The sequence below is a fragment of the Mycobacterium sp. E2733 genome (genome assembly GCF_001667585.1).
Classification (GTDB): Bacteria; Actinomycetota; Actinomycetes; order Mycobacteriales; family Mycobacteriaceae; genus Mycobacterium.
In genome coordinates this window covers 1-43,391 of record NZ_LZJZ01000050.1, presented here as the reverse complement: position 1 = coordinate 43,391, position 43,391 = coordinate 1, and the positions used below count along the sequence as shown (strand labels likewise).

Here is a 43,391-nt window from a genome sequence, read left to right as displayed (position 1 = left end):
CCCCCCCGCGCCCCGCCCCCCGCCCCCCGCGGCCCCGGCCCCCCCCCCACCCCCCCCCCCCCCCCCCCCCCTCATACATACTGTATGTATTAACATACAGTATGTCTGTATGCCGTCAAGGGTTCTCCGATGTCCGGACCGCAGCGCGAACCGTCCGGGCGTGGATGTTGCGCTGCCTGGGGGCGGCGCACCGCCGTGGCGTATCGTTTACACAAGGGGGATTGTATAAACTAGATAGAGAGTGGGCTCCCCCATGACACAACACGAAACCTACTTTCTGCGCCCGCAGGGTGATCACGGCGCCGACAGACAGCTTGATTCCTCTGCGAGCGCCGAGGCGATTACGCCGCGCGACGGTCGACACGTCACACCCAACAATGACGTCGGCGATCAGAGTCAGGATGCGGGCTATCGCGCAGAGTTGCAGCTGGCCGAGAACATCGTCGACCCGCAGACCTGGGCCGGCGGGATCGAAGACAAACGGGCGATTGCGCCGCGGCTGCGCATCGGTCGTGACAGATGGTTAAATCTGTTGTGGCTCATTCCCATTGGATTCGTTTTCCTGCTCGCGGCGGTAGCGGTCGGCAAGGGCCTGCACAACATGCCGGCCGTCCAGGCATTCATTCAACGCTATCCCGGCAGCCGGGTTCCCTCGGCGGTCAGCCCGGGCATCCCCGCATGGGTGGGCTGGACGCATTTCTTCAACCTGTTCCTGATGATGTTCATCATTCGCTCCGGGATCCAGATCCTGTGCGACCATCCGCGGCTCTACTTCAGGCGCAACTCCACGCCGGGCAAGGACGAATGGCTGCGGGTGGCAAAGCCAGTGCCGGACGACCCGCTGTGGACGGCCAAGGACGACTCGGTAGCACTACCGCGCCAACTGGGGTTGCCGGGAATTCGCCATTCGATCGGCCTGGCGCGGTGGTGGCACCTCGGCGTAGACGTCTTGTGGCTACTCAACGGCGCGGCGTTCTACGTGCTTTTGTTCGCTACCGGCCAATGGCGAAGGGTCGTTCCGACCAGCTGGGACGTCTTCCCCAACGCGGTTTCCGTTGCGATCCAATACCTGTCGCTGGATTGGCCGACGGACAATACCTGGGTGGCCTACAACGGGCTGCAACTGCTGGCGTACTTCACCACCGTCTTCATCGCCGCACCGCTCGCGCTCATCACCGGGCTCGGAATGTCGCCGGCCCTCTCGATGCGTCTTACCGTGATCAGCAAGCGGTTGAGCATCCAGGCCGCGCGCTCGCTGCATTTCCTGGTGCTGGTGTATTTCCTCTTCTTCATCGTCGTCCACGTGACGTTCGTCTTCGCTACCGAGGCATTGCGCAACCTCAACCACATGTTCGCCGCGCGCGACGACAACGGCTGGGTCGGGTTCGGGGTATTCGCCATGGCCATGGTGGTGGTCACCGTCGGCTGGGTGGCCGCCACGCCCTTCACCCATCGCCATCCGCGCGTGGTGCAACGGGTCGGCTACGCACTCGTCGGGCCGCTGCAACGGCTGTTCGAGCGCGTCAACCCCGAGCCAGGAGCGTTCACCGAAGATGACATCTCGCCGTATCTCTGGCACAACGGCACCTACCCGGAAACCGTTGAGTACAAAGAGCTGGAGAAGAACAACTTTGTCGATTGGCGGCTGCGCGTCTACGGTCTCGTCGAGCATCCGATGGAGTTTTCCTTAGCCGACCTGCATGAGCTGCCGTACCACGAACAAATCACCCAACACTTTTGCATTCAGGGCTGGTCGGGCGTCGCGAAATGGGGTGGCGTGTCGATGCAGACGATCATGGACATCGTCAAGCCGCTGCCGGCAGCCAAGTGGGTGGTGTTCTACTCGCTGGGTCCGGGCGCCGACGGCGGCATCTACTACGTCGCGCACCCGATCGAGCAGATGAGTCACCATCTGACCATGCTGGCCTATGACATGAACAACGAGCCGGTGAGTTACGGGCACGGCGCACCGCTGCGGCTGCGGAACGAACTACAACACGGCTTCCGACATGTGAAGTGGATCAAGGGCATTGAGTTCATCGCCCACTACTCCGAGCTGGGCAGCGGATACGGAGGCTACAACGAAGACCACGAATACTTCGGGCGTCACCAGACAATCTGATGCGCATCCTGCCCCCATAGTGGAGGACGCGACGGGCAACTGGAACTAATGACGCGAAAATCGATGCTCAACTGGAATGCCTTGACCGGACGGAGGAGTCGATGACTTACAACGGGATCATCCGGGTGTGGCGCGGCGACGAGCGGGGTGGCGATCTCCGGGACTTCACCGTCGAGGTGAACGAGGGCGAGGTCGTGCTGGACGTGATCCACCGGGTGCAGGCCACGCAAGTGCCCGACCTGGCGGTGCGCTGGAACTGCAAGGCGGGCAAATGCGGTTCCTGCTCGGCGGAGATCAACGGCTATCCGAAGTTGATGTGCATGACCCGCATGTCGACCTTCGCCGAAGACGAGGTTGTCACGGTACCCCGATGCGAGCCTTCCCGGTGATTCGCGATCTCGTCACCGACGTCTCGTTCAACTATGAAAAGGCCAAAAGAATACCGTCTTTCGCGCCATTCAAGGATCTTCGGCCCGGCGAATACCGGATGGCCCAAGCCGACGTCGAGCGCTCGCAGGAGTTCCGCAAGTGCATCGAGTGCTTTCTGTGCCAAGACGTCTGCCACGTGATCCGTGACCACGAAGACAACAAGCGAGCGTATGCCGGGCCGCGCATGTTCATTCGCCTCGCGGAACTGGAAATGCACCCCCTCGATACCGCCGACCGTCGAGACCTCGCCCAGGACCAGCAGGGCCTGGGACTGTGCAACATCACCAAGTGCTGTACCGAGGTCTGCCCGGAGCACATCAAGATCACCGACAACGCCATCATCCCCATGAAGGAACGCGTCGCGGGTCGCAGGTACGACCCGGCGGTCTGGCTGGGGCGCAAGCTCTTCCGCCGCTAGCACGCCACGAGAGCGTTCAGCGCGCGACCGCGGTGTCGAGTTCTGGTGTGTCCGTGCCCGTCAACCGCCGATGCATGGCCCAGGCGATCCTGGCGCCCTGAATCTTCGCGCGTTCGGCGATGGGTCCTTGGAACATCGCGTCGACGGTCTCATTCCACACCGTCAGCCAGCGAACAAAGTGGCGGCTGCTCAACGGGGTTCGCCGATGGATGTGCCGGTGGGCGTGCAGGGCGCTGCCGCGATAGAGTCCGGCACGAAACAGGGCGGTCTCCCAGAAGTCGGTCATCACCGGGATGTGCGAGTCCAAACCCTTGCTTCGCAACTCCCCGAACGGCTCGACGAGCACATCGTCGACCATCACCCGGCCGTAAAATCGGCGCAAGAGCGCCTCGACGTCCGCGCGGGTAGCGAGATCTGCGATCCCATGGCCGACCGGGGCGCACAAGTCAGTCACGCGCGATCACCCTCGCCAGACACAGTTCAGGTTCGACGAAGGGTCTCAGCTCGGCGTGCATCGCAGGCGCGGAACCAACCGGCTCCGTCGGGCCCGCCAGGCCCTGCAACAGCCCGCGGTGCAGGGCGCACGCCACCTCCGGGTGATCACGGGCCATGTCACGGACCGGACAACTGTGCAGGCGGATGGTCCGCTCGTTGCCGGGAGTCGACTTCTCGGGCGAGATTAACTCGGGACCGAATCCCATGCGGTCGAACACCGTCGTAATCATCGCCGATCGCTCTTCAGCGGCTTTTCTGGGTGTAAGGCGCTGTGGAACATGTTGCCCCGCAATACCTTCGTGGGAATCGTCCTCCTTGATCCGCTCAGCCCATCGCCGGCCGGCGGCTTCAGCGCGGCGGCGCCGCTTGTCGACGGTCTCACCGAGTTCCAGCGCCAATATCTCGGCCAGGATTCGATAGTCCAGCCGCTCGCGCACCGCGCTGTAGCCGGTGCGGGGGCGGCCCACGCCGGCGCGCGTGATCCGGGTGCGCTCAACGAGCCCCTCGGCGCACAGCGCGTCAAGATGAAAGCGCACGGTCGTCGTGTGCAGTCCGAGCCGGGCACCGAGTTCGGCCGCGTCGACCGGTCCGTCGTGCTCGCGCACCATTTCCAGAACTCGTTGGTGCTGCCGGTTGCGTTTTCCGCGGTGCGGCCGCCCGGCCTCCTCCTCGTTGTGCTCGCCCACCCCATCAGTCCTCTCGTCCGGTTGCCTTCCAGCTATTTAGAGGATATTATTCATTAATAATAGCACTGAACGCCCTGGGCGTCTCCACTGACGCGACGACCTTGGGGCAGCAGGGAAACCGGAGGTGCGCCATGTTGGACACCATGGTGGAAACCACAGTCATCGAGAACGCGGTCCGGATCGCCTGCCGTGCCCCGTCCCTGTACAACACCCAGCCGTGGCTGTGGGTGACAGACGGCGCCGGGCTGGACCTGTTTCTCGATACGAGCCGTGTCGTGCACACGGACCGATCGACGCGAGAGGCTCACATCGGCTGCGGCGGGGTGCTCGATCATCTTCGGGTGGCGATGGCGGCCGCGGGCTGGATCGCCGATGTCGAGCGATTTCCCGATCCAGCTAATCCGGCCCACCTGGCGCGGGTGAAATTCGTACCCGCGGAAGGCGTGACCGACGAGCAGCGTCGTCGCGCCGACGCGATGCTGAAACGCCGGACTGATCGGCTGCCATTCCTCGCACCGGTCGACTGGGAATCGTTCGAGCCCCTGCTACGCGGCGGCATCGACGGCGGCGGAGTGCGCTTGGACGTGCTACCGGAGGAGACGCGTCCGCGCCTGGCCGAGGCGGCCGAGTTCACCGAGTCGCTGCGTCTGTACGATTCTCCGTACCATCTCGAACTCGATTGGTGGACAGCCCCGTTCGAAGTAGCCGAGGGCATCCCCTATAGCTCGCTGATCTCGGCCGCCGAGTCGCATCGGGTAGGCGTCAATCGCCACTTTCCCTTCACCCGCAACCTGGACAGGCGCGCCGGGATCACGCGAGATTTCTCGAAGATCTTGATGCTGTCCACCGAGGACGACACCCACGCCAACGCGCTGGAGTGCGGCGAGGCGCTGTCGCGTGTCCTGCTGGAATGCACGATGGCCGGCTTGGCCACGTGCACGGTCTCACAACTGACGGAACTGTCGGTCAGCCGTGAACTGCTCGCGGCGATCACGGGTCACACCGATCTGCCCCAGGTCCTGATCCGGGTGGGTGTCGCGCCGGCACTCGACGGGACGCCGCCGCCCACGCCGCGGCGGGCGCTCGCCGACGTGTTGCGACGCAAGGGCTGAGTCCCGGCCGTGGCAGCACCCCCGCGGGGTCAGTCACCGGCTTGTCGGTGTCGACAGTTACCGATCGCGACTTGGTGGTTTCGGAACCCACGGTTCCGAACTCGCTTACAGGTTGAAGCTTGGGTAGACGTAACCGGACTGCCAGTAGGGCGAGCATCCGTAATACCCACAGACACGGCTCTGGTAGTCACGATCGTTGACCAGTCCTGAGTCATACGCCGGAGCCCCGCAGATGTGATCGTGCGTATCGCCGATGAAGACATCATCACTGGTGGTCGCGTCGATCACGTCGACCGGGATGAAAGACTCTCTTTCGCCGATGCCGAGAAGGCCACCATGGTCGACGAGGAGGAAGCGGGGCTTGCGCTCACGGTCGTCCACGAAGACGTCATGCACCCTGCCGAAGTGCTTGTGGTCCTTGTCCTTTACCTGCCGTCCACGCATGTCGTCGGTGGCGTTCTTGACCTTCACGACCGTACCCGTGAGCTTGATGAGAGCGGCGTCAGCCTCGGTTGTCATCGGGACTCCTGGTCAATAGTGGGCGTCGAGATGGCTCAACGTTGCCGCGCAATCGGCGGGTTTATCACGTGCCGTCGGCTGCTTGCGGCTGGATGGTCAGCTCCGGCATGTACCCAGTATGCGGCCGGCCCGCAAGAGGGTATTCATCGAATTCTGGGGGTTCGCTCGGGCCGGTGTGCCAACCTGCCACTCTTGCCCATGTACTCAATTGCCGTAGGCTCGAATTACCAGTCGGGCAGCGCGTAAGGGGGTTTCTCATGGCCTCGGACAGCTTCGGAACGCGTGATCAACTTGCCGTTGGCGGCACCACCTACCAGATCCACCGCCTGGCACGGATCGACGGCGCGGATCGGTTGCCCTACAGCTTGAAAGTCTTGCTGGAGAACCTGTTACGCAACGAGGACGGCCGGCTGGTGACCGCCGAACAGATCGGCGCACTGGCGGCCTGGGATCCGGCGGCCAAGCATGGGCGGGAGGTGGCCTATACCCCGGCACGAGTGCTGATGCAGGACTTCACGGGGGTGCCGTGCGTAGTGGACCTGGTGGCGATGCGCGACGCCATCGCCGATCTCGGCGGTGAGACCAAACGAATCAATCCACTGTGCCCGACGGAGCTGGTGATCGACCACTCGGTGATCGCCGACGTCTTCGGCCGCCCGGACGCCTTCCGGATCAATGCCGAATTAGAGTTCGAACGCAATGCCGAGCGCTATCAATTGCTGCGCTGGGCGCAGCAGGCGTTCACGGATTTCAGTGTCGTGCCACCGGATACGGGGATCTGCCACCAGGTCAATCTGGAATATCTGTCCAGAGTCGTGTTCACCCGCCAGGGCCCGGACGGTCCGCAGGCCTATCCGGACACGCTCGTCGGCACCGACTCGCACACCCCGATGGTCAACGGGCTGGGGGTGCTCGGCTGGGGTGTGGGCGGTATCGAAGCCGAGGCGGCCATGCTCGGCCAACCGATGAGCATGCTGATACCGCAGGTGCTGGGCCTGAAGCTGACCGGTGAGCTACCGTCCGGCACCACGGCCACCGACTTGGTGCTGACGGTGGCCGAGCTGCTGCGTCGAACCGGTGTGGTCGGAAAGTTCGTCGACTTCTACGGACCCGGTGTGCCCAACGTGCCGCTAGCCAACCGGGCCACCATCGGCAACATGAGCCCCGAATACGGCGCCACCTGCGCCATTTTCCCGATCGACGACGTCACCCTGGACTACCTGCGGCTGACGGGTCGCCCCGAAAACCAGATCCGGCTGGTGGAGACCTACGCGAAGGAGCAGGGCCTGTGGCACCACCCCGACCACGAGCCGACGTTCTCGCAGACGATCGAACTGGACCTGGGCTCCATCCAGCCGTCGATCGCGGGGCCCAAACGACCGCAGGACCGCATCCCGCTGCGGGTGGCCCCGCACACGGTCGCCGCGCTGCTCAACGGCGCCGAGACCACAGCGGAGGCGTTGTCGGCTTTGGACAAAGCATCGGCGGACTCATTCCCGGCCAGTGACCCGATCGCCTTTGGCGACCATGCCCAGCCGGAAGGCAAACCGCGCGCGCCCTGGGACGACGGCGAGAAACTCCCGTGGGTGACCGCGCCGGCGCCGGTCGAGTTTGCCGACGGCACCCGCACGGAAATCGACAATGGACATGTGGTGATCGCCGCGATCACCTCGTGCACCAACACCTCCAACCCGTCGGTGATGGTGGGCGCGGCGCTGCTGGCGAAGAAGGCGGTGGAAAAAGGGTTGGCCCGCAAACCGTGGGTCAAGACCTCGCTGGCGCCCGGGTCCCGCGTCGTCACCGACTATTACGAAAGGGCCGGGCTCACACCGTATCTGGACAAGCTCGGCTTCAACCTGGTCGGCTACGGCTGCACCACCTGCATCGGCAATTCCGGCCCGCTGATTCCCGAGGTGAGCCAGGCGATGTCCGACAACGACCTCACGGTCTGCTCGGTGCTGTCGGGTAACCGCAATTTCGAGGGGCGCATCCACCCGGAGACCAGAATGAACTTCCTTGCGTCGCCGCTGTTGGTGGTCGCCTACGCATTGGCAGGCACGCTGCGCACCAACCTGCTTCAAGACCCGATTGGCACCGGCAGCGACGGCCAACCGGTGTACCTGCGCGACATCTGGCCGTCGACCGAAGAAATAAGTGCAGTCGTCGACGAGAACTTGCGCGCCGAGATGTTCACCAAGAGCTATGCCGACGTGTACGCCGGCGACGATCGCTGGCGCTCGCTGACGGTCCCCGGCAGCGACACCTTCCAGTGGGACCCCGGGTCGACATATGTGCGCCAGCCGCCCTACTTCGACGGCATGGCCCGCGAACCCGAGCCGGTCGGCGACATCACCGCCGCCCGCGTGCTCGCCAAGCTCGGTGACTCGGTCACCACCGATCACATCAGTCCGGCCGGCTCCATCAAATTCGACTCACCCGCGGGAAAGTATTTGTCCGAACACGGGATTGACCGCAAGGACTTCAACTCCTACGGCTCCCGGCGCGGCAACCACGAGGTGATGATCCGCGGCACCTTCGCCAACATCCGGCTGCGCAACCAGCTTGCCCCGGGTACCGAAGGCGGATGGACGCGCGACTTCACCCAGCCCGACGGCCCGGTGGCGACCATTTACGACGCATCGGTGAACTACGCCAAGGCCGGTGCGCCCCTGGTCATCCTCGCCGGCAAGGAATACGGCTCCGGGTCGTCGCGCGACTGGGCGGCCAAGGGCACCGCCCTGCTCGGTGTGCACGCGGTGATCGCCGAGTCCTACGAACGGATCCACCGCTCCAACCTCATCGGGATGGGTGTGCTGCCACTGCAATTCCCCGATGGGAAAAGCGCGGACTCGCTAGGGTTGACCGGGGAGGAGGCCGTCGACATCACCGGTGTCGACGCGCTCAACCACAGCATCCCCGAGACCGTGCATGTGAAGGCCGGCGATGTCGAGTTCGACGCGGTGGTGCGCATCGATACCCCTGGCGAGGCCGACTACTACCGGCACGGCGGCATCATGCAGTACGTCCTCCGCCAACTGCTCGGCAACGAACCCGCGGCCACAAAGCGCTGACAATTTAGTCCGACTCAGGAAGGAGACACCACCATGGCCGAGGAGATGTACCACCCCACAACCCCCGAGATCCACAAACTCCGCAAGGAACTCGTCCCCCACACCCATGACGCGTTTGAGGCGTTCAGCCGTGCGGTGTTCGCCGATGGCGCCCTGCCGGAGAAAACCAAACAGCTCATCGCGGTCGCGGTCGCGCACACCACCCAATGCCCCTATTGCATCCGCGGGCACACCCGGCTCGCCCGCCGGAAAGGCAACAGCGACCAAGAGATCATGGAGGCCATCTGGGTCGCGGCCGAGATGCGCGCCGGTGGCGCCTACGCGCATGCCACGCTGGCCCTCGAGGAACTCGCCAAATAGCCGCCGGAGACATGACATGGCAGGCGAGCAGAATCAAGCTATGGATACCGAAAACCCCGAGGCCGGGATCGCCGCGGGGGTTGCCTCGTGTGTGATCCGGGTGTCGGACTTGGACCGGTCGCTGAAGTTCTACTGCGATGTGTTCTCCTGCAGTGTGCTCATTCGGGAGTCCAACATGGCTCTGCTGTTGGCACCCAACGGATTTCAGCTATACCTGCATGCAGAGCCCACCTTCCGGCATCGCGGGCCGGGCACCATCGGCGTGCAGTATCTGATGTGGGCCACCGACAGCGAATCCGATCTGCAGCAGATTGCACACCGCCTGAAGGCTCACGACGTTGCCGCCTATTCGTATACCCAGGGCGGGATAACCTTCGTCGAAGCTTGCGATCCCGACAGGGAACGGGTGATCGTTGCCTACCCGACTCCCCGGCAGCTGCCCCGCGAGGTCATTGCCAAACGGCTGCACGGCTGACCCCGGCCCCGCAAGCATCAGGAGTCGCAGATGTCTCCCATTGCCGCAGATCGCACGGCAGTCATCGCCAAGATCGAAACGGTTCCGCTGCGTATCCCCTTGAAGGCGGGCAGCATACCCGGGGCGTCCCTCTGGGGCGACGAGCTGTCCGCCGCAGACTCGCTGCTCGTCAAGGTCACAACCCGCGACGGAGTGGAGGGTTGGGGCGAAGCCTTCGGTTTTCGCGCCGTCGATTCGGCCAAGCTTGCCGTCGATGAACTGATCGCGCCGCTCTGCATTGGCCGGGACGCCACCCGGATCGGGCCCCTGATGCTGGAGGTTCAAAAGAACCTGCATGTTTTCGGACGCGGCGATGCCTTGACCTATGCGCTCTCGGCGGTGGACATCGCCCTGTGGGATATCGCCGGCAAGCTCGCCAACACCCCGGTGTGCCGGCTTCTCGGCGGCGGAATGACCGCTATGCCTTGCTACGCGAGCTTGGCGTGCTATGCCGACCCCGCGCTGGTCCGCACCGCGGTTCGGCGAACCCTCGATGCTGGATTTCGGGGAATCAAGCTGCACGAGGTGAGCATGCCGGCAATCCGCGCGGCCCGCGAGGAAGCCGGCCCCGACGTGGAGCTGATTGTGGACGCCGGCTGTCCGTGGACCTTGACCGAAGCCGACGTTTTCGCTCAGGAACTCAAGCCGGTTGGACTCAAATTTCTCGAGGAGCCGCTCTGGCCGCCGGAGAATTTCGTCGGTCTTGCCGAACTGCGACGAATCAGCGGCATCCGCATCTCGTCCGGCGAAAACGTCTCGACGCTCATGGAATTCGAGCGCATGCTCGCCGCAAGGGCGGTGGACTTCGTACAGCCGAGCCCGGCCAAGATGGGCGGCATCAGCGAGCTGTGTAAGGTTTTTCCTCTCGCGGCGGCCCGCAACGTCCCGGTGATGACGCACTCCTTCTACGACGGCCCGGGCCTGCTCGCGGCGATTCATGCGACGGCCGCGCTTGGTACCCCTGACTCCATGATCGAATGGCGCTGGTTCGAACTGGAGGCCGCCGTCTATGACGATGCCCTCGCCCCGACCGCGGGCCAGGTGTCGGTCCCTCTCGGACCGGGCCTGGGATTGGACCCCGATCCGGATGTGATCAGCGCTTACCGACGTTGAGCGACAACGTGATCCGATTCTTGCGCTCAGGCGAGGATGCGAAGCGGGTGTTCGAGCAGCTTCACCAGATCTTGCAGAAACACCGCGGCTGTGGCGCCGTCGAGCACGCGGTGGTCGATGGACAGCGTGAGCTTCAATGTGGTTGCCGCGGTGAGCTGACCGTCCCGGACGACGGCCTCTTCCTGGACGGCACCGACGGCGAGGATCGCCGCCTCCGGCGGGTTGATGACGGCGGTGAAATGGTCGATGCCGTACATCCCGAGGTTGCTCACGGTGAAGGTGCTACCGGTCAACTCGTTCGGCGTGAGCTTGCCGGCTCGCGCCCGATCGATGAGGGCATGCGCCTCGCCCCCGATCTCGGTAAGGGTTTTGCGGTCCGCATCGCGGATGACAGGCACCAGGAGCCCGCTGTCGGTAGCGACGGCGCATCCCACGTTCACGTGGCCGTGCCGCACCAGGTGATCGCCGCCCCACGAGGAATTGACGTGCAGGTGGGTGCGCAGCGTTACCGCGCACGCCCGTATCAACAGATCGGTGACGCTGATTTTTGGCCCGGTATCCGGAAACTCCGCGTTGAGTTCGTTGCGTAGCCTCTGCAGCGCGCCGGCGTCGGCGACGGCGGTCAGGTAGAAGTGCGGTGCGGCAGCGCTTTCGGTGAGCCGCTGCGCCGTGATACGTCGTATCGAAGACAGCGGCACCTGCTCGTCGTCTCCGCCCCCAGTTCCCGTCGGGAGCGCCGTCGGGGGCCCAGGTTGTGCAGCAGCGGAACGCTGGTCGATGATGCCGTCGATATCTTTGCGCACGATGCGTCCGCCCGGGCCGGTGCCGGTCACGCGGGTAAGGTCAATTCCGTGCTCACGCGCCAGGGTGCGGACGAGCGGGGTGGCGCGCACCGAAGCGGCGGGCGGCGGCGGGACCGGCCGGGCTTCAGGGGAAAACGCCCGGGATGCGGACGTGTCGGCTTGCCCGCCAACAGTTTTGGGTACGTCAACCGCCGTTGAGTCGTCGATGACGGCGATCGGCTGACCGATGGGTACGGTGCTTCCGGGGGGAGCGATGATGCGCGTCAGCACGCCGCCGTCGTAGGCCTCGAGTTCCATGGTGGCCTTGTCCGTCTCGATTTCGGCGAGTACGTCGCCGGGCGCGACGATGTCACCCTCGCCCTTAAGCCATTGGCCGACGACACCTTCGGTCATAGTGTCCGACAACCGCGGCATCAGCACGTCGACCATGGCGGGTCCCTCTCATCAGGTGAACCGGCTGGCGTCGAGAACCTCGCCGATGACCTTGGTCAGGTCGGCGGCATCGGGCAGGGCTGCCAGCTCGAGCGGCTTGGCGTACGGCAGCGGCACCTCGGCGGCGGCGACCCGTCGGATCGGCGCATCGAGATAGTCGAAGGCGCCTTCGGCGATCGTCGCCGCGATCTCCGCACCCACGCCGTAGCTGAGCCAGTCATCCTCGAGGATCACGGCTCTGCTGGTCTTGCGCACCGAGGCGCAGATCGTTTCCCGGTCCAGCGGCCGCAGGCTGCGCAGGTCTACCACTTCGATGGATACCCCGTCGTCCTCGAACCGGCGGGCGACGTCCAACGCGATCACCGTGGACCGCGAGTACGCGACGACGGTCAGGTCGGTTCCGGGCTTGGCGATCGAAGCCTTCCCGATTTCGCCGATTTGCTCGCCGTCGGGAACCTCCCCCTTGGTGTTGTAGAGCGCCAGATTCTCCAGCAACAGCACCGGGTCATCGTCGCGGACGGCCGCGGTGAGCAGCGCTTTGGCATCCGCCGGGGTGGCCGGGGTAAGCACTTTCATCCCGGGCACGTGCGCGTACCAGACTTCCAGGTTCTGCGAGTGGGTCGCCGCCAGCTGCTGCCCGCCGCCGCCGGGGGTGCGAATCACCAGCGGCACGGACACCTGGCCCGCGAACATCGCGTGCATCTTGGCGGCATGGTTGACGATCTGGTCGATCGCCAGCAGGCTGAAGTTGATCGTCATGATCTCCACGATCGGGCGCATGCCAAGCATCGCCGCACCGATCGCAGCACCGACGAATCCCCCCTCGCAGATCGGTGTGTCGACCACCCGGGTGGGCCCGAACTCCGCCAACAGCCCTGCCGTGATCTTGTAGGAGCCTTCGAAGACACCGATCTCCTCGCCGATCAGAAATACTGATTGGTCCCGCAACAATTCGGCGCGCAGTGTGTCGTGCAGCGCTTGCCGATACGTCATCACGGTCATGGCTGTTGCACCGGACCGGAAACGACGGGATCACCCGGCAGCTGGTGTGGCGCATTGGCAACCGCCGTGGCATAGACATAGTCAAACAGCTCACCGGGATTCGGATCGGGGCTGGCGGCGGCGAACTCCACCGCGGCGTCGACCCGTGCCTCGGCCTGTTCCTCCACGTCGTGCGCCGCCTTGTCGTCGAGAATGCCCGCCTCGATCAACCGATGACGAAACGCCGGAACGGGATCGAGCGCGCGTAGCCGCGCAACCTCGTCGCGGGAGCGGTACTTCGCAGGATCCACCACGGAGTGGCCGCGCAGCCGCTGGCACATCGCCTCTAGCAGGCCGGGCTGACGTTCGGTCCGGGCACGCGAGAGTGCGGCCCTGGCAGCGTCGCGCACCGCGAGCGCGTCGTCACCGTCGACACGTTCCCCGGGGATCCGGTAGGAGCAGCCGCGCTTGTACAACTCGGGCTCCGCCGCGGCCTTCTCCACCGGGGTCCCCATACCCAACCCGTTGTTGACGATCACATACACGATCGGGAGGTGCCACAACCCGGCCAGGTTCAGCGCCTCGTGAAACGAGCCGATGTTGGTGGTGCCGTCACCGAGCACGCACATCACGGCTTCGGCATCGGGTCCGGGGCCGTCGCGATAGGTAAGGGCCAGGGCCGCACCGGTGGCCGGCGGGATCTGGCCGCCGACGATGCCGTACCCGCCGAATAGGCGCAACGTGCGATCGAAGAGATGCATCGAGCCGCCGCGGCCCCCGGACACGCCGGTGGACTTGCCGAAAAGCTCTGCCATGACACGACCCGGATCGAGTCCGCGGGCAAGGGCATATCCGTGCTCGCGATAGGTCGTGTACAGGTAATCGCGCGGCTCCAGTGCCGCCATCAGGCCGACCACTGTGGCTTCCTCGCCCAGGTTGAGGTGGCAGTATCCACCGATTTTCGCCCGCTGATACATCTCGGCCGACCGCAGCTCGAACGCCCGGATCAGCGTCATCTGTCGGTAGTAGTCGCGGAGGGTCTCAGCGGGTTCCTGGGCCGGGAATCCGGCGGGTCCATCGGAACCCGGTCTCGGGGTCGGAGTCGGCTGATCTGTCATTACCCTCCCGCTAGGTACCCGGTGGTTGCTCCTGCAGGGCGAATTGCGCGCCTCCTCCATGGCATTTCGGACACGCGGTGGGGGGATGCTGACCACGCACCGGCTCACCGCAAACCTGGCACACCCATTCCGTCGCCATGACCGCCACCAGGTCATGGCGGCTCACGATCCCGACCAGGCGGCCGCCTTTCATCACCGGAACCCGGCGGATACGCCGGTCGATCAGTAGATGCCGGATGTCGTCGGCAGCGCTATCCACCGTCACGCTGACCAGCGCGGTGGTCATCAGGTCACTCGCCACTGCGCCGGTTTTCGATAGCAGGTCGTGCTCGCTGACCAGACCCAAAAGTGTTCCCGTGTGATCGACTACGGGTACCGCGCTGATCCGGTGCCGGGCCAGGGTGTCGGCCACCTGCTGTGTGGACGCATCGGCCAGGACAGTGATCACCGGCGAAGACATGACGTCTCCGGCTGTCACGTGGGCCAGCGACACCGCCGTGCCGTCTTGCGGATCCACATTCGTGAGGTTACGCCTGCCGGGCCTGACTGACTAAGGCCTGCCGCGGGTCTCACCGAGCCATCCAGCCAGAACCGCCGCCTGACTGTGGTCGACGTCGCGGGTGGCCGTCAGCAGTACCAGGTCGCCTTTGCGGGCGATTTCCTTTAGATGCTCGACGGCGCCGCGACGTTCCGGCGACTTCAATTCGGCCAGATAGCGCCGCCGGAATTCCGTGAATTTCTCGGGCTCGTGGGAATACCATTGCCGCAATTCGGTCGAGGGCGCGGCCTCGCGCAACCACTCGGTCAGCTGGAGGGCTTCCTTCCGCATGCCGCGCGGCCAGACCCGGTCAACCAGCACGCGTGCGCCGTCGGACGGCGAAACCTCGTCGTAAACCCTGCGATAGGAGACATGACCGCTCATGGCTCACCCCTCATTGACTCCGCCAGCAAGCGTACTCCGAATCGCGTATCGAGAGCGGGCAATTTCGATGACGGTAGGATGACGCAGGAGACCGAATGCCACACCGTGACCAGAACGGCGCTCCGCAGTCGGCCGAATTCGACCGCAGCGCCCCCGATTTCCCCCGGCACGCGGCGGCCGACGCCCGGACACCGGGCGCGTTGGAGGCGCGGTTGATTCAGTGCCGGGCTTGCCCCCGCCTGGTTGCCTGGCGCGAGCACGTCGCCGTGGTCAAACGCCACGCGTATCGAGACTGGGACTATTGGGCCAAACCTGTGCCCGGGTTCGGACCGATGGATGCCGCTGTCGCGATCGTCGGTCTCGCGCCGGCCGCGCACGGCGGAAATCGCACCGGCCGCATCTTCACCGGTGACCCGTCCGGCGATCTGCTCTATGCGGCCCTGCATGCCATCGGTGTCGCCTCGCAACCCACCTCCACACGCCGCGGCGACGGCATGGAGTTGAACGGTGTCCGCATCACCGTCCCGGTGCACTGCGCCCCGCCGAACAATCAGCCCACCACCGGCGAGCGCGAGGCCTGCCGCCCCTGGCTGGTCCGAGAACTGCAGTTGCTGAGCCCCACCCTGTCCGTCATCGTGGCGCTGGGTGGATTTGCGTGGCAGGCATTGCTTCCGATCCTTGCCGATGCGGGTTGGTCACTCCCCAAGCCCCGCCCCAAATTCGGTCACGGAACCCACATCCTGATCGCGGATGAATCCCGCCGCCGCGAATTGCATTTGTTCGGCTGCTATCACCCCAGTCAGCGCAACGTGTCCACGCGCACCCTCACCAGCGCCATGTTCCGCGATGTCCTGCAACGTGCGGTGGCGATCGGTGCCGCAGCGCCGTCTTCCCCGTAGTTGCGCCAGTGGCCTAAGCGGATCGCCGGGACCGCCGTCGTGGCGGGCGGTGCGGGCGGGGCCGCACCTCGGGCACTGTGCACTCGGCGGCCGGAGGGGCATGATAAGGCCATGGGCGAGGACGGCATCAGCGACGCCGATCGCAGCGCGGTGATTGATGGCGCGGGCTTACAGCAACTCATATCCGAGTTGATCGATCGCGGGTACCGCGTCGTGGGTCCCACGCTGTCGCGTGACGGTAACGCGATCGTGCTGGCCGAGCTGACCTCTGCCGCCGATCTCCCCCAAGGTTGGGGAGTGGACGTGGGCCCGGGACATTATCGGCTGCGACGCCGAGGCGACGACGCGCTGTTCGGCCATTCGGCCGGTGCCCAATCGTGGAAGCAGTTCCTTCACCCACCGCGGCAGAAGTTATGGGCTGGCACGGCAGATGGCGCGGAAACCACTGAGCCGCAAGAGACTCCGCAGTACGCGTTCATCGGGGTGCGCGCCTGCGACCTGTCGTCGATCGCGATTCTCAACGGTGTGCTCGGTGTCGGCGACTACCCGGACCAGGGGTTCGTGGCACGCCGCCGCAAGATTTTCGTCGTGGCGGTCAACTGCACCGAGCCGGGCGGATTGTGCTTTTGCGCATCGATGGGAACCGGACCCGCGGTCGGGCCGGGCTTGGGGCACCGCTACGACCTGGCGCTGACCGAACGCATCGACAGCGATGGTTGCCGCTACGTCGTCGACGTGGGCAGCGCAGACGGTGCCGCGGTGCTGGCCGCGGTGACGCACCGAGACGCTACCGCTACCGAGATTGACGCGGCACGGTGCGACGTCGCCGATGCGGCCGGCAAGATGGGCCGGCAGATGCCCGGCAGAGACCTGCGCGAGCTGCTGATAGTCTCGCGCGAATCCCCGCGTTGGGACGACGTGGCGAGCCGATGCCTGACTTGCGGCAACTGCACGATGGTTTGCCCGACCTGCTATTGCACCAACGTAGAGGACATCACCGACCTGGCCGGCGAGCACGCCGAGCGCTGGCAGCACTGGGCCTCGTGTTTCGAATTCGATTTCACGTTCATCCACGGGGGCGGCAGCGTGCGGCAGTCCGGCCAGTCGCGATACCGGCACTGGATCACCCACAAGCTCGGCACCTGGCACGACCAGTTCGGCAGCACCGGCTGCGTGGGCTGTGGACGCTGTATCGCGTGGTGCCCCACGGGGATTGACATTACCGAGGAGATGAATGCGCTTGCCGTCCTCGCCGACGGCGGGATACCAGCGCCAGGCGTGATCGCCGGGTACGACGAGGATGCTCGGGAAGGCCAGTGAACTGAGAATCTGCTGCAGTCAACGGCGAGGTGCTAACGCGCGAGCATTGATGCCGTGCCGGCAAGTATCGCGTGTAGTCGGCAAACCCAATCAGCTTGGCGCGCACCACGCCCACACCATGTCGACGGATGCGATTCGCCACCGATGATCAAGCATCCTTCGTTCCGGATGGAACCATGGTGTCTGCGTTGTACAGCGCTCGACCTGGAGGTGCTTGCGCAAATCGAATCGCTGTTCGCGCTGTCGAATGGGCACATCGGGTGGCGGGGAAACCTCGATGAGGGTGAGCCACACCGATTGCCGGGCAGCTACCTCAACGGGGTGCACGAGCGGCGGACCCTGCCCTATGTGGAACCAGGCTACGGCTACCCGGAGTCCGGGCAGGTTGTCAAAAATGTGACCAACGGCAAGCTGATTCGCCTGCTTGTCGACGACGAGCCCTTCGACGTCACCTACGGGTGGCTTGATGCCCACGAGTGGCGCCTGGACTTTCGCGAGGGAGTCTTACATCGGCGCACTGACTGGGCATCGCCGGCAGGATGTGCCGTGCGCGTGTCCTCGACCCGGTTGGTGTCGCTGGTGCAACGTGCGATCGGTGCGATCCGCTATCAGGTCGAGGCTCTCGACCGTGTGGTGCGGGTGGTGATCCAGTCCGAGTTGGTCGCAAACGAGGCGCTGCCCGCGCCCCCGCCCGGTGACCCGAGGGCGGGGCTACCGGAACTCGCGCCGCTGATCGCCCGCGACCACGTGGCGAGGGGCACCCTCGCGGGGCTGGTCCACACCACGGCCAACAGTGAGCTGTGTATCGCTGCGGTGATGGAGCATGTCGTGGATGGGCCCGACACCACGGTGGTGACCTCCGAAAGTTTCCCGCATCTGGGCCGGGTGACCATTACGGCCGAGCTCCGACCCGGGGACCGGCTGCGGCTGGACAAGTTCGTCGCCTACGGCTGGTCGGGGCACCGCTCACTGCCCGCGGTGCGTGATCAGGCCGACGCCGCCTTGTTCGCCGCGCAACAGACCGGATGGGACGGTCTACGCGTCGCGCAGCGCGCCTTCCTCGACGAATTCTGGGAGCGCGCCGACATCGAACTCGACGGCGATCCCCAGATCCAGCACGCGGTGCGGTTCGCGCTGTTCCACATCCTGCAGGCCGCCGCCCGCGCGGAGGGCAGAGCGATTCCCGCGAAAGGACTTACCGGGCCCGGGTACTTCGGACACAGCTTCTGGGACACCGAAGCCTACGTGTTGCCAGTGTTGACCCAAGTCTTCCCCGACGCCGCGGCGCAAGCGCTGCGCTGGCGCCACTCCACCCTGCCGCTGGCCACCGCACGCGCCGCCCAGCTAGGGCTGACCGGTGCCGCCTTCCCGTGGCGCACCATCCGTGGCGAAGAATGCTCCAGCTACTGGCCGGCAGGGACCGACGCGTTTCACATCAACGCCGCGATCGCGGACGCCGTCATCCGTTACCGTGACACCACCGGTGACGATGCATTCGAGCGTGACGTCGGCGTTGAGCTGCTCACCGAAACCGCCCGGCTCTGGGCATCTCTCGGTCACTACGACATCGACGGGCGCTTCCGTATCGACGGGGTTACCGGCCCCGACGAATACAGTGCGGTCGCCGACAACAACGTCTACACCAACCTGATGGCACAACAAAACCTGCGGGCCGCCGCCGACGCCGCCGACCGCCATCCCGATCGGGCCCGCGCACTCGGCATCGACGAAGAGGAGACCGCCCGATGGCGGGCGGCCGCCGAGGCCGTGTACCTCCCCTACGACGAGGTGCTCGGTGTGCACCCGCAGGCCGACGGCTTCACCACTCATCAGGTCTGGAATTTCGAAGCCACTCCTGCCGAGCGGTACCCGCTGCTGCTGCACTACCCGTACTTCGACCTGTATCGCAAACAAGTGGTCAAACAAGCCGACCTTGTTCTGGCCATGCATCGCCGCACCGACGCCTTCACCCCCGACCAGAAAGCCCGTAACTTCGCCTACTACGAAAAGCTGACCGTCCGCGACTCGTCCCTTTCCGCGTGCACCCAGGCGGTCATCGCCGCCGAGGTCGGGCACACCGCGCTGGCTTACGACTATCTTGGCGAGGCCGCTCTGATGGACCTCGACGACCTGGAACACAACACCCGCGACGGGCTACACATGGCCGCCCTCGCCGGCAGTTGGATCGCCCTGATCGCCGGGCTGGCGGGCATGCGAGACCAAAACGGAGCCCTCACCTTCGCCCCGCGTCTGCCCGACGCGCTGACTCGGCTCGCCTTCACCATCACCTTGCACGGGCGGTGCCTCGCGGTTGAGGTCGCGGCATCCTCCGCAACGTATGCCCTACGTTCGGGTGGACCACTGCACCTGGCCCACCATGGCCAGCCGGTCACCGTCCCCGTCAGTAAGCCGATTACCCTGGCGATTCCTCCTATTTCGGTGAAAGACCCGCCGCCGACGCAGCCACCGGGGCGGGCGCCGAGTCCACGAAGTCGTCGCTCGTAGCCCGACTACGCAACCGCCTTGACCGTCAGTTCCGTCGTACGTTCGCGTCACCGGGTCCGAATCGCACGGAGCCGGCGGTATTAGGCTTAACTGGATCGCCGAACAGAAGTTGCCATCGCATCACTGATCGAGCATGTGCCGACGACTATTTCGGCCGCCACCGAGCGCGTCGGCAGCGCCGGAGACCCGCCGCTGTTGATGACCGGTCCCGTGGCCGACATGCATTATTGGCAGGACGACCTCTGTGCTGCTCTGGTAAACAAAGGATTTCACGTCGCGCGGTTTGACAACCGCGATTCCGGTCGACCCATCTGGACGGGTTCTGAGCTCCGTCCAGGCGGGCCGCACGACGCGATCCAGGAACTGCGCCCTACCGGCTCGAGGACATAGCCGAGGAGGACTCGATCCAGCTGCGCGGGCCCGCCAAGCCGCCGCGATGCTGGCCCACACCGACCGCCGACTGACCTCGCCAAACTGCGCATCCCCGCCGTCGTCCTGCACGGTCGAGACGACCGGCTGATCCGTTTCGCCGGCGGACGCGCGATAGCCGGAGCCATTCCCGACACGACGCTGGTGTTCCTGCCGGGTATGGGCGATGGCCCGCCAAAGCCGGTGTGGCCCAGCATCTCGACGAGATCAGAACCGCCGCCGACCGCGTCCAAGCGGGCAGTCCATCCTGACGCCTCCGCACGAAATATCGAGTGCCGGAGCGACGTTGCGCGGATCCAATGCATCGAACGCTTGCTCAGTCGACAAGCCTCACAACCCTCTAGCCAACACGCGCCGCCATGGTCTAGCGTTTACACAAGTCAGGCTTGTAAAAACTGGCCCCTTGGGTCGCCGATAAAGGAGTCGCGGACTATGAGCATTGCCGAACGGAGCACGCAGACCCAGTGGGAAGGCCCGCTGGCCTCAGGCAAGGGCATGCTGTCACAGGGCAGCAGTGCGGCCCTGGATGGCCTGCCGTTGACCTGGGCCTCCCGGACTGAGCAGCCGGGCGGCAAGACCAGCCCCGAGGAGCTGGCGGCGGCGGCACACTCGTCGTGTTTCGCGATGGCACTGGCGTTGAAGTTGGGCGAAAACCACACGCCGCCACAGCGACTCGATGTCACTGCCACCGTTATCCTGGACGCGGTCGACGGAATCCCGACGATCACCACGTCGCGGTTGAAAGTCAGGGCGCAGGTCGCGGGCCTGGATGACGAAGCGTTCGCCGCCGTGGTCGGCCAGGCCGCTGCCCTGTGTCCGGTATCGCGATTGTTCGCCAGCGCCACGATCAGTGTCGACGCCGAGCTCGACGAGAGCGAATCCGCCCGCTCCGCTGGCTGAGAGGAGCCCGCGATGCCCAGCCTGACCTTAGCTGCCGAGCTGACGAGGGAACACCGCGAGATCGATGTCGCGATAGAGACTTTCATCGAAAAGCTCGATGGCGGCGGCTTGCATCACGAACTACTCACCGAGACGTTGGAGGCGCTGCGCCGGCACATCTACCTCGAAGAAGTCTTCGTGTTCCCTCCGCTCCGGGACGCCGGGATCGTGATGCCGATCTTCGTGATGATGCGCGAGCATGGTCAGCTGTGGCGCACCATGGATGCGCTGACGGATCTGCTCGCTGACGGAAACTACAGCTCCCGGCTGAGGGATACGTGCGTGCAGCTGCTGGACCAACTTCACCAGCACAACTCAAAAGAGGAGCCGGTCATCTATCCCAACGCCGACACCGACGTACCACCACAAACGAGCGCGGAATTGCGCCGGTTCATCGAGACCGGCCGCGCCCCGGATGGATGGGTATGCCAGCAAGCGGGTGGGTGAGGTTCGACTGTTGCGCTCTCCCAGCCCATCCGACAGCCCGACTCGGACTAAAGGAGGATTCACATGCGCGTCGTGGTAGACCGTGATCGCTGTGAGGGCAACGCGTTTTGCGTGAATATCGCGCCGAAGGTGTTCCAACTCGACGACGACGAATACGCCGTGGTCATCACCGACCCCGTTCCCGTCGAGCAGGAGACGCTGGTCGAGCAGGCCATCGAAGCCTGCCCTCGCGCGGCGTTATCCCGCGAAGGCTAGCATTCGGCTGACGCTCGAGTCTGCTGCGTCACAACGGATTTCGAGCTTCCTGTCTGAAGTAGCGGTTTCCTACCGCTTGGTCAGGCGCAGCCGCCAGGCCTCCGGCCCGCGCTGCTCGTACTGAATTTCGAGACGGCCCGAGGCGCGGTGGTCGAGTTGGTGCAGGAGCGGGATTGGATCATGGGGAGCCACCAGCACCAGCGCGCCGCCGGCCGGAACGGCGTCGAACGCGCCGAACACGGTGGCATGCCGGATCGAGTGCGGCACGTCGCGAACGTCGAGCACGGGCGCGTCGGTATCGGCTTCGCCACAGCCGCAGGTCTGCGATGGCTCGGCGCCGTTGGTTGGGTGGGCATGGCCGAGGAGCTCGTGCATCCCGTGGGTCACCTCGACGAGGGAGACCTCCGGATCGCCGGCCACGATCGGCAGGATCCGCTCGTTCTCGTCGGTCAGGTGGGCGTCGAACACCACCCGCAGGGCGTGGCCGGACGCGGCCGCACGCAGCGGTGGCTCGATGCGGATGCGCTCGACGAGCGAGCCGATGACGCGGTGCACCGCGATCATCGATTCGACCAGCGGCCGCGCGAGCCCGGTGCGGGTGGCGGCCGGGTAGAGGCGGTCCTCTTCGGCGGCGGCGTGCGGCAGCAGCTCACCGGCCAGGAAGGCCAGGACCGCTGCGCGCGCCGGCTCGAAGTCCGCACCGCGCTCGACCGCCCACAGCATCGCATCGGTGAGCACCCCAAGCTGCCCGGCGAGCTGAGCGTGATGACCCTTGATGGCTTCGACCGCCTCGGCGTCAGCAGCTGTGGACGCGACGATCACATCGTTGGCTGGCATGTTGGTTCCTTCCCGTCGAGTCCAGAAGCTCCGCTGAGCGAATGTGACTCATTGCCCTATGTGCATTGCCCTCTAATTTACTACAATAAATTCCGTGAAAAAAGGCTTGGCCGTCCTGGGGCCCGAACCGACGCCGGTGCTCCGGTCGCCGGTGGCGCTGTCCGGGCAGCGACTGCGGGTGCTCGAGTATGTGCGCGCACACTCCCCCGTCCGGGTCGCCGACGCCGCCACCGCTCTTGAGCTGCACCCCAACACCGTTCGCGAACACCTCGACGCGGTCGTTGGGCTCGGGCTCGCGGAGCGTTCCACAGCAACCGCACTCGGACGCGGACGTCCGGCTACGTTGTATCGCGCATCGGCCGCCGACCCCGCCGTCGCGGTCCGCGATTACGCGGGTCTGGCGACCGCTCTGGCCGGTCATCTGGCTCGCACCAGCGCCCACGCCGAGCGCGATGCGCGGGCGGCCGGCATCGAGTGGGGGCGTGAACTCATCGACGAGGGGATTGAGGCCGGCAGCGGTCCGCGGCAGTCCGTGCTCGAAGCGCTGACCCGCCTCGGCTTCGCACCCGACCACGCAGAAGGCACCTCGGACGCCGGACGGGGCATCGCGTTGCGCCGCTGCCCCTTGCTGGACGCCGCCCGTCGTTACCCCACTGTCGTCTGTCAGGTCCACCTCGGCATCGTCGAGGGAATGCTCGAGCGGCTCGGCGCCCCCAGCGGCCGCGGGCTCGATCTCATTCCGTTCGCCGAACCCGGCGCCTGCCGGCTGTTCCTGCCCGATCCCGCTGTGCGACATGGTGATTGACCGGCGGATCCCGGCCCGAGCGCTGCTACTGGTTCCCGGTGGGTTCGCGCTCTTGGCCGGACTCGATGCGGCGCTGGGGCTCCTCGGCCTGCCCGCGCCGATCACGACCACACGGCTGGGCGAAGTGCACGGCGTCCTACTGGTGCTCGGGTTCGTCGGCACGGTGGTTGCACTGGAGCGAGCCGTGGCCGCGCATCGATGGTGGGCCTACCTGGGGCCGGCATTCCTCGGCGCCGGCGCGGTGCTGTTGGTCGGGCCGGCGCCCCGAGAGCTTGGCGGTGTAATGCTGCTCGCCGGGTCCGCGATGCTGGTTGCGGTCTACGTGTCGTTATGGCGACGGTCTGCCGACATCGCGATTCTGGTCCAGGTGGCCGGCGCGGTGCTGGCGACCGGTGCGGCGCTATTGTGGCTGGGCGGTGTGCCGGTTCCCGACCTGTTGCCCTGGCTGTCGGGTTTTCTCATCCTCACGATCGTCGGAGAGCGCCTCGAGCTCGCCCGCGTGGCGATACACGGTACCCCCGCCGAGACGCTGCTGATCGTCCTCGCGGTGGCGATGGTCGCCGGTACGGTCGCCGCGTTGTTGTGGCCGGCGCCCGGCTACCCAGTGCTCGGCGCGGCGCTGCTGGCGACGGTGGTGTGGCTGGGCCGGTTCGATGTCGCTCGCCACACCGTGCGCGCGACGGGCCTGACCCGATACATGGCCGTCTGCCTGCTTGCCGGTTACGTGTGGTTGCTGGTGCCCGCGTCGACCTGGCTGCTGCTCGGCCAAATCCGTTCCGGCGCCGGCTATGACGCGGTGGTGCACGCGGTGATGCTCGGCTTTGTGCTGTCGATGATCATGGCGCATGCACCCGTGGTCTTGCCCGCCGTCTTGCGTCGCCCGCTGCCATACACCCCTTTGATGTACGGCGCGGCGGCGCTGTTGCACCTGTCGCTGCTGCTTCGGCTGGCGGTCGGTGACGCACGCGGCGTCCACTGGGCACTCCAGGCCGGTGGCGTCCTGAACATCGTGGCTGTCCTCGGCTTCATTGCGGTGGCCGGTTATTCGGCGACGCGAGCAGCAACTCGGGTGCCGGCATGAATCGGTCGGGATGGCATCTGCGTGTCGGGGCGGTCGTGTTCGCCTGGCTCGCCGCGCTCGTCGTCGTGGCGGTCGCGCACCGGTTCCTTCCGCTGTCCGGCTGGCTGCTGGTCCATCTGCTGGCACTCGGCGCGGCCGGCAACGCCATCCTGATCTGGAGCCGCCATTTCGCCGATGCGTTGCTGCGCCGGCCCCCCGATCCGGCGCGGACGGTGGAAGTGTTGCGCCTCAGCGCCTTCAACGCCGGTGCCGTCACGGTGGTCGCCGGCATGCTGGGCCGGTGGTGGCTGGTGGTGTTGGCGGGCGGTGTCGTGGTCGGAGTCGTCGCCCTGGCGCACGGGGCGACACTTCTGCGGCAGCTGCGTACCGCGTTGCCCGCCCGCTTCGGCGTCACCGTGCATTACTACGTGGCCGCGACGGGCTGTCTGGCGATCGGCGCGGGACTCGGGGTGGCGATGGCGAATCCGGCGCTGCCCGGCAATCTCCACGAGCGGTTCGTGATCGCGCATGCGGCGCTGAATTTGTTCGGTTGGGTGGGGCTCACGGTGCTGGGCACGCTCGTCACGCTGTGGCCGACGATGCTGCGCACCCGGATGGCCGACGGCGTCGAGGTGGCCGCCCGACTCGGCCTGCCGGCGCTGCTTGCGTCGCTGGCCATCACCGCCGGTGGCGCGATGGTGGGCTCGCCCCCGATCGCCGGCCTGGGCGCCGTCGGGTATCTGGGTGCCGCCGGGATCGTCCTGCGACCGCACCTCGACGAGATTCGCCGCAAGCGGCCCAACGACTTTGCGACCTTGTCGGTGTTGGCCGGTGTCACCTGGCTGATCGGGTCGCTGGCCTTCGCCGCCGTCGCACTGGCGATCTCGCCGACCTGGCCGGTGGCGCTCGGGGCGGCCGCCAAACTCACCGCGCCGGTGCTGGCCGGCTTCCTGGTGCAAGTGCTGCTCGGGTCGCTGAGCTACCTGGCGCCCGTGGTGATGGGTGGGCGTGCGGCAACGCTGGTGGCCGGAGCCGAGCTGGAGCGAGGGGCGCCGTGGCGGCTGACCGTCGCCAACGCCGGGCTGTTGCTCTGCGTTCTTCCGACTCCCAGTCTGGTGCGGGTCGCGGCATCCATGCTGGTGCTGGCGTCCTACGCGGCCTTTCTGCCGTTGCTGGTTCGGGCGGTGTGGCGGGTACACCGCGATCGCGACAAGCCCTCGGTGCCGGGCGCACAGGTCTCACCGTCGCGGCAACGGCTCGGCATCGCCGCCGCCGGACTCTCGGTCGTCGTGCTGGTGACCGCAGCCGCCGTGGCCGCGGACCCCGCATCGCTCGGAATCGGTAAGTCGCCGCAGGTGGCAGTGGCCGCCACGGGCCACACCACCACAGTGTCGGTCCGTATCGAGGGCATGCGTTTCGTGCCGGACACGGTCGAGGTTCCCGCCGGAGACCGGCTGCAAATCAACCTGGCCAACACGGGCACCGACCGACATGACCTGGTGCTGTCCAACGGCACCCGCACCGGACGCATCGCGCCCGGCGAGTCGGCGGTTCTCAATGCCGGCGTGATCGGTTCCAGCCTCGATGGCTGGTGCGCGGTGGCCGGACACCGGCAGATGGGCATGACGTTTTCGGTCCGGGTGACCGGTGCGCCGATGCCCTCCACACACCCGGGCCACCCAGACCACGAGGGCCCGGCGCACCTCCCGTCAATCTCCGCCGCAGATATCGCGCGCAGCCTCAGCGCAGACCCGGCTCCCGGCTTCGCCGCACGCGACGCCACGCTGCCACAGGCAACGGCCGCGCACCGGGTGACGCTGCCGGTGACCGAAATCCAGCGGGAGGTCTCGCCCGGAATCACCCAGCGGCTGTGGACATTCGGCGGTACCGCCCCCGGCCCCACGTTGCACGGCAGGGTCGGCGACGTCTTCGAGATCACCCTCGTCAACGACGGCAGTACGGGGCATTCGATCGACTTCCACGCGGGGGCGCTCGCTCCGGACGAACCGATGCGGACCATCCAACCCGGCCAGCGCCTGGTGTACCGGTTCACCGCGACGCGGGCGGGTATCTGGCTCTACCACTGCTCGACGATGCCGATGTCACTGCACATCGCCAACGGCATGTTCGGGGCGGTGATCATCGACCCGCCGGACCTGCCGCGCGTCGACCGCGAGTATCTGATCGTCCAGTCCGAGATGTACCTGGGCGCGCCCGGGGGAGAAGCCGACGCGGACAAGGTCGCCGCGGATAAGCCCGACCTGGTGGTGTTCAACGGCTACGCCCGCCAATACGACCATGCGCCGCTGGCCGCGCGGGTGGGCGAGCGAGTCCGCATCTGGGTGCTGGCCGCGGGACCGAACCGAGGTACCTCATTCCACGTCGTCGGTGGGCAGTTCGACACCGTGTGGTCTGAGGGCGACTACCGACTGGGAGGCAAGCGAGGATTGGGCGCGGGCGGTGCCCAGGCACTCGGATTGTCCGCGGCCCAAGGCGGATTCGTCGAATTGACCTTCGGCCAACCCGGTCGGTACCCGTTCGTGTCACACGCGATGGTCGACGCGGAACGCGGGGCCCACGGCATCATCGAGGTGGCCGGACGGTAACTCATTCCAACGGGATCATCACCAATCCGTCAGTCCTGATTCAGCTGAACACCTTTTGCGACGGTGAGCAGGATGACGGAGTCTTTGACGGCCTGCACCCCATGCCGGCTCGGCGGGATCACCAGGTGATCGCCCGGAGCGCCGTCCCAGCTGGTCTCGGGCGCCGTCAGCCGGATGCGTCCCTCCAATACATGCAAGGTAGCTTCGCCGGGGCTGTCGTGGTCATGCAGCGCCGATCCAGCGGTCAAGGCGACCATGGTTTGCCGCAGCGTGTGTTGGTGACCGCCGTACACCGTGTGTGCGCTGCGGCCGCTGGAGGCGCGGTGCGCGGCCGCCAGCTGCTCGCGCGCCAGTGCTGTGAGCGAGATCTTGTCCATCGGGCAGGCTCCTTCCTCGTCGCAAATCATATGCCGCTCCGCGGCAGCTTGGCGACGGAGGCGTTGCGAGCAATCAACGCGCTAGCGGAATTAAGACGGTCAGGGTGTGGCTAGCCACTGACGACGAGTGACAATCCGCGACGACCACGTATTTTCTTGCGGTGCTTGCTGATTGCCACCAGACGGGCCACCGCTAGCTCGATTCCGCGGGCCAATGCGTCGATGTCGGCCACGGCCTCGTAGTCGGCGAGGACACCGAAGAACAGGTCCTCGGCATAGCTGAGCATCGCCACCCCGGTTCGTAATTGCATCGCGATCGGCGGTACGGGAAACACACTGAGCACCCGTTGGCCCATGAGTTGCAGGGGCTGACGAGGGCCCGGGACGTTCGTCGCCAAGGTGGTGACGCCACGCTGCGGTAAGTGGGTCAACAACCGGACCGCCCATGCGGTCATGGGGAACGGAATGCGATTGGCCATCGACACGAATGCGTGACCCGCCTGGTGCTGACCGTGGGACTTCGTGCGGTCCAGGCGGGAATGCACGGTCCGCAGCCGCTCTATCGGGTGCTCCGTCTCGACCGGCAGGTACGGCAACATCACCGACACGCGGTTATCCGTTTTAGCCAACGCGTCGCCAGACCGCATCGATACCGGCACCAGCGCGCGAATCGCATCCGGCAGCGGCGCTTCGCCCCGCTGCATGAGGATGTCGCGGTAACTCTCCGTGATAGCGGTCAGCGCAACGTCATTGATGGTGACGTCGAAGGCTTGGCACACCTGCGCGATGTCGGCGAGGGGCACCCGCGCGACGCCGTAGCGTCGCAATGTGGTTATCGGCCCATTCAGCGACGTCGTTGTGGGCCGCAGCAAACCGGCGGCAATTTCTGCCGCACCCAATGCCGTGCGGGCGGCGGTCGCCGTGACGGCGGTCGATGCGTTCCACAGGCCGCCTAATACGCTCAGTGGATTTCCGCCCCATATCCCATGCGAGGGCTCTTGTGGCTCAGGCTCTTTGGCGGCACGTATACGGCTTGCGAAGCTCTCATAGATGCCGCTGGGATCAGGGTCGCATAGGCCGGCAAGCATATGGGTGGCCGCGATTCCGTCGGCCATGCAGTGGTGGATCTTGGTGAGCATCGCCCACCGGTTGTCGCTGAGGCCTTCGATGATCCAGATTTCCCACAGCGGGCGATCCCGGTCGAGGCGCCGGGAAATCACGTCGGCGGCCAGCTGCATCAACTCTCGGTCGTCGCCGGGCCTCGGCAAGGCGATGTGCCGTACATGGCGGCCGAGATCAAAGGTTGGATCGTCCACCCATTCGGGTGCACCGAGGTCGAACGGGCGCGTTCGCAGGCGCTGTCCGAACCGGGGGCACATGCGGATCCGCTGAGCAAGTGTCTCCGTCAACGAATCACGGTCCGGGATCGGCCCCTCGATGACCGCGAGACCGCCGATCGCCAGGCTCACGTTCCGGTCGGCATCTTCCGCCTTGAGAAATCCCGCGTCGAGGGTTGTCAATTGATCCACGACCGCCACCTCCGAACTTTATCTGCAACCAGTAGTAACATCATTCTCCGCCGCTGGCGACCGCGGCAGCAGGGCCGAAAGTCCCAAGCAACGCGGTATCTTGCGGCCAAATGCGCTGCAGCAAAAGCATCCTCAGCGAACCAATGGCCCGTTGACGCCCGACTGCCAACTGTTCGCCTGCGCGCCCAGACGGGCTTGTAGCCATTGTGGTCATTCGTCGCAAGCGTCCTCACCCGGTTGCACATGCCTAATTTAAAGGATATTATTTATCTAAACTGCTCGTGACGCAAGAGCAAGCCTCGAGCAAGGAGGAAACCGGAGGCCGTCATGTTGGACACGGTGAAGAAGCAAGATCTTCGCGAAAGTGGCGATGCCTCATGGTCAGACATCAGCGACGCGGTCGCGCTCCTCGATGCGAGAGCAGTCAAGCGTCCGGTCGCGGTGAATGCCCGGCATGTCCCGAATAAAGAGGTCATCGGTGCGGTCCTCGCCCTGGCCGTCCGGGCACCTTCCATTGAGAACACCCAACCGTGGCGGTGGCGCGTGGGTCGCTCGAGCCTGCACCTCTACACCGATTCACGCATGCAGTTACCCAACGCCGACCCGGATGGCCGGGACATGATCTTGAGTTGCGGTGCAGCGCTTAACCATTGCGTCGTTGCCCTCGCGGCGATGGGTTGGCTCGCCGACGTTCGTCGCCTACCCGATCCGGCCGACCCCAGCCATCTCGCCGCCATCGAGGTATCCCCCTACGAGCCCGATCGCACCGACATCACGCTGGCCTCAGCAATCCAGCGGCGCCGAACCGACCGACGGACCTACAGCGCTCGGCCAGTTGCAGCGGGTGATATCGCCGCGCTGGCTGCCGTGGCCGCTCGAATGCGAGTGCCGCTGCGCCAGGTCGATGCCTTGAAAAGGCTGCACGACATCGTCAAGCAAGTTGCATTGGCTCACGCGACCGACCGCGATTACCTTGTCGAGCTCGCCAGGTGGAGTGGTCGATACGGGTCCCGGGCCGGTGTGCCGGCTCGGAGCACAACCGAACATGATTGTGGCGCAATGATACCCGGCCGCATCTTCGCGGGACCGGCCCTGGCGCAGCCGCCGGGTGCCTCACCCGCCGATGACAATGCCGTCATCCTGATGCTCGGCAGCGAAGCGGACGACCGTCTGGGTCAGTTGCGCGTGGGCGAGGCGACCAGCGCGCTACTGCTGACCGCGACGGCGATGGGGCTGGCCACCTGTCCGATCACCGAACCCCTGGAAATCCCGGAAACACGCGACGCCGTCCGCGACGAGGTGTGGGGTGCGGGAGGGTATCCGCAGATGCTGCTACGGCTGGGCTGGGCGCCAGACAGCGCGGCCCCATTGCCGCCGACGCCGCGACGCCCGCTCTCCGAAGTCGTGCAGTGGCCACGCCAAACCGAGCAACGGCCTTGTAAGAGTTGAAAATTCTGAGCCAATTGACGATGGCCGGATGGAATGGTGCGGCGCCGGCGCGCGCGGCCACTGCCCGGGCCGAAAGCTCCTGACGCAAGCTTGCTTCAAAGCTACCTCGAAACTGCCATTGACTAATGTCACCATTTGTTGTTGACTGCGTGGCATGGCGGACGGTGTTCAGGCCCGCGGGTCAGTGCGGTCCCGTGGCGCGGCAGCGGTAAGTGCTTACACCCTGCGGCCCGTCACGGGTCTGATACCGCCCGAACGCGCCTGGGGGTTATGGCTATCGCGCCGGATCGTCGCCAGCATCATGGGAACGTTCGGTCCCGCGCTGACGGGCACCCGCGTCGAACACGTCGACACGAAGCTGCCCGGCGGCCGCCGCGTCAAGGGCGAATGGATATATGGGCCGCGGACGCCGACGAGCGACGCGCCGCGATCGTCTACAGCCGTGGGAGCCATCTACTACGTGCACGGCAGCGGTTACGCTGTGTGTTCGCCAAAGACCCACCGGCGGTTGACGTCCTGGCTCTCATCCTTGACCGGCTTGCCGGTGTTCAGCATCGATTACCGACTCGCGCCCCGCCACCGCTTCCCAATCGCGGCCGACGACGCACGGGCGGGCTGGGACTGGCTCGTGCAATCGTGCGGTGTATCACCGAAAGAGATCGTGGTCGCCGGGGATTCGGCCGGTGGACACCTGGCCGTCGACCTGTTGCTGCAACCGGAGGTCGCCGCCGATCACCCCGCCGCGCTGGCGCTGTTCTCCCCGCTGTACGACGTCACCTTCGCGCTGTGCATCGCCCGTGAACGAACGCGTCGCGATCCCGCGATCCGGGCGGCCGACGCGGCCCGCCTGGTCAGCATGTATCACGCCGGCGTCGACCTCGCCCACCCACGGCTGACACTGAATGTGGCCGGCGGCGCGCCGCTTCCGCCGACCCTCATCCAGGCGGGCGGCGCCGAGATACTGCAAGACGACGCCCGTCAGCTCGCCGCGGACATCCAAACCGCGGGCGGCCGATGCGAACTGCAGATCTGGCCGCACCAGGTGCACGTCTTCCAGGCACTGCCACGCGTCACGCCCGAAGCCGCCAAGGCCGTGGCCTATGTCGCGCGGTTCATCGCCCACGCCCTGCAGGATGCGCGCGCCATGGCCCAGGAGGTGCACTGAAGAATGTTGGACAGACTGCTGGGGAGGGCGAAACCCAGCCGCGGCGCGTCGGCGGTGGTGACCGGCGCCGGAAGCGGCATCGGCGCCGCCTTCGCTGTGGAACTTGCCCGTCGCGGCGGCGCGGTCGTCTGCAGCGACATCGACGAAGCCGCCGCCAAAAGGACGGTCGACACGATCAGCGAACGGGGCGCCAGGGCCACCGCCATCCGTTGTGACGTCTCGAAATTCGAGGACGTCGAGGGGCTGGCCGAGCAATCGCAGGCCTGGTTCTCCGGGCCGCCCACGCTGGTGATCAACAACGCCGGCGTGGGTGCCGGTGGCGCGGCCATCGGCGATGCGCCGCTGGACGATTGGGTGTGGACGCTGGGCATCAACCTGTGGGGCCCCATTCACGGCTGCCACGTGTTCACCCCGATCCTGCGGGAGGCCGGTCCGTCTGCCCGGGGCATCATCAACGTCGCGTCGGCGGCCGCCTTCGGTGCGGCCCCGGGAATGGCCGCCTACAACGTCAGCAAGGCCGGCGTGTTGTCGCTTTCGGAGACCCTGGCCGCCGAATTGGCCGGCAGCGGGGTAAGAGTCACAGTGCTGTGCCCAACCTTCGTGAAGACCAACATCGTCGAGTCGGGCCGCATCAGCGAGGAATCCAGCCAGCTGGCCAATAGATTGATGCGCTGGACCGGATTCTCGGCGGACAAGGTCGCGCGGATCTGCCTGGACGCACATGACCGCGGCGAGCTGTACTGCATGCCGCAACTCGACGCCAAGATCGGCTGGAACATCAAACGCATGGCCCCGCAGGCCTATACGCGCACGGCCGGCCTGATATCCCGAATCAACCTGCCCTGATCAAGCAAAGGAGCTCCCAGTGGCCATCGACATGGAAGCTATGCTCGCCAAGATCAAGGATCGCCAGTGGGCGCTCGCCGACATCGATTGGGACGCGCCCGGTGCCGATACCATCCGGCCGGAGTTCCGCCCCAAGCTCAAGGCGTTCATGGCCGACCTGTGCTGGATCGAAAACGTGGGCGCCCGTGGATTCGCGGCGCTGGCCAAGAAGGCGCCCAACCCGACGCTGGCGGAGATCTACCGGTATTTCCACGCCGAGGAACAACGGCATGCCAACGCCGAGATGGCGCTGATGAAACGCTGGGCAATGCTCGACGATGGCGAACTGCCCGAACCCAACATCAATATCCGGCTGTCGATCGAGTGGCTCGACGCGTTCTCCGACAGCATGCCGCTGTCCGTGCTGGGCACCGTCATCCCGATGCTCGAGGTCGCCCTCGACGGCGCGCTGTTGAAGTTCCTGCTCGACACCGTGGAAGACCCGGTGTGCCATCAAGTTTTCGAGAAGATCAACAACGACGAATCACGGCACATCGCTGTGGATTTCGAGGTGCTCGACCTGATCGGACACGCCAAGGCACGCCGAATGGCCATCGAACTCATCGGCCGCATGGCATCCCCGGGCCTCATCATCGGCATGCTCATGTATGTTCCGCTGCTCAAACGCATCTACGGTGAGATGGCCGAGATGGGATTGGAGCCGGAGCGGCTGAATAATGCGGTCAAGCGCTTCAAGCAGCTCGGCGAACGTGGCGAAAACACCTGGCGCGTGCCCACGTACCAACTCCTCAAACGGCACGCCGCAATGGTGGTCAACCCGCAGCACCCGTATCAGATTCTGGCCAGTTCGATGGTTTGGCTGTCGGATCGCTATCCCAAACCGCTGTTGAGGCCGGTGCCCAGTTGGTTCAAGGAACTCACCTACAAGCCGGCGGCGTGACCATGGCAGACGACCGCGCCCACGCGGTGCTCATCATCGGAGCCGGCTTCAGCGGGCTGGGAGCCGCGATCCGATTGGCCGACGCCGGAGTCGAGGACATCGTGATCCTGGAACGCGGCGACCGGGTTGGCGGAACCTGGCGCGACACAACCTATCCGGGCGCCAGCTGCGACGTCCCCTCGCTGCTGTATTCGTACTCGTTCGTCAAGAACCCCACCTGGTCACGCACCTACTCCCCCGCCCCGGAGATCTGCCGGCATCTCGAAGACATGGCGACCAGATTCGACATCCGTCGCCACATCCGATTCGGCCATGCGGTCAGCGGCCTCACCTTCGACGAAGACAACGGGATCTGGACTGCAACCACCAAACGTCGCAAGCGCTTTCGCGCACGCACCGTAGTGCTGGCTTCCGGACCGCTGTCGGACGTCAGCTTTCCCGACATCCGCGGTCTGGACAGCTATCGCGGACACAAGATACACAGCGCCCGGTGGGACCACGACTACGATTTCGCGGGCAAACGGGTCGCCGTCATCGGCACCGGCGCCAGCGCGATCCAGATCATCCCCGAGCTGGTGAAGCAGGCCGGGTTCGTCAAGGTTTTTCAGCGCACCCCCTGCTGGGTGCTGCCGCGCTTGGACGCCGCCACCCCACCGGCCGTGCAGGCCCTGTTCGCCAAAGTTCCTGCCGCCCAGCAGCTTGCGCGGCAGGCCCTGTTCTGGGGTCACGAGGCGAGCGCCACGGCACTGGTGTGGGACACGCCGTTAACCTCGCTGGCCGCGCGCCTGGGGCGGGCACACCTACGCGCTCAGGTGAAGGACCCGTGGCTGCGACGCCAGCTGACGCCGGACTTCCGCCCGGGGTGCAAGCGCATGTTGGTCTCCAGCAACTACTACCCCGCCCTGCAGCGCGACAACTGCAAGCTCATCGACTGGCCGATCGCCACCTTGAGCCCGGCCGGCGTCCGCACCAGTGACGGCATCGAGCACCACCTCGACTGCATCGTCTTCGCCACCGGCTACGACGTCCATCTGACCGGACCGCCCTTTGCGGTCACCGGGCTCGGCGGTCGGTCGCTGGCCGACGAATGGGCCGATGGTGCCCAGGCTTACAAGAGCATCAACGTGCACGGCTACCCGAACCTGTTCGTCATGACCGGACCCAACTCCGGGCCGGGCCACAACTCGCTGCTGGTCTACATCGAGGGTCAGCTGGAGTACGCGGTGCGCGGCATCACCGCCATCCTCGACAACGACCTGCGCTATCTCGATGTGCGCGAAGAGGTCCAGCGCCGCTATAACGACGCCCTCCAGCGCCGCCTCACCAAGACGACGTGGATGTCCGGCTGCCGCAGTTGGTACCTCACCAAGGACGGATACAACGGGTCGATGTACCCGGGTTTCGCGACGCAGTATCTTCGCCAGATGAGGGATTTCCGCTACGAGGATTACCAAGCGGTGGCGCGCCACACCCGGGCGTTAGCTGTCGCGTCGGGCTGACGGATGACACCGGACCGCCCGCTCGACCGTTCTTCAAGGCCCGAACCCGGGACCATCGCCAGCGTGCTGCACAACGTGCGGCGCGCACCCAAGCGCGTTCGGCGACAATCGCGGGAGTACCGGCAGCTCATCGAGACCGCGGTCGCACAGCTTTTCGACGCGGCGGTCCGCCACCCCCACGGCGTCGCCGAGTCCGGTGAGTACCGGATCGACGACCTGGCCCGGCTGGCCGGCACCACCACCCGCAACATCCGGGTCTACCGCGACCGCGGGTTGCTCCCCCCGCCGTTGCGGGTGGGCCGCATCGCATTGTTCAACGACACCCACCTGACCCGGCTGCGCCTGATCACCTCGATGCTCGACCGCGGATACAACATCGCCCACGTACGTGAAATGCTCGGCGCCTGGGAGGAGGGGAAGAACCTGGGTGACGTGCTGGGACTGGAGAACGCCATCGCGGGCACCTGGACCACGGAGAAGCCGGAGACCATGGCACTGGTCGACGCGCAGCGACTCGTCGACGACCCGGAGGCGTTCGAGCGCCTGGTAGCGCTGCAGGTCATCCGGGTCGATGGGGCAATGGCCACCATTACCCGTCCCAAACTGATCGAGGCGTTCAACGAAATCCGCGGCTACGGTGTCAAATTGGAAAAGCTCGTCGACCTACACGAGCAGATCGTGCCGGAGATCGACAAGATCAGCGACATGCTGGTGCGCGCCGGAGCCGAGCATGTGCTGGAGCGCATCAAGCCGGGCGAGCCCCTGCCCGCGGATGCCGAGATCGCCGAGCTGATCACGATGTTGGTGCGCTTCCGGACGCAAGCCGTGGCGACGGTCACCGCCACGCTCGCGTCGTCGATCGAGTCCAACATCGAGTCGTTGGTGGGTCGCATACTCGCCGACTATCTGGAGTCCAGCTCTTCGGCCTGAACGCTCGTGCCGCCTCGCCAGCCGCGTCAGTGGCCGCTCAGGGTCAGCGTCCCTTCGGTTTTCAGGACTTTACTGGCGGTGATTCTCTCGGTTTTGCGGGCCTCGCGCTCGAGATAGCGCTGCTTGGATTCCTCGAATTTGTCGGAGGCCTGCTCGAGCTCCTTGACCAACACGGCGAGATCGTCGCGCATCCGTGCGGCCTCCCCGCTGAAGTCTTCGCGTTCGAAGATGCGCCACTTCCTCAGCACCGGCATCACCACCTCGTCGAGGTGGATGCGCGGGTCGTAAACACCGCCGACGGCGATGATTACCGCCTTGCGCCGGAATTCCGGCACCGTGAACCCGGGCATCTTGAAATTGCGCAAGATCCGGTGCACCGACTTCATCGCCTGGTTCGGGGCGATGTCCAGACCCGCCGCGCTGACGTCCCGATAGAAGATCATGTGCAGGTTCTCGTCGTGTGACACCCTGGCCATCAGCTGCTCCGCGATCGGGTCTTGGGACGCCTTACCCGTGTTGCGGTGGGAAACCCGGGTGGCCAACTCCTGGAACGAAACGTACATGACCGAGTCGAACAGGCAGTCGGCAAACATGTCGCCCTGCTGATTCTGGCCGGGGCTGAAGCCCCGGGTCATTTGCTCCAGGCGTAGCTTTTCCAGCGCCACCGGGTCGACGGCTCGGGTGACCACAAGGTAGTCGCGCAACGCCGTGCTGTGCCTGGCCTCCTCGGCCGTCCACCTGTTGACCCACTGCCCCCACGGGCCGTCCATGCTGAAGTTCATCGCGATCTCACGGTGATACGACGGCAAATTGTCCTCAGTCAGCAGGTTCTGCACCATCGCCACTTGCGCGACGTCGGGGAGCCGGCTGTCTCCGGGCTCCCAATCCTGACCGTCCAGCGCGTAGAAGTCCTTGCCATCCGACCATGGGACGTAGTCGTGCGGATTCCACTCTTTGAACATCGACAGGTGGCGATTGAGCAGGTCCTCGACCACCGGCTCAAGTTCGTGGAGTAGCTGCAGGTTGGTCAGGTCGTTGGACACAAGGCCCTCCAGTTATGTGTGCCGTCAAGTAACGCACAATGTATCTGTGTCATGCGGTTACATAAAGATGACACGCCGAAAATACGGCAAACTAGGGCCAAAGGTCCCTACGCCTGGGGTGGCCACACCGGAGGCTCCGACAGGGCAGACGAATGGCGCGCTACGGGCGTGGAACCAGGTAGGGCGCGAGGGTGGACAGCTTTTCGCAGGTCTCTTCGAATTCCCGCTCCGGGGTGGACTCTTCGATGATGCCCGCCCCGGCCCGCAACCATGTCTTGCCTTCGTGTTCGTAAGCCGCCCGCAGCGTCAGCGCCGCGTCCAGGCCGCCGTCGGCCGAAAACATCACGACCGCTCCGGAATACAGTCCGCGCGGGGCGTCGTCGAGGCGCAGGATCGCCTCGACCCCAGCCGCTTTCGGGACGCCGGACGCGGTGACCGCGGGGAAAAGCGCTTCCAGCGCGTCCATCCGGTCGTTCGAGGGACCTAGCCGCCCGCTGACCGTGGAGCCGAGGTGCTGCACACTCCCGCGCTCCCGCACCGTCATGAAATCGGTGACCACAGCACTGCCGGGCTCGGCGATCTCGGTCATCTCCTGCAGCGAGCTGCGCACCGAGATCGCATGCTCGACAATCTCTTTGGAGTTCGATTCCAGGTCGTCGCGGGCCTGCCGGTCGCGGGCCACGCCGCGACCCAGTGCGCGCGTACCCGCCAGCGGCTCGGTCACCACGATGCCGTCGTCATGGACGGCCGCGACAAGCTCGGGGCTGTAGCCGACGGCGCGAATTCCGCCCAGCCGCAACAAGAACGACCGCACCGGGGTGTTGTGTCGACGACCCAGCCGGTAGGTGGACGGGAAGTCGAGCCGAAACGGCACCTCTAGACAACGGGACAAGATCACCTTGTGGTAGCGGCCCGACGCAATCTCGCCGACGGCCGACGCCACCCGATCGCGGTATCCGGACGGGTCGGCGATGACGTCGACGGCGCGAGCCCGCCGCGCCTCAGGCAGCCCGCCACCCACCAATCCGAGTACCGTGTCGCGATGCACCGCCGTCGCGCCCCACAGCCGGACCGACTCCCGGTTCACCACGATGCGGGTGCGGGGCCAAAACACGCGCGCCAGCGGGGTTCGCGGCGCCAGCCGCTGCTGCAGCCCGTACCGGTAGACGCCGAACTCGAAGGCGATCCAACCGAAGAGCTGGTCGGTCTCCAGCAACAGCCTGTCGGCGGCTTCTCCCAGCACGGGCCCGGGCCGCCCCGACCACTGCTGCCGCTGAACCACGCCGTCCCGGATGACGCGCACCTCGTCGCTGTCCAGCTCGACCATCGCACGCACACCGCTGGCCAGCACCCATTGACCGCCGCGCTCGTAGAGCAGGTATTCCTCGCCGACTTGTTCGGGCAGCAGCGCAGCCAGCTCGGCGGCCAGGTCGGCCGGGTCGACATGCGCGGGAAGGGGGATCGGCGATGACGTGGAGCCGGCGGAACTCGTCTGAACGCTGACCTCGGTCACGGTTAGTAAATGTAGCCTAACCTATCTAAGAACGCTCAACCGCTCCCCCCGCGGGCCGGCAAATCCGATCGGCCCGCCAAAACTCCCTTCCAGTCAGCGCGCCAGCCGGCCCTACGAGCTGCGCCGGCTGAACACCCGGCCGCCCGGCGGCTGACAACTTCCGCAGGTAGAAGCGCCGCCAAGGCTGGTGCCGCTGGTCCCACACACCCTCTGGGCACCTTGCCGCCCCAAAAACACCCCAAACGTTTCCACAGCGTTTACGTCGTTACTGCACATCACCCCCCCACGCCGACGAGACTTCTCCTAAAATCGTGTCGATCCGTGCAAACCCGCCAACCGGAGATTCAGTTGGACGCGGTGGCTCGGCGAGTTCGATCGCAGTGCGTAAAGGAGTGGCGCGTGAACTCCTATCTGAACGACTCTTCGAGAGCAACATCATGTTCGTGATCCGGCTTGCGAACGGCGAAGAGGTGCAGGGCGGCGAGACGGACGAACTCGAAATCAACCAGGAGACGGGCGTGCTCACGGTTTCGCGCGTGGACGGTTTCGAGAAAATCACCACCCATTACTCACCAATGGCATGGCTGTCGGTGACACACCGCCAGAAGGGTGTCGGGGTCAGGCCGTCAGTTATTTCGTCGGCACGTTGATTCTGTGTTGACCCCACAGCAAATACACAGCACTTTCCCACCAAATCAACGCCTTCCGAACCGCCGTCCCGCGTTGCAAAGATCGCCAGCCTTAGCCCTCTGAACAGCGGTTTTCCCGGACGTCGGTCGGCTCGCAGCGATTAGACACGCCGTTACTACATAGTTTGCATTCGAGTGGCGCTTTGACACCGGCGGGGATAAGTTTTCCACGGTCGTCGGGATGTTCGTGGTGGCTCCGCTTGCGGACGGTGCTTTCCCTGATCACCGCACTCATCGAGGGAGGCATCGAATGCTGCAAGAGTTTTGGCAGAACTTCACCCATAACCTGTTCAAGCCGCTCCTGCTGTTCTTCTACTTCGGATTCCTCATCCCAATCCTGAAGGTGCGCTTCGAATTTCCCTATGTGATCTACCAAGGCCTGACCATGTACCTGCTGCTGGCCATCGGCTGGCACGGCGGTGAGGAACTCGCCAAGATCAGCGCCGGCAGCGTCGGAGTGATCGTGGGCTTCATGGTGTTGGGCTTCGTGCTCAACTTCGTGATCGGCGGCCTCGCTTATCTGCTGCTGAATTGGCTGACCTCAATTCGACGAATAGACCGGGCGACCGTCGCGGGCTATTACGGGTCAGACTCGGCGGGAACGTTCGCCACCTGCGTGGCCGTCCTGACGGCCATCGGCATGGCGTTCAACGCCTATATGCCGGTCATGTTGGCCGTCATGGAGATTCCGGGCTGCCTGGTGGCGCTGTACTTCGTGGCGCGTCTTCGCCACCGCGGGATGGACACGGCGGGGAACATGGTTGACGAGCCGGGCTACGTCGCGCCGGTCAGGGTGGGCGTCGGACCCGGCACCGCGGCCAAACCCACGCCCGGCCAGAGCCTCGAGGCCGAAAACGAGCGCGGACTGGAGGAGGAGCTCGAACTCTCCCTGGAAAAGCTCGACCACCCCGACTGGGAGCAAGACCAGAACTTGCCCCGTGCGACGGGCAAGAAGGTGCCGATCTTCTCGCGGGAGCTGTTCCAAGAGGTGTTCCTCAACCCGGGGCTCGTCCTGCTGATGGGCGGCATCATCATCGGCCTCGTCAGTGGGCTGCAAGGGCAAAAGGTGGTCGCCGACGACGACAAGTTCTTTGTCCTGGCGTTCCAGGGCGTGCTTTGTCTGTTCCTGCTCGAGATGGGGATGACGGCCTCCCGGAAGTTGAGGGACCTGCGAAGGGCGGGCCCCGGTTTCATCATCTTCGGCCTGCTGGCACCGAATGTCTTTGCGCCGCTTGGCATCCTGGTCGCGCACAGCTACGCCTCGCTCACCCACGCCGATTTCAAGCCGGGAACCTACGTACTTTTCGCGGTCCTTTGCGGCGCGGCGTCCTACATCGCCGTCCCCGCGGTCCAGCGGCTGGCGATCCCCGAGGCCAGCCCCACGCTTCCGTTGGCAGCGTCGCTCGGTCTGACGTTCTCCTACAATGTGACGATCGGGATCCCGCTCTACATTGAGGTCAATCGGCTGATCAGCCACTGGTTCTAGTCCCGACCGGGCCCGGCGAATCGCAAGGGGCGACAGTTCCTTTGACGCGACCGTCCGAGCCAGAGACGAGGGTTGCCTCAGCTGGTTGTTAGTTGTACGTAAAGGCGGGTTGAGCCGGCCCGCGAAGCGAGCGGGTTTCCGTTAAGTTCGTGGGCGTTGCGAGTCGGCGTCCTACATCGCGCTGCCCGCGGTGCAGCTGCTGGGAATCGCCGAGGCGAGCGCGACCCTGCCGCGGGGTTCCGCTGTACGTCGAGATCAATCGCGCAGTCGCGCACTGGTTCCCAATCAGCTGGGCCCTATCCCAGGACGGCGCGCACCACCGCGTCGGCCAGCAGCCGACCGCGCGGCGTGAGGACGAACCGGTCGGCGTCGGACACCAGCAACCCGTCGGCGACCGCGCGTTCGGCGCGTTCACATTCGGTGCGACTCAGCACCTCACGCGGAAGACCCTGCCGCAGACGGGTTTTCAACAACACGTCCTCGGTGTGCAGGGCGTCGTCGTCCAGCCGCTCGAATCCTCCCACCGGCAGCGCGGCGGCCGCCAGCTTCTCCGCGTAAGCGTTGGGATGCTTGACGTTCCACCACCGCGTGGCGCCGACGTAGCCGTGGGCTCCAGGTCCCGCGCCCCACCACTGGCCATCGTCCCAATAGCCGAGGTTGTGTCGGCATTCCCCGCCGGGCCGCGACCAGTTGGACACTTCGTACCACGTCATTCCGGCCTCGGACAGCCGCGCATCGACCAGCTCGTAGCGGTGTGCGAGCACATCGTCGTCCGGAGCCGCCAACTCGCCACGCCGAACCCGTCGGGCCAGCGCGGTGCCTTCCTCGACGACCAGCGCGTACGCCGACACGTGATCGACGCCGGTCTCGATTGCCATGTCGACCGAGCGCAGCAGATCGTCGTCGGACTCCCCGGGCGTCCCGTAGATCAGATCGAGGCTGACGTGCTCGAAGCCCGCAGCCAACGCTTCGCGGGCGGCGGCGGCCGATCGGTTCGGGGTGTGGATGCGGTCGAGGACCCCCAGGACTCTGGGTGATACCGACTGCATGCCGAGCGACACCCGCGTGTAGCCGGCCGCGCGGATGGCGTCGAAGAAGTCCGGCCAGGCCGACTCGGGGTTGGCCTCCGTGGTGATCTCGGCGTCGGGTGCCAGCGCGAAATGTTCGCGCACCATGTCCAGCAGCGCCGCCACGCGCGCGCCGCCCAACAGCGACGGCGTCCCTCCCCCGACGAACACCGTGTTGACGGTCGGCCCGGAAAGCCGCTCGGCGGCCAGCTTCAACTCGGTCCGCAGCGCCGCCAGCCAGGCGTCGGGGTTCACACCGCCCAACTCGGCGGGCGTGTAGGTGTTGAAATCGCAGTAACCGCAACGCGTTATGCAGAACGGGACATGGATGTACACCCCGAACGGCCGCCTGGGAACGGGCTGCAGCTCGGGCAGCTCGACCGCTTGCTCGCGAAGTGCCATGCCAAATGATCCCACGGTGTGCGGCACCCGGCTGCGGCGTCGGTCGCCGAATCGCGATCGACCGCCCGCGGCCTTCCCGTGGGTTTTCTCACCGGGACGGCCAGCTTAATCGAGAATTAAGCTCACCGTGAGCGGATATTTGACCTGGTGGCAATGCCCCCCGACGGGCATGGCACAATGGACGCGTGACCGTCGCTCAGCCCAGCCTTCGCATTGCGCTCGTGGCGCGGCGGCACATTGATCTCAAGCGTGTTTGCAGCTGTTGCTGTCTCCCTTGATGTCGTAGACCCGCCCACCTGTACGTCCAGCTGGCATCGGATCTGCGCCGCCGATACCAACCGGTGAGCTGCGCTTCTATGCCTGCGATGTCGAGAAGGAGACCTCTGCAATGACCACAGCCCGTCCGGCGAAAACCCGCAACGAGGGCCAGTGGGCGCTGGGAGACCGGGAGCCACTCAATCCCAACGAAGAGATGAAGCACGCCGGCGCCCCGCTCGAGGTGCGCGAACGCATCGAGAACGTCTACGCCAGGGACGGGTTCGACAGCATCGACAAGAGCGACCTGCGCGGACGCTTCCGCTGGTGGGGGCTCTACACCCAGCGCGAACAGGGTTACGACGGCACCTTCACCGGCGACGAGAACGCCGATCTGCTTGAAGCCAAGTACTTCATGATGCGGGTGCGCTGCGACGGCGGCGCGCTGTCGGCCGCCGCGCTGCGCACGGTCGGCCGGATCTCTACCGAGTTCGGCCGCGACACCGCCGACATCTCCGATCGCCAGAACGTGCAGATGCACTGGATCGAGGTCGAAAACGTCCCCGAAATCTGGCGGCGTCTCGCCGACGTCGGGCTGCAGACCGCCGAGGCGTGCGGCGACTGCCCGCGCGTCATCCTGGGTTCGCCGCTGGCCGGCGAATCGATCGACGAGGTGCTCGACCCGACCTGGGCGATCGACGAGATCGTGCGCCGCTACATCGGCCAGCCGGACTTCGCCGACCTGCCGCGCAAGTACAAGACCGCGATCTCGGGTCTGCAGGACGTCGCGCACGAGATCAACGACATCGCCTTCATCGGCGTCAACCATCCCGAGCATGGGCCCGGCCTGGACCTGTGGGTCGGCGGCGGCCTGTCCACCAACCCTATGCTGGCCCAGCGGGTCGGCGCCTGGGTACCGCTCGACGAGGTGCCCGAGACCCGTCCGGCGATCGGAGCCGCCCCGACGGCGTTGAGCCCGTTCTTGAGCCGCTGCACCCCGATGT

At 65.7% G+C, this 43,391-nt stretch carries 38 protein-coding genes and 3 pseudogenes; 27 read left to right on the top strand and 14 right to left on the bottom strand.

The window, feature by feature from the left end:
- Window positions 1-253: 253 nt before the first annotated feature.
- On the top strand, window positions 254-2,122 hold the full coding sequence (locus A5678_RS10160) for a molybdopterin-dependent oxidoreductase (RefSeq protein ID WP_082945483.1): 1,869 nt from the start codon (window positions 254-256) through the stop codon (window positions 2,120-2,122).
- Between the two features lie 101 nt (window positions 2,123-2,223).
- Window positions 2,224-2,969: pseudogene (locus tag A5678_RS10155) on the top strand (succinate dehydrogenase/fumarate reductase iron-sulfur subunit).
- Window positions 2,970-2,985: 16 nt separating this feature from the next.
- Here the strand turns inward: A5678_RS10155 and A5678_RS10150 are convergent.
- Entirely contained in the window at window positions 2,986-3,423 is a 438-nt protein-coding gene (locus tag A5678_RS10150; protein WP_068041554.1) for a group III truncated hemoglobin, read from the bottom strand.
- Window positions 3,416-4,150, bottom strand: coding sequence for a metalloregulator ArsR/SmtB family transcription factor (locus tag A5678_RS10145; RefSeq protein ID WP_068041551.1), 735 nt, complete (start codon window positions 4,148-4,150; stop codon window positions 3,416-3,418). The genes A5678_RS10150 and A5678_RS10145 overlap by 8 nt, the downstream gene beginning before the upstream one ends.
- Before the next feature lie 131 nt (window positions 4,151-4,281).
- Between A5678_RS10145 and A5678_RS10140 the strand changes: the two genes are divergently transcribed.
- On the top strand, window positions 4,282-5,262 hold the full coding sequence (locus tag A5678_RS10140) for a nitroreductase family protein (protein ID WP_068041548.1): 981 nt from the start codon (window positions 4,282-4,284) through the stop codon (window positions 5,260-5,262).
- 105 nt (window positions 5,263-5,367) lie between these two features.
- On the opposite strand, the gene A5678_RS10135 is transcribed toward A5678_RS10140, so the two are convergent.
- Window positions 5,368-5,781 carry a PRC-barrel domain-containing protein gene (locus A5678_RS10135; protein ID WP_068041546.1) on the bottom strand — a complete coding sequence of 138 codons (414 nt, stop codon included), beginning with the start codon at window positions 5,779-5,781 and terminating at the stop codon, window positions 5,368-5,370.
- A gap of 257 nt (window positions 5,782-6,038) precedes the next feature.
- Here A5678_RS10135 and A5678_RS10130 point away from each other — a divergent pair, with 257 nt between their 5' ends.
- The 4 genes from A5678_RS10130 to A5678_RS10115 are packed head-to-tail and all read left to right on the top strand — an operon-like array spanning window position 6,039 to window position 10,839.
- Entirely contained in the window at window positions 6,039-8,852 is a 2,814-nt protein-coding gene (locus tag A5678_RS10130; protein ID WP_068041542.1) for an aconitate hydratase, read from the top strand.
- A 33-nt stretch (window positions 8,853-8,885) separates the two neighbouring features.
- Window positions 8,886-9,212: a carboxymuconolactone decarboxylase family protein gene (locus A5678_RS10125; RefSeq protein ID WP_068041538.1), complete on the top strand. Its 327-nt coding sequence runs from the start codon at window positions 8,886-8,888 to the stop codon at window positions 9,210-9,212.
- Window positions 9,213-9,252: 40 nt separating this feature from the next.
- A complete protein-coding gene (locus A5678_RS10120) occupies window positions 9,253-9,687 on the top strand; it encodes a VOC family protein (protein ID WP_068041536.1) in 435 nt (144 codons plus the stop codon).
- A gap of 30 nt (window positions 9,688-9,717) precedes the next feature.
- Window positions 9,718-10,839, top strand: a complete 1,122-nt coding sequence (locus A5678_RS10115) for a mandelate racemase/muconate lactonizing enzyme family protein (protein WP_068041532.1) — start codon at window positions 9,718-9,720, stop codon at window positions 10,837-10,839.
- 26 nt (window positions 10,840-10,865) lie between these two features.
- Here A5678_RS10115 and A5678_RS10110 read toward each other — a convergent pair whose 3' ends face one another.
- Genes A5678_RS10110 through A5678_RS10090 form a run of 5 tightly spaced genes read right to left on the bottom strand, consistent with a single transcriptional unit; the run spans window position 10,866 to window position 15,095 of the window.
- Window positions 10,866-12,071 carry a dihydrolipoamide acetyltransferase family protein gene (locus A5678_RS10110; protein WP_197502091.1) on the bottom strand — a complete coding sequence of 402 codons (1,206 nt, stop codon included), beginning with the start codon at window positions 12,069-12,071 and terminating at the stop codon, window positions 10,866-10,868.
- 15 nt (window positions 12,072-12,086) lie between these two features.
- A complete protein-coding gene (locus tag A5678_RS10105; RefSeq protein ID WP_197502092.1) occupies window positions 12,087-13,067 on the bottom strand; it encodes an alpha-ketoacid dehydrogenase subunit beta in 981 nt (326 codons plus the stop codon).
- 5 nt (window positions 13,068-13,072) lie between these two features.
- Entirely contained in the window at window positions 13,073-14,173 is a 1,101-nt protein-coding gene (gene pdhA / locus A5678_RS10100; RefSeq protein WP_068041524.1) for a pyruvate dehydrogenase (acetyl-transferring) E1 component subunit alpha, read from the bottom strand.
- 10 nt (window positions 14,174-14,183) lie between these two features.
- Complete coding sequence (locus A5678_RS10095) at window positions 14,184-14,690, bottom strand: CBS domain-containing protein (protein WP_197502090.1); 507 nt, start codon at window positions 14,688-14,690, stop codon at window positions 14,184-14,186.
- A gap of 33 nt (window positions 14,691-14,723) precedes the next feature.
- Complete coding sequence (locus A5678_RS10090) at window positions 14,724-15,095, bottom strand: DUF488 domain-containing protein (protein WP_068041523.1); 372 nt, start codon at window positions 15,093-15,095, stop codon at window positions 14,724-14,726.
- A 95-nt stretch (window positions 15,096-15,190) separates the two neighbouring features.
- On the opposite strand from A5678_RS10090, the gene A5678_RS10085 reads away from it, so the two are divergent.
- The 6 genes from A5678_RS10085 (at window position 15,191) to A5678_RS10060 (ending at window position 21,889) form a co-directional block, all read left to right on the top strand.
- The gene (locus tag A5678_RS10085; RefSeq protein ID WP_068041519.1) at window positions 15,191-15,994 is read left to right on the top strand and encodes a uracil-DNA glycosylase; all 804 of its coding nucleotides are present in this window, start codon (window positions 15,191-15,193) and stop codon (window positions 15,992-15,994) included.
- A 111-nt stretch (window positions 15,995-16,105) separates the two neighbouring features.
- Window positions 16,106-17,314 carry a 4Fe-4S dicluster domain-containing protein gene (locus tag A5678_RS10080; RefSeq protein WP_082945482.1) on the top strand — a complete coding sequence of 403 codons (1,209 nt, stop codon included), beginning with the start codon at window positions 16,106-16,108 and terminating at the stop codon, window positions 17,312-17,314.
- Window positions 17,315-17,458: 144 nt separating this feature from the next.
- A complete protein-coding gene (locus A5678_RS10075) occupies window positions 17,459-19,819 on the top strand; it encodes a glycoside hydrolase family 65 protein (protein WP_068041516.1) in 2,361 nt (786 codons plus the stop codon).
- Between the two features lie 861 nt (window positions 19,820-20,680).
- Complete coding sequence (locus A5678_RS10070; protein WP_068041514.1) at window positions 20,681-21,148, top strand: OsmC family peroxiredoxin; 468 nt, start codon at window positions 20,681-20,683, stop codon at window positions 21,146-21,148.
- A 12-nt stretch (window positions 21,149-21,160) separates the two neighbouring features.
- Window positions 21,161-21,634, top strand: a complete 474-nt coding sequence (locus tag A5678_RS10065; protein ID WP_068041510.1) for a hemerythrin domain-containing protein — start codon at window positions 21,161-21,163, stop codon at window positions 21,632-21,634.
- Between the two features lie 63 nt (window positions 21,635-21,697).
- On the top strand, window positions 21,698-21,889 hold the full coding sequence (locus tag A5678_RS10060) for a ferredoxin (protein WP_068041507.1): 192 nt from the start codon (window positions 21,698-21,700) through the stop codon (window positions 21,887-21,889).
- A 69-nt stretch (window positions 21,890-21,958) separates the two neighbouring features.
- On the opposite strand, the gene A5678_RS10055 is transcribed toward A5678_RS10060, so the two are convergent.
- Complete coding sequence (locus A5678_RS10055; protein WP_068041503.1) at window positions 21,959-22,726, bottom strand: DUF2249 domain-containing protein; 768 nt, start codon at window positions 22,724-22,726, stop codon at window positions 21,959-21,961.
- Window positions 22,727-22,820: 94 nt separating this feature from the next.
- Between A5678_RS10055 and A5678_RS10050 the strand changes: the two genes are divergently transcribed.
- Genes A5678_RS10050 through A5678_RS10040 form a run of 3 tightly spaced genes read left to right on the top strand, consistent with a single transcriptional unit; the run spans window position 22,821 to window position 27,197 of the window.
- The gene (locus A5678_RS10050) at window positions 22,821-23,531 is read left to right on the top strand and encodes a metalloregulator ArsR/SmtB family transcription factor (protein ID WP_068041501.1); all 711 of its coding nucleotides are present in this window, start codon (window positions 22,821-22,823) and stop codon (window positions 23,529-23,531) included.
- On the top strand, window positions 23,521-24,612 hold the full coding sequence (locus A5678_RS10045) for a hypothetical protein (protein ID WP_082945481.1): 1,092 nt from the start codon (window positions 23,521-23,523) through the stop codon (window positions 24,610-24,612). Before A5678_RS10050 ends, A5678_RS10045 begins: the two co-directional genes overlap by 11 nt.
- Window positions 24,609-27,197 carry a multicopper oxidase domain-containing protein gene (locus tag A5678_RS10040; RefSeq protein WP_068041499.1) on the top strand — a complete coding sequence of 863 codons (2,589 nt, stop codon included), beginning with the start codon at window positions 24,609-24,611 and terminating at the stop codon, window positions 27,195-27,197. Before A5678_RS10045 ends, A5678_RS10040 begins: the two co-directional genes overlap by 4 nt.
- A gap of 29 nt (window positions 27,198-27,226) precedes the next feature.
- Here the strand turns inward: A5678_RS10040 and A5678_RS10035 are convergent, their stop codons facing one another.
- Both A5678_RS10035 and A5678_RS10030 read right to left on the bottom strand, forming a co-directional pair.
- Complete coding sequence (locus A5678_RS10035; protein WP_068041496.1) at window positions 27,227-27,574, bottom strand: cupin domain-containing protein; 348 nt, start codon at window positions 27,572-27,574, stop codon at window positions 27,227-27,229.
- A gap of 110 nt (window positions 27,575-27,684) precedes the next feature.
- Complete coding sequence (locus tag A5678_RS10030; protein WP_068041568.1) at window positions 27,685-29,103, bottom strand: wax ester/triacylglycerol synthase family O-acyltransferase; 1,419 nt, start codon at window positions 29,101-29,103, stop codon at window positions 27,685-27,687.
- Between the two features lie 441 nt (window positions 29,104-29,544).
- Here A5678_RS10030 and A5678_RS10025 point away from each other — a divergent pair, with 441 nt between their 5' ends.
- The 6 genes from A5678_RS10025 (at window position 29,545) to A5678_RS10000 (ending at window position 35,932) form a co-directional block, all read left to right on the top strand.
- Entirely contained in the window at window positions 29,545-30,552 is a 1,008-nt protein-coding gene (locus A5678_RS10025) for a nitroreductase family protein (protein WP_068041565.1), read from the top strand.
- 154 nt (window positions 30,553-30,706) lie between these two features.
- Window positions 30,707-31,717 carry an alpha/beta hydrolase gene (locus A5678_RS10020; RefSeq protein WP_082945479.1) on the top strand — a complete coding sequence of 337 codons (1,011 nt, stop codon included), beginning with the start codon at window positions 30,707-30,709 and terminating at the stop codon, window positions 31,715-31,717.
- A gap of 3 nt (window positions 31,718-31,720) precedes the next feature.
- Entirely contained in the window at window positions 31,721-32,563 is an 843-nt protein-coding gene (locus tag A5678_RS10015; protein WP_068041493.1) for an SDR family NAD(P)-dependent oxidoreductase, read from the top strand.
- Between the two features lie 19 nt (window positions 32,564-32,582).
- Window positions 32,583-33,503, top strand: a complete 921-nt coding sequence (locus tag A5678_RS10010; RefSeq protein WP_068041489.1) for a reductase — start codon at window positions 32,583-32,585, stop codon at window positions 33,501-33,503.
- A complete protein-coding gene (locus tag A5678_RS10005) occupies window positions 33,500-35,002 on the top strand; it encodes an NAD(P)/FAD-dependent oxidoreductase (protein WP_068041486.1) in 1,503 nt (500 codons plus the stop codon). The genes A5678_RS10010 and A5678_RS10005 overlap by 4 nt, the downstream gene beginning before the upstream one ends.
- Window positions 35,003-35,005: 3 nt before the next feature.
- Window positions 35,006-35,932 (top strand): MerR family transcriptional regulator, encoded by a 927-nt coding sequence (locus tag A5678_RS10000; RefSeq protein ID WP_068041484.1) that lies wholly within the window; start codon window positions 35,006-35,008, stop codon window positions 35,930-35,932.
- Window positions 35,933-35,958: 26 nt separating this feature from the next.
- Here A5678_RS10000 and A5678_RS09995 read toward each other — a convergent pair whose 3' ends face one another.
- Window positions 35,959-36,975: an acyl-ACP desaturase gene (locus A5678_RS09995; protein WP_068041481.1), complete on the bottom strand. Its 1,017-nt coding sequence runs from the start codon at window positions 36,973-36,975 to the stop codon at window positions 35,959-35,961.
- Window positions 36,976-37,135: 160 nt separating this feature from the next.
- Entirely contained in the window at window positions 37,136-38,488 is a 1,353-nt protein-coding gene (locus A5678_RS09990; RefSeq protein ID WP_068041477.1) for a salicylate synthase, read from the bottom strand.
- Between the two features lie 437 nt (window positions 38,489-38,925).
- Between A5678_RS09990 and A5678_RS09985 the strand changes: the two genes are divergently transcribed.
- The 3 genes and pseudogenes from A5678_RS09985 to A5678_RS27820 form a co-directional block, all read left to right on the top strand.
- Window positions 38,926-39,138, top strand: a complete 213-nt coding sequence (locus A5678_RS09985) for a hypothetical protein (protein ID WP_068041559.1) — start codon at window positions 38,926-38,928, stop codon at window positions 39,136-39,138.
- A 289-nt stretch (window positions 39,139-39,427) separates the two neighbouring features.
- On the top strand, window positions 39,428-40,663 hold the full coding sequence (locus A5678_RS09980) for a sodium-dependent bicarbonate transport family permease (protein ID WP_068041474.1): 1,236 nt from the start codon (window positions 39,428-39,430) through the stop codon (window positions 40,661-40,663).
- Window positions 40,664-40,820: 157 nt separating this feature from the next.
- Window positions 40,821-40,959 (top strand): annotated as a pseudogene (locus A5678_RS27820) (sodium-dependent bicarbonate transport family permease); the annotation flags it as partial.
- Here the strand turns inward: A5678_RS27820 and hemW are convergent.
- The gene (gene hemW, locus A5678_RS09975; RefSeq protein ID WP_068041557.1) at window positions 40,960-42,132 is read right to left on the bottom strand and encodes a radical SAM family heme chaperone HemW; all 1,173 of its coding nucleotides are present in this window, start codon (window positions 42,130-42,132) and stop codon (window positions 40,960-40,962) included.
- 185 nt (window positions 42,133-42,317) lie between these two features.
- Between hemW and A5678_RS28310 the strand changes: the two genes are divergently transcribed.
- On the top strand, window positions 42,318-42,410 hold the full coding sequence (locus A5678_RS28310) for an Ms4527A family Cys-rich leader peptide (RefSeq protein ID WP_368664890.1): 93 nt from the start codon (window positions 42,318-42,320) through the stop codon (window positions 42,408-42,410).
- Between the two features lie 110 nt (window positions 42,411-42,520).
- Window positions 42,521-43,391, top strand: a pseudogene (locus A5678_RS09970) (nitrite/sulfite reductase); the annotation flags it as partial.

What these genes read in the sequence shown, in the direction of transcription:
- A5678_RS10160 (WP_082945483.1), top strand. Translation starts at nt 254, where the DNA reads ATGACACAACACGAAACCTACTTTCTGCGCCCGCAGGGTGATCACGGC.
- A5678_RS10140 (WP_068041548.1), top strand. Translation starts at nt 4,282, where the DNA reads ATGTTGGACACCATGGTGGAAACCACAGTCATCGAGAACGCGGTCCGG.
- A5678_RS10135 (WP_068041546.1), bottom strand. Translation starts at nt 5,781, where the DNA reads ATGACAACCGAGGCTGACGCCGCTCTCATCAAGCTCACGGGTACGGTC.
- A5678_RS10130 (WP_068041542.1), top strand. Translation starts at nt 6,039, where the DNA reads ATGGCCTCGGACAGCTTCGGAACGCGTGATCAACTTGCCGTTGGCGGC.
- A5678_RS10125 (WP_068041538.1), top strand. Translation starts at nt 8,886, where the DNA reads ATGGCCGAGGAGATGTACCACCCCACAACCCCCGAGATCCACAAACTC.
- A5678_RS10120 (WP_068041536.1), top strand. Translation starts at nt 9,253, where the DNA reads ATGGATACCGAAAACCCCGAGGCCGGGATCGCCGCGGGGGTTGCCTCG.
- A5678_RS10115 (WP_068041532.1), top strand. Translation starts at nt 9,718, where the DNA reads ATGTCTCCCATTGCCGCAGATCGCACGGCAGTCATCGCCAAGATCGAA.
- A5678_RS10110 (WP_197502091.1), bottom strand. Translation starts at nt 12,071, where the DNA reads ATGGTCGACGTGCTGATGCCGCGGTTGTCGGACACTATGACCGAAGGT.
- A5678_RS10105 (WP_197502092.1), bottom strand. Translation starts at nt 13,067, where the DNA reads ATGACGTATCGGCAAGCGCTGCACGACACACTGCGCGCCGAATTGTTG.
- pdhA (WP_068041524.1), bottom strand. Translation starts at nt 14,173, where the DNA reads ATGACAGATCAGCCGACTCCGACCCCGAGACCGGGTTCCGATGGACCC.
- A5678_RS10090 (WP_068041523.1), bottom strand. Translation starts at nt 15,095, where the DNA reads ATGAGCGGTCATGTCTCCTATCGCAGGGTTTACGACGAGGTTTCGCCG.
- A5678_RS10085 (WP_068041519.1), top strand. Translation starts at nt 15,191, where the DNA reads ATGCCACACCGTGACCAGAACGGCGCTCCGCAGTCGGCCGAATTCGAC.
- A5678_RS10080 (WP_082945482.1), top strand. Translation starts at nt 16,106, where the DNA reads ATGGGCGAGGACGGCATCAGCGACGCCGATCGCAGCGCGGTGATTGAT.
- A5678_RS10075 (WP_068041516.1), top strand. Translation starts at nt 17,459, where the DNA reads ATGATCAAGCATCCTTCGTTCCGGATGGAACCATGGTGTCTGCGTTGT.
- A5678_RS10070 (WP_068041514.1), top strand. Translation starts at nt 20,681, where the DNA reads ATGAGCATTGCCGAACGGAGCACGCAGACCCAGTGGGAAGGCCCGCTG.
- A5678_RS10065 (WP_068041510.1), top strand. Translation starts at nt 21,161, where the DNA reads ATGCCCAGCCTGACCTTAGCTGCCGAGCTGACGAGGGAACACCGCGAG.
- A5678_RS10060 (WP_068041507.1), top strand. Translation starts at nt 21,698, where the DNA reads ATGCGCGTCGTGGTAGACCGTGATCGCTGTGAGGGCAACGCGTTTTGC.
- A5678_RS10055 (WP_068041503.1), bottom strand. Translation starts at nt 22,726, where the DNA reads ATGCCAGCCAACGATGTGATCGTCGCGTCCACAGCTGCTGACGCCGAG.
- A5678_RS10045 (WP_082945481.1), top strand. Translation starts at nt 23,521, where the DNA reads ATGGTGATTGACCGGCGGATCCCGGCCCGAGCGCTGCTACTGGTTCCC.
- A5678_RS10040 (WP_068041499.1), top strand. Translation starts at nt 24,609, where the DNA reads ATGAATCGGTCGGGATGGCATCTGCGTGTCGGGGCGGTCGTGTTCGCC.
- A5678_RS10035 (WP_068041496.1), bottom strand. Translation starts at nt 27,574, where the DNA reads ATGGACAAGATCTCGCTCACAGCACTGGCGCGCGAGCAGCTGGCGGCC.
- A5678_RS10020 (WP_082945479.1), top strand. Translation starts at nt 30,707, where the DNA reads ATGGCGGACGGTGTTCAGGCCCGCGGGTCAGTGCGGTCCCGTGGCGCG.
- A5678_RS10015 (WP_068041493.1), top strand. Translation starts at nt 31,721, where the DNA reads ATGTTGGACAGACTGCTGGGGAGGGCGAAACCCAGCCGCGGCGCGTCG.
- A5678_RS10000 (WP_068041484.1), top strand. Translation starts at nt 35,006, where the DNA reads ATGACACCGGACCGCCCGCTCGACCGTTCTTCAAGGCCCGAACCCGGG.
- A5678_RS09985 (WP_068041559.1), top strand. Translation starts at nt 38,926, where the DNA reads ATGTTCGTGATCCGGCTTGCGAACGGCGAAGAGGTGCAGGGCGGCGAG.
- A5678_RS09980 (WP_068041474.1), top strand. Translation starts at nt 39,428, where the DNA reads ATGCTGCAAGAGTTTTGGCAGAACTTCACCCATAACCTGTTCAAGCCG.
- hemW (WP_068041557.1), bottom strand. Translation starts at nt 42,132, where the DNA reads ATGGCACTTCGCGAGCAAGCGGTCGAGCTGCCCGAGCTGCAGCCCGTT.